At 35.7% G+C, this 57,671-nt stretch carries 50 protein-coding genes, 2 pseudogenes and 2 riboswitches (1 of these 54 running past the window's edge); of the genes and pseudogenes, 15 read left to right on the forward strand and 37 right to left on the reverse strand.

Annotation, left to right across the window (positions count from 1 at the left end; translation table 11 throughout):
- Nucleotides 1-430: 430 nt before the first annotated feature.
- The 4 genes from ptsG to ppdK form a co-directional block, all read right to left on the reverse strand.
- The gene (gene ptsG, locus NSQ89_RS19990; protein WP_341133181.1) at nt 431-2,500 is read right to left on the reverse strand and encodes a glucose-specific PTS transporter subunit IIBC; all 2,070 of its coding nucleotides are present in this window, start codon (nt 2,498-2,500) and stop codon (nt 431-433) included.
- 188 nt (nt 2,501-2,688) lie between these two features.
- A complete protein-coding gene (gene glcT, locus NSQ89_RS19995) occupies nt 2,689-3,531 on the reverse strand; it encodes a glucose PTS transporter transcription antiterminator GlcT (protein ID WP_047943389.1) in 843 nt (280 codons plus the stop codon).
- A 180-nt stretch (nt 3,532-3,711) separates the two neighbouring features.
- Entirely contained in the window at nt 3,712-5,040 is a 1,329-nt protein-coding gene (locus tag NSQ89_RS20000; RefSeq protein ID WP_061801243.1) for an NCS2 family permease, read from the reverse strand.
- Between the two features lie 139 nt (nt 5,041-5,179).
- A riboswitch (purine riboswitch) is annotated at nt 5,180-5,282 on the reverse strand.
- A gap of 93 nt (nt 5,283-5,375) precedes the next feature.
- Entirely contained in the window at nt 5,376-7,985 is a 2,610-nt protein-coding gene (gene ppdK / locus NSQ89_RS20005; RefSeq protein ID WP_061801242.1) for a pyruvate, phosphate dikinase, read from the reverse strand.
- Nucleotides 7,986-8,176: 191 nt separating this feature from the next.
- Between ppdK and NSQ89_RS20010 the strand changes: the two genes are divergently transcribed.
- The 3 genes from NSQ89_RS20010 to NSQ89_RS20020 all read left to right on the forward strand — a co-directional run bounded on the left by NSQ89_RS20010 (nt 8,177) and on the right by NSQ89_RS20020 (nt 10,706).
- Nucleotides 8,177-8,806 carry a CBS domain-containing protein gene (locus NSQ89_RS20010; protein ID WP_144546466.1) on the forward strand — a complete coding sequence of 210 codons (630 nt, stop codon included), beginning with the start codon at nt 8,177-8,179 and terminating at the stop codon, nt 8,804-8,806.
- 12 nt (nt 8,807-8,818) lie between these two features.
- Nucleotides 8,819-9,640: a pyruvate, water dikinase regulatory protein gene (locus tag NSQ89_RS20015; protein WP_144546464.1), complete on the forward strand. Its 822-nt coding sequence runs from the start codon at nt 8,819-8,821 to the stop codon at nt 9,638-9,640.
- A 262-nt stretch (nt 9,641-9,902) separates the two neighbouring features.
- Nucleotides 9,903-10,706, forward strand: coding sequence for a sulfite exporter TauE/SafE family protein (locus NSQ89_RS20020; RefSeq protein WP_341133182.1), 804 nt, complete (start codon nt 9,903-9,905; stop codon nt 10,704-10,706).
- A 466-nt stretch (nt 10,707-11,172) separates the two neighbouring features.
- Here the strand turns inward: NSQ89_RS20020 and NSQ89_RS20025 are convergent, their stop codons facing one another.
- A complete protein-coding gene (locus NSQ89_RS20025) occupies nt 11,173-11,694 on the reverse strand; it encodes a hypothetical protein (protein WP_341133183.1) in 522 nt (173 codons plus the stop codon).
- A gap of 38 nt (nt 11,695-11,732) precedes the next feature.
- Between NSQ89_RS20025 and NSQ89_RS20030 the strand changes: the two are divergent.
- The 4 genes and pseudogenes from NSQ89_RS20030 to NSQ89_RS20040 all read left to right on the forward strand — a co-directional run.
- Nucleotides 11,733-12,032 (forward strand): annotated as a pseudogene (locus NSQ89_RS20030) (replication initiation factor domain-containing protein); the annotation flags it as partial.
- Between the two features lie 22 nt (nt 12,033-12,054).
- Nucleotides 12,055-12,231 (forward strand): DUF3173 domain-containing protein, encoded by a 177-nt coding sequence (locus tag NSQ89_RS20035; RefSeq protein WP_445668979.1) that lies wholly within the window; start codon nt 12,055-12,057, stop codon nt 12,229-12,231.
- Between the two features lie 105 nt (nt 12,232-12,336).
- Nucleotides 12,337-12,489, forward strand: a pseudogene (locus tag NSQ89_RS25415) (Arm DNA-binding domain-containing protein); the annotation flags it as partial.
- Nucleotides 12,452-13,261 carry a tyrosine-type recombinase/integrase gene (locus NSQ89_RS20040; RefSeq protein ID WP_341133184.1) on the forward strand — a complete coding sequence of 270 codons (810 nt, stop codon included), beginning with the start codon at nt 12,452-12,454 and terminating at the stop codon, nt 13,259-13,261. The pseudogene NSQ89_RS25415 and the gene NSQ89_RS20040, both read left to right, overlap by 38 nt.
- A 300-nt stretch (nt 13,262-13,561) precedes the next feature.
- On the opposite strand, the gene NSQ89_RS20045 is transcribed toward NSQ89_RS20040, so the two are convergent.
- From NSQ89_RS20045 to NSQ89_RS20130, 18 genes are all read right to left on the reverse strand, one after another.
- The gene (locus NSQ89_RS20045; protein WP_341133185.1) at nt 13,562-13,927 is read right to left on the reverse strand and encodes a type II toxin-antitoxin system RnlB family antitoxin; all 366 of its coding nucleotides are present in this window, start codon (nt 13,925-13,927) and stop codon (nt 13,562-13,564) included.
- Between the two features lie 26 nt (nt 13,928-13,953).
- Complete coding sequence (locus tag NSQ89_RS20050) at nt 13,954-15,042, reverse strand: type II toxin-antitoxin system RnlA family toxin (RefSeq protein WP_341133186.1); 1,089 nt, start codon at nt 15,040-15,042, stop codon at nt 13,954-13,956.
- On the reverse strand, nt 15,043-15,972 hold the full coding sequence (locus NSQ89_RS20055; protein ID WP_341133187.1) for a ribonuclease H family protein: 930 nt from the start codon (nt 15,970-15,972) through the stop codon (nt 15,043-15,045).
- A gap of 333 nt (nt 15,973-16,305) precedes the next feature.
- Nucleotides 16,306-17,523 (reverse strand): tyrosine-type recombinase/integrase, encoded by a 1,218-nt coding sequence (locus NSQ89_RS20060; protein ID WP_337078763.1) that lies wholly within the window; start codon nt 17,521-17,523, stop codon nt 16,306-16,308.
- Between the two features lie 3 nt (nt 17,524-17,526).
- Entirely contained in the window at nt 17,527-17,739 is a 213-nt protein-coding gene (locus tag NSQ89_RS20065) for a DUF3173 family protein (RefSeq protein ID WP_341133430.1), read from the reverse strand.
- Nucleotides 17,726-18,346, reverse strand: a complete 621-nt coding sequence (locus NSQ89_RS20070) for a replication protein (RefSeq protein WP_337078765.1) — start codon at nt 18,344-18,346, stop codon at nt 17,726-17,728. The genes NSQ89_RS20065 and NSQ89_RS20070 overlap by 14 nt, the downstream gene beginning before the upstream one ends.
- Nucleotides 18,347-18,479: 133 nt before the next feature.
- On the reverse strand, nt 18,480-19,046 hold the full coding sequence (locus tag NSQ89_RS20075) for a hypothetical protein (protein ID WP_341133188.1): 567 nt from the start codon (nt 19,044-19,046) through the stop codon (nt 18,480-18,482).
- A 19-nt stretch (nt 19,047-19,065) separates the two neighbouring features.
- Nucleotides 19,066-20,142 carry a cell division protein FtsK gene (locus NSQ89_RS20080; RefSeq protein ID WP_341133189.1) on the reverse strand — a complete coding sequence of 359 codons (1,077 nt, stop codon included), beginning with the start codon at nt 20,140-20,142 and terminating at the stop codon, nt 19,066-19,068.
- Nucleotides 20,139-20,453 (reverse strand): hypothetical protein, encoded by a 315-nt coding sequence (locus tag NSQ89_RS20085; RefSeq protein ID WP_341133190.1) that lies wholly within the window; start codon nt 20,451-20,453, stop codon nt 20,139-20,141. The genes NSQ89_RS20080 and NSQ89_RS20085 overlap by 4 nt, the downstream gene beginning before the upstream one ends.
- A 209-nt stretch (nt 20,454-20,662) precedes the next feature.
- Nucleotides 20,663-21,421 (reverse strand): hypothetical protein, encoded by a 759-nt coding sequence (locus tag NSQ89_RS20090; protein WP_341133191.1) that lies wholly within the window; start codon nt 21,419-21,421, stop codon nt 20,663-20,665.
- A 4-nt stretch (nt 21,422-21,425) separates the two neighbouring features.
- Nucleotides 21,426-22,907, reverse strand: coding sequence for a type ISP restriction/modification enzyme (locus NSQ89_RS20095; protein WP_341133192.1), 1,482 nt, complete (start codon nt 22,905-22,907; stop codon nt 21,426-21,428).
- 58 nt (nt 22,908-22,965) lie between these two features.
- Nucleotides 22,966-26,151 carry a restriction endonuclease gene (locus NSQ89_RS20100; protein WP_341133193.1) on the reverse strand — a complete coding sequence of 1,062 codons (3,186 nt, stop codon included), beginning with the start codon at nt 26,149-26,151 and terminating at the stop codon, nt 22,966-22,968.
- On the reverse strand, nt 26,152-26,274 hold the full coding sequence (locus NSQ89_RS20105; protein WP_341133194.1) for a hypothetical protein: 123 nt from the start codon (nt 26,272-26,274) through the stop codon (nt 26,152-26,154). It abuts the gene before it with no gap.
- A gap of 264 nt (nt 26,275-26,538) precedes the next feature.
- Entirely contained in the window at nt 26,539-28,089 is a 1,551-nt protein-coding gene (gene guaA, locus NSQ89_RS20110) for a glutamine-hydrolyzing GMP synthase (RefSeq protein WP_061801241.1), read from the reverse strand.
- 235 nt (nt 28,090-28,324) lie between these two features.
- A riboswitch (purine riboswitch) is annotated at nt 28,325-28,426 on the reverse strand.
- Nucleotides 28,427-28,455: 29 nt separating this feature from the next.
- Entirely contained in the window at nt 28,456-30,690 is a 2,235-nt protein-coding gene (locus tag NSQ89_RS20115) for a transglutaminase TgpA family protein (RefSeq protein ID WP_341133195.1), read from the reverse strand.
- Nucleotides 30,691-31,896 carry a DUF58 domain-containing protein gene (locus NSQ89_RS20120; protein ID WP_095320930.1) on the reverse strand — a complete coding sequence of 402 codons (1,206 nt, stop codon included), beginning with the start codon at nt 31,894-31,896 and terminating at the stop codon, nt 30,691-30,693.
- Nucleotides 31,896-32,849: an AAA family ATPase gene (locus NSQ89_RS20125; RefSeq protein ID WP_047943380.1), complete on the reverse strand. Its 954-nt coding sequence runs from the start codon at nt 32,847-32,849 to the stop codon at nt 31,896-31,898. Before NSQ89_RS20125 ends, NSQ89_RS20120 begins: the two co-directional genes overlap by 1 nt.
- Before the next feature lie 143 nt (nt 32,850-32,992).
- Nucleotides 32,993-34,402, reverse strand: a complete 1,410-nt coding sequence (locus NSQ89_RS20130) for a TerD family protein (protein ID WP_445668948.1) — start codon at nt 34,400-34,402, stop codon at nt 32,993-32,995.
- 340 nt (nt 34,403-34,742) lie between these two features.
- On the opposite strand from NSQ89_RS20130, the gene NSQ89_RS20135 reads away from it, so the two are divergent.
- Nucleotides 34,743-34,919: a hypothetical protein gene (locus NSQ89_RS20135; RefSeq protein WP_156485495.1), complete on the forward strand. Its 177-nt coding sequence runs from the start codon at nt 34,743-34,745 to the stop codon at nt 34,917-34,919.
- 277 nt (nt 34,920-35,196) lie between these two features.
- Here NSQ89_RS20135 and licT read toward each other — a convergent pair whose 3' ends face one another.
- The 7 genes from licT to NSQ89_RS20170 all read right to left on the reverse strand — a co-directional run bounded on the left by licT (nt 35,197) and on the right by NSQ89_RS20170 (nt 44,652).
- Nucleotides 35,197-36,027 (reverse strand): BglG family transcription antiterminator LicT, encoded by an 831-nt coding sequence (gene licT, locus NSQ89_RS20140; RefSeq protein ID WP_341133196.1) that lies wholly within the window; start codon nt 36,025-36,027, stop codon nt 35,197-35,199.
- Between the two features lie 116 nt (nt 36,028-36,143).
- Nucleotides 36,144-37,565, reverse strand: coding sequence for a 6-phospho-beta-glucosidase (locus NSQ89_RS20145; protein ID WP_047943377.1), 1,422 nt, complete (start codon nt 37,563-37,565; stop codon nt 36,144-36,146).
- A 35-nt stretch (nt 37,566-37,600) separates the two neighbouring features.
- Nucleotides 37,601-39,496: a beta-glucoside-specific PTS transporter subunit IIABC gene (locus NSQ89_RS20150; RefSeq protein WP_341133197.1), complete on the reverse strand. Its 1,896-nt coding sequence runs from the start codon at nt 39,494-39,496 to the stop codon at nt 37,601-37,603.
- A 255-nt stretch (nt 39,497-39,751) separates the two neighbouring features.
- Complete coding sequence (gene uxaC, locus NSQ89_RS20155; protein ID WP_047943375.1) at nt 39,752-41,170, reverse strand: glucuronate isomerase; 1,419 nt, start codon at nt 41,168-41,170, stop codon at nt 39,752-39,754.
- A gap of 15 nt (nt 41,171-41,185) precedes the next feature.
- Entirely contained in the window at nt 41,186-42,712 is a 1,527-nt protein-coding gene (locus NSQ89_RS20160; protein WP_047943374.1) for an MFS transporter, read from the reverse strand.
- A gap of 123 nt (nt 42,713-42,835) precedes the next feature.
- The gene (uxuA, locus tag NSQ89_RS20165; protein ID WP_341133198.1) at nt 42,836-43,921 is read right to left on the reverse strand and encodes a mannonate dehydratase; all 1,086 of its coding nucleotides are present in this window, start codon (nt 43,919-43,921) and stop codon (nt 42,836-42,838) included.
- Nucleotides 43,922-43,962: 41 nt separating this feature from the next.
- On the reverse strand, nt 43,963-44,652 hold the full coding sequence (locus NSQ89_RS20170) for an FCD domain-containing protein (protein WP_144546422.1): 690 nt from the start codon (nt 44,650-44,652) through the stop codon (nt 43,963-43,965).
- Nucleotides 44,653-45,040: 388 nt separating this feature from the next.
- Between NSQ89_RS20170 and NSQ89_RS25420 the strand changes: the two genes are divergently transcribed.
- The gene (locus NSQ89_RS25420; RefSeq protein ID WP_445668947.1) at nt 45,041-45,460 is read left to right on the forward strand and encodes a DUF2812 domain-containing protein; all 420 of its coding nucleotides are present in this window, start codon (nt 45,041-45,043) and stop codon (nt 45,458-45,460) included.
- 414 nt (nt 45,461-45,874) lie between these two features.
- Here NSQ89_RS25420 and NSQ89_RS20175 read toward each other — a convergent pair whose 3' ends face one another.
- Nucleotides 45,875-46,519 (reverse strand): SDR family oxidoreductase, encoded by a 645-nt coding sequence (locus tag NSQ89_RS20175; protein ID WP_095323137.1) that lies wholly within the window; start codon nt 46,517-46,519, stop codon nt 45,875-45,877.
- Between the two features lie 214 nt (nt 46,520-46,733).
- Here NSQ89_RS20175 and NSQ89_RS20180 point away from each other — a divergent pair, with 214 nt between their 5' ends.
- Nucleotides 46,734-47,918 (forward strand): DUF4317 domain-containing protein, encoded by a 1,185-nt coding sequence (locus NSQ89_RS20180; protein ID WP_047943369.1) that lies wholly within the window; start codon nt 46,734-46,736, stop codon nt 47,916-47,918.
- Nucleotides 47,919-47,980: 62 nt separating this feature from the next.
- On the opposite strand, the gene NSQ89_RS20185 is transcribed toward NSQ89_RS20180, so the two are convergent.
- A complete protein-coding gene (locus tag NSQ89_RS20185; protein WP_144546420.1) occupies nt 47,981-49,237 on the reverse strand; it encodes an MDR family MFS transporter in 1,257 nt (418 codons plus the stop codon).
- Between the two features lie 97 nt (nt 49,238-49,334).
- Here NSQ89_RS20185 and NSQ89_RS20190 point away from each other — a divergent pair, with 97 nt between their 5' ends.
- From NSQ89_RS20190 to uvsE (NSQ89_RS20200), 3 genes are all read left to right on the forward strand, one after another.
- The gene (locus tag NSQ89_RS20190) at nt 49,335-50,981 is read left to right on the forward strand and encodes an ABC transporter substrate-binding protein (RefSeq protein WP_144546417.1); all 1,647 of its coding nucleotides are present in this window, start codon (nt 49,335-49,337) and stop codon (nt 50,979-50,981) included.
- A gap of 138 nt (nt 50,982-51,119) precedes the next feature.
- Nucleotides 51,120-52,073 carry a UV DNA damage repair endonuclease UvsE gene (gene uvsE / locus NSQ89_RS20195; RefSeq protein WP_144546415.1) on the forward strand — a complete coding sequence of 318 codons (954 nt, stop codon included), beginning with the start codon at nt 51,120-51,122 and terminating at the stop codon, nt 52,071-52,073.
- Between the two features lie 43 nt (nt 52,074-52,116).
- The gene (uvsE, locus tag NSQ89_RS20200; protein ID WP_341133199.1) at nt 52,117-53,082 is read left to right on the forward strand and encodes a UV DNA damage repair endonuclease UvsE; all 966 of its coding nucleotides are present in this window, start codon (nt 52,117-52,119) and stop codon (nt 53,080-53,082) included.
- Nucleotides 53,083-53,108: 26 nt separating this feature from the next.
- On the opposite strand, the gene NSQ89_RS20205 is transcribed toward uvsE (NSQ89_RS20200), so the two are convergent.
- A complete protein-coding gene (locus NSQ89_RS20205) occupies nt 53,109-53,537 on the reverse strand; it encodes a pyridoxamine 5'-phosphate oxidase family protein (protein ID WP_047943364.1) in 429 nt (142 codons plus the stop codon).
- A 40-nt stretch (nt 53,538-53,577) separates the two neighbouring features.
- Nucleotides 53,578-53,943, reverse strand: a complete 366-nt coding sequence (locus NSQ89_RS20210; protein ID WP_341133200.1) for a carboxymuconolactone decarboxylase family protein — start codon at nt 53,941-53,943, stop codon at nt 53,578-53,580.
- A 163-nt stretch (nt 53,944-54,106) separates the two neighbouring features.
- Between NSQ89_RS20210 and NSQ89_RS20215 the strand changes: the two genes are divergently transcribed.
- On the forward strand, nt 54,107-54,370 hold the full coding sequence (locus NSQ89_RS20215; protein ID WP_016204006.1) for a transcriptional regulator SplA: 264 nt from the start codon (nt 54,107-54,109) through the stop codon (nt 54,368-54,370).
- Nucleotides 54,367-55,395, forward strand: coding sequence for a spore photoproduct lyase (splB, locus tag NSQ89_RS20220; protein WP_047943361.1), 1,029 nt, complete (start codon nt 54,367-54,369; stop codon nt 55,393-55,395). Before NSQ89_RS20215 ends, splB begins: the two co-directional genes overlap by 4 nt.
- 48 nt (nt 55,396-55,443) lie before the next feature.
- Here splB and NSQ89_RS20225 read toward each other — a convergent pair whose 3' ends face one another.
- The 3 genes in view from NSQ89_RS20225 to NSQ89_RS20235 are tightly spaced (at most 16 nt apart) and all read right to left on the reverse strand, a layout consistent with a single transcriptional unit that may run on beyond the window.
- Nucleotides 55,444-56,268: a PHP domain-containing protein gene (locus NSQ89_RS20225; RefSeq protein ID WP_144546411.1), complete on the reverse strand. Its 825-nt coding sequence runs from the start codon at nt 56,266-56,268 to the stop codon at nt 55,444-55,446.
- 16 nt (nt 56,269-56,284) lie between these two features.
- Nucleotides 56,285-57,361 carry an ABC transporter ATP-binding protein gene (locus NSQ89_RS20230; protein ID WP_328283232.1) on the reverse strand — a complete coding sequence of 359 codons (1,077 nt, stop codon included), beginning with the start codon at nt 57,359-57,361 and terminating at the stop codon, nt 56,285-56,287.
- Nucleotides 57,354-57,671: the 3' portion of an ABC transporter permease gene (locus tag NSQ89_RS20235; RefSeq protein WP_061801096.1), read on the reverse strand. Its footprint extends 1,407 nt past the window's final position; only the last 318 of its 1,725 coding nucleotides appear in the window; its start codon lies beyond the right edge, outside the window; it ends in the stop codon at nt 57,354-57,356. Before NSQ89_RS20235 ends, NSQ89_RS20230 begins: the two co-directional genes overlap by 8 nt.

A 57,671-nucleotide genomic window follows, 5' to 3' on the forward strand; every position in this document is an offset into this window, starting at 1 on the left:
TGTTTTACAACATTCGTTATAAAACGATTATTGTTGACGTTTGTTTGTTCAGTTTTCAAAGAGCAATTTATTATTGCTATCAAAAGCAACTTTTATATCATATCAACCTTTGCTAAATAAGTCAATTACTTTTTTAATATAATTTTTCATTTCACTATCAATTCAAATGAATCAACAGCATTCGCAAGGCTGTTTATATATAATATCAACTTTTAATAGTTTAGTCAATAATAAATATAAATAATACTAAAAAATAAAAACCACCTGCTATTTTAACATCTCTCTTAACAATACCTTCGAATATTATTATTCCAAAAGAATATAACTTAAAATAAGTGATTTTTTCTAACACATCATATCTCTCGTAAAAAACTTCATTATAATATAGAAAAAACTCGATCAAGAGACCGAGTTTTTTCTATATATTCTATTACTTAGTAATGGTTATTACATCTTCCTCTTTAAATTCCACATTACCACGTTTATTAATTTGTACAGCTTCACCCTCAGCTAAGTTCGTAAACACAACTGGAGTAATTGTTGCTGTTGCATTTTCTTTAATATAGTCAAGGTTTACTTTCAACAGAGGCTGTCCTTGTTTCACTTGATCATTTTCAGACACAAGTGTTTCAAAGCCTTCCCCTTTTAATTTAACTGTATCAATACCAAAATGAATTAAAATTTCACGACCGTTGTCGGCTAAAATTCCAAGAGCATGCTTCGTTGGGAATAAGTTAACGATTTTTCCATCAACAGGAGAAACAACCGTTCCTTCAGAAGGAATAATCGCAAAGCCATCTCCCATCATTTTGCCTGCAAATACCGCATCTGGTACCTCTGTAATAGGAACCAATTCTCCTTTAATAGGAGCAACAAATGAATCTTCACTTGTTATATTACTTTGCATGGCACTTGGATTTACCTCTTCAATTTGCTCTTGTACTTCTTTATCCATAGATGGTTGTGCAGCAGGACGTGGTCTTTTCCCACTCATAATATCTCTCATCTGACCTTTAATCGTTTCTGAACGAGGACCAAAGATAGCTTGAATATTATTCCCTACTTCAAGCACTCCAGCAGCACCGAGTTTTTTCAAACGATCTTTATCAACAGACTTAATATCATTAACAGATACACGAAGACGAGTGATACACGCATCTAAATGGGCAATATTGTTTTGTCCACCCATTGCTTCTAATACATCGTACGGAAGATCGCTAGTAGCTCCTGTTGAACTACTGTCACTTTCTTCTGTCTCCTCTTCTCTACCAGGTGTTTTAAGATTGAACTTACGAATCGCAAAACGGAAACCAAAATAGTAAATAACCGCGAACACTAAACCTACTGGAATAATAATCCACGCATTTGTTTGCGGATTAATTAAACCGAATAACACATAATCGATTAAACCACCAGAGAATGTCATTCCTACTTTTACATTTAATAAATGCATTGTCATAAAGGATAAACCCGCAAAAACAGCATGAATTCCAAACAATACTGGAGCTACAAACAAGAATGAGAATTCCAGCGGTTCTGTAATACCAGTTAAGAAAGAAGTCAATGCTGCAGATCCCATTAATCCACCAACAATTGCTTTTTTCTCTGGACGAGCTTCATGATAAATCGCAAGGGCTGCTGCAGGTAACCCGAACATCATAAATGGGAATTTACCAACCATAAATGTACCTGCCGTTAAATTTTGAACTCCATCTTTAATTTGGCTCATAAAGATAGCTTGGTCACCTTTTACAATTGTTCCTGCTTTCGTAGTATAACTACCAAATTCGAACCAGAAAGGAGAATAGAAGATATGGTGTAAACCAAATGGAATTAATGATCTTTCAATTAAACCAAAAATAAATGCTGATAAAGTTAAATTAGCACCTAACATGTTTTCAGAGAAAACATTTAATCCATGTTGTATTGGCGGCCAAATAACAATCATGATCAATCCTAAAATAACAGCACTTGCAGCTGTCGCAATTGGAACAAATCGTTTTCCAGCAAAGAATCCTAAATAGGATGGTAACTCAATTTCAAAGAAACGGTTATACATCGAGGCAGCAACAATACCAACAATAATACCACCAAACACACCGGTTTGAAGAGTAGGTATCCTTAAAACAGCTGCATATTCTGTACTGCCTTCTAAGTCCTTCGCATCAATCCCTAGAACAGTACCCATTGTAACATTCATAATAAGGAATCCAATAATAGCTGCTAAACCAGCAACCCCCTCACCGCCAGCTAAACCAACGGCAACTCCGACAGCAAATAGTAAGGAAAGGTTACCAAATATAATGTTCCCTGCATCCTCCATTACAGATGCAACCATCTCCACACCACTATTATTTAAAAACGGTGCAATATCTAATAGTGTTGGGTTTTGCAGTGCATTACCAAATGCAAGCAAGATACCAGCAGCCGGAAGAATAGCTACTGGGAGCATAAGTGCTTTACCGACTTTCTGTAAAACACCAAAAATCTTTTTAAACATTTCATAATCCTCCTAAGTTATTTTTCGGCTCAAAAAGCTTTCTCAATCAAGAGTAAAAAAAACAAAAAAGGCATGAGTAAAGAGAGATTGAAAAAAACCTTCAAGGGTAGGTTACCCTAAAACATTTAACTCAACCATCTTTTTCACTCATGCCTGATCGAATCAGTAACACGTTGATAAGATAATACCTATTTAATTTTTTTCTGAAGTCTTTGTAAATGCATTGTCAGATATACCGCTTCTGCGTCAAAGACTGGCCTTTTAAGTACTTGTTGCATTACTTTTATGAGCTTCCACGCAAGATTATAGCATAGGGGATACTCATTCTTCAATAGCAATGTTATTTTTTCTGGTTCTTCTACTTTTTCTCCTGTATTGACCCGTTCAATCGCAAAACGCAAATGTCTAACAAGGCGCATATAATCGATGCTATCTTTATCAATTTTCGTTTCTAGTTGATCTTCTATTAAATTCACTAGATGTGTGACTAACTGTGAATGCCGATTAACTTCTGATAAATTTTTGTTCATCATGGCACTATGAATATGCAAAGCGATGAAACCGATTTCACCCACTGGTAATTGAAGCCCTGTTTGTTCTCCTATTAATTTTACAACCTCTTCAGCTATTGAATACTCAAACGGGTACAACGCCTTTGTTTCAATCAAAAATGGATTATTTAATACTAGTCCGTTCGAAACTCTCGAGGAAGCGAACATAATATGATCTGTTAACGCTATATGAATATGCTCGTTCAACTTTGCATTTGTCTTGTTTTTAATCAATTCAATAGATGATACTATAACATCTAATAAATCATTATCTACTTGAGGAAGAAGCTTTAAATAATTGCTCTGCTCCTTTTCATCCTTTAAGACAAATAACTTTTCCACAACACTAATATCAATATAATCTCCGCTTTTCTGATTAAAGCCTATACCTTTTCCTATAAGCACTACTTCTCCATAGGTCGGATGATCTCCAATGAGCACATTATTATTCAGCGCTTTCTTTATTAGTAAATTAGGCATACTTATTTCCCCACTTCGACAGACATCTCGGTAACTCAATGTTATTAAAGTCTTTATAGTAAGTCAACGAAAAAATGAGAAAAAGGATACCCAAAAAGGGATATCCTCTTCCTACTAAGAAAATATACTTTCTCAAACTCATAAAATCTTACACTATTTTTATTTCTAAATCCCTTTCTGCTATTGCAAGAAGACAAAATACAATGCAAAGATAACAAAGAATACGTACATAATTGGATTAATTTCTTTGATACGACCTTTAACAATCATTACGATTGGATAGAAAATAAATCCTACTGCTATACCTGTCGCAATACTGTATGTTAAAGGCATCGCAACAATAGTAAGGAAGGCCGGCACAGCCACTTCAAACTTTGTCCAATCAATTTTACCAAGGGACGAAACCATCAAAATACCTACTACTACTAAAGCTGGTGTTGTAACTGCTGATGTGACTACTTCCAATAGTGGGAAGAAGAACAAGGATAGTAAGAAGAATCCTGCTGTCACTACTGCCGCAAACCCAGTACGAGCACCAGCGGCTACACCTGCTGAAGACTCTATAAAAGAGGTTGTGGTAGATGTACCGAATATAGAACCTACCATAGAAGCAATGGAATCTGCGAATAATGCTTTTCCTGCTCTTGGTAATTTATTCTCTTTCATAAGTCCTGCTTGATTAGCAACCGCAACTAATGTGCCCGCATTATCAAAGAAGTCTACAAATAAAAATGTTAAAACGACCACTAACATGCTCTGTGTATAAAATCCTGGATCACCAAGCGCAGAGAATAATGCTCCAAATGTCGGTTCAATGCTTGGCACAGCAGATACCACAGCAGAAGGAGTATTAATTACACCGAAAATCATGCCGACTACTGCTGTAATGATCATTCCATAGAATACACCGCCATGAATCCCTCTAACCATAAGAATAATAGTAATGAAAATACCAAATATCGCTAGCAATGTACTTGGGTTAGTTAAATCACCAATATGGACAAGTGTCGCTGAGTTATCAACAATAATTTTAGAATTTTGCAATCCGATAAACGTTATAAATAGCCCTATACCTGCGCCAACCGCAAGCTTTAATTCTACTGGAATAGCATTAATTAATTTCTCACGAAGTCCAGAGATTGTTAACAATAAGAAAAATACACTTGAAATAAATACTGCCGCTAACGCATATTCCCATGGATGTCCCTGTGTTAAAACAACGGTATAAGCAAAATATGCATTTAACCCTAATCCTGGCGCTAATGAAATAGGATAGTTAGCGAAAATACCCATAATTAGAGAACCTACAGCAGCAGCAAGAGCTGTTGCAACAAACACTGCTCCATAGTCCATACGCAGCGCATCAGGAAGATCAGCTACATCCCCTAATGATAATGTAAATGGATTTACCGCTAAAATATAAGCCATCGCAAGGAATGTAGTGAAACCACCTAAAAATTCTTTGCGGTAATTTGTGCCTAGTTCTTCAAATTTGAAAAACTTCTTCATTGATCTTTCCCCTCTCATAATGCTTTAATTATCTACTAAAACAAAAAACACTCCTACGATTAAGGAGCGTTGACTAAGGGTTTGTGTTATATAGGAAGGGCAAATTACTTAATAAAATAAAAATGATTTCATTACGATTCCCTATATACACTTACCTCGTAGTCAAGCTATTTACGGTAGCTCGGTAGAAACTTTCGGGCCGTATTCCCCGATATTATACGAGTAAAATCTTTTTCAGTTATAAATCCAGTTTATCAGCTTGACGAATACTCGTCAATACAAAAAGCGAACAATTATAATTAAAAATTAATAATCGTTCGCTTTCTAACAAATATTTATTTATTTATACTTGCATGGGCAACAGCTAAGCGAGCAGCAGGAATACGATATGGTGAACAAGAAACATAGTCGATACCAATATTTCGGAAGAAAGCTATCGATTTAGGATCTCCGCCAACCTCTCCACAAATACCAATCATCAAGTTTTCTTTAGTCTGTCGTGCTTTCGTTACTGCTAATTTAATTAATTCCCCTACTCCATTTTGATCGAGAGTTTGAAAAGGATCATTCACCATAACATTCTTCTCTTTGTATGAATGAATAAATTTCCCAATATCATCTCTAGAAAAACCATATGTCATTTGTGTAAGATCATTTGTACCGAAACTAAAAAAATCGGCTTCTTGAGCAAGTTGATCAGCTATTATACAGGCACGTGGTAATTCAATCATTGTTCCGATTTCATACGGAAAAGGCTCCATTTGATGATTAACAAAGATACTTTCAATTGTTTCTATTAAAAATGCCTTCACATAGGCCAGTTCTTCTTTTTCTGCCACAAGAGGAATCATAATTTCAGGAAAGACAGTATATCCTTCTTTTGTTAACTGGATTGCGCTATGGAAGATAGCCTTTACTTGCATTTGATAAATTTGTGGTTCTGTTATTCCTAGACGACAGCCACGATGGCCTAACATTGGATTCGTTTCTTGCAGCCTCTTAATTTGCTCTTCAACAATCGATGGATGTTTATTTAACTTTACCGCTAACTGCTTCATTTCATTTAGGTCACTAGGCAGAAATTCATGCATAGGCGGATCTAGTAAGCGAATGACCATTCGTTTATCTTCAACAACTTGAAACATCTGGTAAAAATCTTCTTGTTGGAAGGCCAGCAATTTGTCTAATGCTTCTCTGATTTCTTCTTTATTCTCCGCTAATATCAAACGACGCATTTCCAGCACTCGTTCTTCACCAAAGAACATATGCTCCGTTCTCGCTAAACCTATACCAGATGCTCCAAACTCGATAGCCGTTGTTAAATCTTGAACTGTCTCAGCATTCGCGCGTACTTGTAAATCAGCATATTCATCAGCCCAAGAAAGAAGAAGCTCTAAATTCTGGTCGTTTTCCGCTACAACAGTAGGGACTTCGCCCAAGTACAATTTACCAGCAGTACCATCTACAGAGAGAAGGTCACCTTCCGTCAGAATCCTTTCTCCACAAGTGATTGTTTTCAATTCTTCATTGACAGTTAATGCTTCACATCCTGTTATACAGCAAGTTCCCATTCCTCGGGCAACAACTGCTGCATGCGAAGTCATTCCTCCTCGACTTGTAACGATAGCCTCGCTGACAATCATACCCTCAATATCTTCGGGTGAAGTTTCTTGTCTCACAAGAATTACTTTCTGGCCAAGTGCATGACATTCTTTAGCTTTTTCCGAAGTAAAAACAATGGCGCCGGTAGCTGCGCCAGGACTGGCCGGTAAACCTTCTGCCAGTAATTCGACGTTTTGAATAGCCTGCGGATCAAAAATAGGATGGATTAGCTGATCAATCGTTCCAGGTGAAATACGTAATAAGGCTTCACTCTTTGTAATTAATCCTTCCTTAACTAAATCCAACGCAATTCGCAGTGTCGCTTTAGCCGTCCGCTTTCCGTTTCTTGTCTGCAGAATAAATAATTTCCCATTTTCAATCGTGAATTCAATATCTTGCATATCTTTATAATGCTGTTCTAGTATATTGGCATATCTTTTAAAATCTGCATATGCTTCCGGAAGGACTTGCTGTAATGCTTCGATAGATTCTGGTGTACGGATACCCGCTACCACATCTTCCCCTTGAGCATTTAGCAGAAATTCACCAAACAATTTATTTTCGCCAGTGGCAGGATTCCTTGTAAACACAACACCTGTACCGCTTTCATTTCCGCTATTCCCAAAAACCATTGATTGAATATTTACTGCCGTTCCTAAATGATGAGGAATTTCATGTAATTCGCGATAAACCTTTGCTCGATGATTATTCCATGATTTAAAAACAGCTTTAGCAGCTTCCAATAATTGATCTATTGGATTTTGTGGAAAGACCCTCTCGTTTTCTATATATAGCTCTTTAAAGGACTCAATTACTTGCAAATGTTCCTTTTCTTGAAAATCTGCAGCTGTTTTGCTAAAGTGTTTTTCCATTTTTTGGAGTCGTATATTAAATTTATCCTTATTTATGCCATATACTACTTCACCAAACATTTGCAATAATCTTCGATAACAATCAAATGCAAAATCCATACTAGTTAATCGAGCTAAAGATTGAACTCGTAGATCATTTAATCCTAAGTTAAGAATCGTATCCATCATACCTGGCATGGAAAAAGCTGCGCCACTTCTTACAGAAACTAATAAAATATTTTCATCACCTGTAAAAGACTTTTTCGTCTCTGCCTCTAATTTTATAACCGCTTCCAAAACATCCTTTTTTAACCAATCTTCAAAAAAGGATGGTTCTTCTAGATACTTCATACAGCTTTCCGTTGTAATCGTAAACCCTGCTGGCACTGGTAAACCTAAACGAGTCATTTCAGCTAAATTTGCCCCTTTGCCGCCTAATAATCCTTTGTCTTTACTACTGCCTTCCTCGAAAAAATAAATCAACTTTGCCATCGTCTACCTCCATATTTCAAATATGTATCACATTAACTTTATTTACACTTTAATATGACACATATATAGTTGTCAATACGAAAAATAACACACATATTAAAGTTGAATAATTAAATTATCGATGTATAATAGATGCATAATGATGATAATCCTATTATCTAATTAAACTATCTATTTTTTGGGAGATAATAATGAAACTAAGTGAAAGACAAGAAAAAATTATTAAAATAGTAAAAGAATATCAACCTGTAAGTGGAGAAAAAGTGTCTGATTTATTGGATGTATCTAGAGCCACCCTGCGATCAGATTTATCTTTTTTAACGCTTGTCGGAATCTTACAAGCTACCCCCAAAATTGGGTACACCTATTCGGGATCAGATTTAGAAAAATTTTTCTTTTTTAAAACTTTTAATACAAAAGTAAATGAGATAATGATGCCGCCGTTAATGGTTAATCAAGATACTTCCATTCGAGATGCTATAACAACTTTATTTATGTATGATGTAGGTTCATTATATGTCACTGGAGAAGAAAAACTTTTATTAGGGGTTTTATCAAGAAAGGACTTATTAAGAGCCTCATTAAATACGAATATAGATCAGACACCTGTAGCGGTCTGTATGACTCGCGTACCTCATATTAAAGTTTGTAAAAAAGACATGGACATCTTAGAAGCGGCAAGTATTCTTCAAGATTTTGAGGTGGACTCATTACCTGTTGTGGATGATGAAAATGAAAGAAAAGTGATTGGGAAAATCACTAAAACTAGAATATTAAATTTCATTATTCAACAGGCAAGAAAGGCAGAATTAAATGGATAGAGGAGATTTTTTATGAAAAATGAAATCATTGTATATACCATTTCTGATTCAATAGGGGAAACATCACAAAAATTATTAGCAGCCGTTACTGCTCAATTTCCAGATTTAGTATTCAACAACAGCTACCGTTTTTCTTTTGTTAACAAGGAAGAAGAGTTAGTTGATATATTAAATGACGCGGTAAAAGATGATGCAGTAGTAGTTAGCACATTAGTTGATAACCATTTAGCTAATGTCGCTAAAGATTTCAGCAATCGAACAAAGTTACATTACTTGGATTTAATGAATCCCTTTTTTGAGATTATTAAATCTAAAACAGGTTCTACCCCAATAGAAGAACCTGGTATTGTACATAAGCTAGATACAGAATATTTTAATAAAATAGCAGCAATCGAATTTGCAGTAAAATATGATGATGGAAAGAACCCACAAGGATTTCTTCAATCTGATGCTGTAATACTCGGTGTTTCTCGTACTTCCAAGACTCCTTTGAGTATGTATTTAGCCAATAAAGGGTATAAGGTATCGAATTTACCACTTATACCTGAAGTTCCCTTACCTTCCATTTTAGGGGAGGTAGAGGGACAGAAGATAATCGGCTTGATTTGTAATCCAGAAAACCTATCCAGAATCAGAAGTAATCGCTTAGATTCTTTAGGGTTGAGTCACTCATCTAGTTATACAAATTTAGAAAGAATTTATGAAGAGTTAGAGTATTCAAAGCAAGTATTTAAAAAGCATAACGCCTATGTGATTGATGTAACAGATAAATCAATTGAGGAAACAGCTTATCTAGTAGAAAAACATCTAAAAGAAGTAAGTATCCACTGGTAGAGCCGGTGGATACTTACTTCTTTTTGAATCAACGCATTCTTAAAATTCAATTGCATGAAATAATGATCCGTTTTTTCCGATAAAACAATATTGCATATCAGCAGTTATTCTTATTCCTCTATATTTCCACCTTCTTTTCTTAAGAAATTCAATAAATGTACAAACAGCTTGAATTAGCCCAGCATCTCTTTGTAGTATGGTACCATTATATTGATACTAAGAACGATTTTTAATTAATATAAGTAAAGAGGGATGATTTTTAGTGGAATTATCATTTTTAATGTTTGCATTAATCGGTGTTATTATTGGAATTCTATCAAGTATGTTTGGCTTTGGGGGTGGATTCGTAGTAGTTCCTATCCTATTTGCCTTTTTACCAGATTCGATTCCAAGCGAATATTTAATGCATACAGCTATTGGTACGTCATTAGCAGTTATGATTATTAATTCATTCAATTCAACATATAATCATGCGAAAAAAGGCAATGTGACATGGTCAGTCTTCAAACTATTAGTAGGGTATATTTCAATAGGTTCTTTAATAGGTGGTATGCTTGCAGTCTATATTGATAGCGATTTCCTTAGGTTTGCGTTCATTGGTCTCTTAATTTACGTTTTGGTTTCAAACATTTTCAAAAAATCATTCACCAGAGAGATTGATGACCAATCATTTCATATGCCTAAGCAAAGTTCAGCATCTTTTATTGGAATAGGCATTGGATTTCTTTCAACCTTGTTAGGTATTGGCGGAAGTACCATGACAATTCCTTACCTTAGAAATAGAGGTATGCGTATGATACATTCTGTAGCACTAGCTACCCCATTAGGTCTGCCAATTGCTATCGTTGGAACCTTTACTTATTTAATTACAGGAAGGCAGATAGATACAATGCCTTCATCAACTCTAGGGTTTATATACCTACCTGCGCTAATCGGGTTTACAATCGGTGGTTTTGTTGGCGTACCTATTGGAAGGTCTTGGGCTCAAAAGTTATCTGACAAACTCTTTTCCAAAATATACTTAATTCTTCTGTTTATTGTGGTCATTATGATGATTATAAGTTAATTACGAAATAACATTATACATAGAGATATTTATTATAACATAACCAAGTTTCTACAGAAAATGTTCCCTACCAAAATTCAATGAAAAAGCAAAATTCCCTACCAAAATTTTTTCTTGGTAGGGTTTTTGGCAGGGAACCATATTATTTTATATGGTATTTAACCATTTTTAACAAGGTTAAACCCTTATAAATCGGTGTTCCCTCTTCAAATTAAGTTTTGTATTCTTACTCCCACTCAATAAGAATACAATCTTACTTTATCAAAAATGGTTGATTTTACGCAATATTCAACTTTAAAAGAACGCTGTAAATGATTAAATAATGTTAAGATTGGTATCAAAGCTGGTATCATTTTAGTTGTAGCCTTATAATAATGGTTTAGTCCATTGGACATTTAATTTACAAACCCAAGGTTTTCAATCACCATAAAGTATATAATAGTATATCAACGCAACTTAAATGCAATCACTTTTTAATATCACGCAAGTCCTCATACATCGATTTAAATACCTCTACTATTTCATCAGATTCTTTAGAGTTAATATTGTAACTCAAACCCTTTTGAGAAGTTATTATAGATATTACTTCTAACGTTCCTTTATTTGTTTTTAACTTTTCAAGCATAAAGTCTAAAAAATCCTCAGTATTTAATCCCTGTTTTTCATTTTGACTATTATATAGCTCTACACGAGTATTAAATTCTGCTTCAGCTATTTTATAGATTTTTTCTTTTTCTCCATATTTTATAGATGGTCTTTCTTTGTTAACCAAAGTTCTTACACGCGAAAGATATTTTTCCTTATTATATTCAAGACTATCTGAATATAAAGGATATTTTTGTATTTCTGTCGCAAATCCATTTGCGATATCATTAACATATTGTTTAAAGACAGGATGATAAATATCATAAAACAAATCATTAATTGTTACTTCATGTGGATAATCTTCGTTTAAAGAATGCTTGCCTCTTTGTTTCTCATATTCCAAGTATAGAGTATCTATGGTATTAAGACAAAGACTTTCACAACAAAGCTAGATGGCCAAATATGCGTTGGTGGGAGGCATTCATTGAAGGAATACCCCATATACCTCTTCGTATAGTCAAAGAAAAAATTACTCTAAAAAGGAAAAAACAATGGGTAGAGAAATCTACAACTAAATCTAGAGCAATGATATATGAAGTTTATAAACAAGCATTTGGTCAAGATTACGCAGATGCTTATCTACGAGAAGAATTAAACATTGGTAAAAGTAAGTTTTCTGATACCGATCGCACTTTAATCGAACAATCCATCAATGAACTAATTGGAGAAAAAGAAATTTAGAAAGGATAACGTATGAATACATATTACTAAAGAAGATTTAATAGCAGTTGGTTATACAAAATCAACAGCACAAGGAATAATTCGAGAAGCGAAGGCTCTAATGATAAAAAAAGGGTTCGCTTTTTATAACAATAAGCGTCTAGGTAGCGTCCCTAAAGAAGCAATTGAAGAAATTACTGGAATTAAATTATCGGAATAACTTAGGAAATAAAAACTTCTCCTTTTTATTTTAGAGAAAGGTTAAAATCACATGGCTAAAATTACTGGTATCTATAAAGATTAAAAAACTGAAACATGGTATTATTCAGTTTCATTAGGTTTCGATGCAATAACAGGTAAAAGAATACGAAAAGTTCGTAGAGGCTTCAGTACTCAAAAAGAAGCGTATGAGGCTAAAACGGAAGAATTAAAAAACGCACATGATATGGGACAATTATCGAATAGTAGTCTTGATTAATACTTCGTATTTAGAGCAGCTTTTTCTCCCAGATTACAAATCACGCGTAGAGATAACTACTTACGAAGCTAGGCTACCCGTATTCAATAAAATGCAAAAGCAGTTTGGCAAAAAGAAAATAGATAACATCTCAAACGTAGATATTCAAATTTGGAAAAATAGTCTTACAGAACAATATTCACAAAACTACGCTCGTATGGTATTCGGTTTATTTTCTCAAACATTAGAGAAAGCTGTAAATTTAGGTATGGTAAAAATTAACCGTGCCAAACAGGTTGGGGCAATTAAAAAGGAAAAAGTTAAAGTTGCCTTCTGGACTAAAGAAGAGTTTGAAAAGGTGCTTTCTACTTTCAATCTCGATGATTATTACGAGCATTATTCCTTCATCATCATCTGGTTATATTTTATGACTGGCTTACGAGTAAATGAAGCAACAGCATTGCGTTGGAATAAAGAGATTGATCTTGAAAATCGAACTTTAACAGTCCGCCATTCATTGCACATGAAAAATGGCACTAATTGGAATTTAGGTCCAACCAAAACAAAAGCTGCCATGCGTACAATTGCTTTAGATGCTGATACAGTAGAATTTATGAAAACTTGGAAAGTTACACAAGAACAATTCGGTGACATTGATTTTGTTCTCTCTTACGATGGGCGACCTACATGGAAATCAACAATTGCTAGTATTATTCAGCGTCACGCAAAAATAGCAGGCGTTAAACGGATTCAAGCAAAAGGCTCTTACGTCACTCACACGCTTCATTTTTGATTAATGAGTATAATGCTAACCCACTTGGCATTGAAGACCGTCTGGGGCATGAGGATATTAAAACAACTTTAAGTACCTATTCACATCTATATCCGAATGTGAATTTTGAAATTGCTAACAACATGAGTGGTTCGATTAATTTCACTCCATCTAAAGAAAAGAAAACCAAGTTTAAAGGAAATCAATCATTTAAGTTTAAGTTAAAATGAATAGACTAAACAAAAATCCCTTTCCAAATTAATAATTGGAAGGGGATTAAAAACATACTCATAATAATGTATTTACCAACTAAGATTTAGTTCATCCAATCGTTAGCAGATTTTTTTTTAGTATATCCTTATGAACATCCAATAAGCTGCTTTGATCAATCCACTGAGGATGTTCATTATAAAAACCATATAGTTCTGCTAACACCTCATCAGAAATATCGGTAATAATTTTCCGAGTATTTACCTGTAATTTCTTCCCGTCAAAGAACATTGTTAAAAATCTATTAGGGGCGAATCCATTACTTAAAAGTAGATCAAATAATACTTCACCCTGATAATTAGAATTCGCTAATTGTTTGGATATTTTCATTATGTTACCAAGAGGGCTGACATATGAAGTAGATACTACTACTTTGCGTCCGTCACTCTTCAATGTAAAAGTATCAAAATTCTCCATAAAACCATCCCTCCTAGATTTATTTTTTATAATTTGAATATTAAAGATTCCTCAATCAATTTACACGCTCCAATAATTATACTTCTTGCTTCTTCACGTGTAGGTACTAGTTTAGTACCTTCAACTAATTGAACTGTATGGAACATCTCATGACGATTTTTTTTCAAATAATCATAACATCTCACTAAAACATCAATAGTATCAGTATCAATAGCAACTGTCAAATGTCTTGAAAGATCTCTATTCAATACTATATTGCCCGAATTTGTGAAAAATAACCGTGCAGTTTGTTCTTGCTCCTCATCAATATAATAAAAGAAGCCCTGCTCATCTTTCAGATAAATTTCATTATCCAGACATACTCTTTTTATTGCATGTTCGAGAACTCTCATTGTTGGCATTACCCAAGCAGCATAGTCATTTAACTTTGTATCAGCTACAATCATTGTAAACGAATCAGAAATGAAGCCAGCCATTATGGGGTCAAGTAAATTATATCCTTTAGGTAAATTTTGTGCTATCAATTTCTCAACAGTAGTTACATTTGGAACTTCTTTGAAAATACTTGTTTCAGAAATTGAATCTGCTGTTAATGGAGTAATATATGCTTTAATTATTACATATAAATTCATAAACAAACCTTGAAAATAAAGTTTTCCTTTACTCTCATAATAAGTTAAAGTAACAGAATCACCAAAATCAGTTATAAATTGAACTACCTTTCCATTATCCCCCTTATCATCATCTCTAGTCTTGTCAACGCCTTTTAGACTGTTAATATACTCTACTAAAGAAGTAAAATGTTCTGTACTAATCTTAGCAGAAAACGTTCCTCTAGTTACATCACTATAATTTGAGCTAGCATCTATAATACCTTCTAGCTCTCTTGCCAAATCAACATTTGCTCCAGTATTTACAGGAGAAACAGATATCGTATTGTTTACCTTAAAATAGACATCTAAATAAAATTCCTTTGTTTCCTTCACTAGAGTATATCTAGTCTGCTTGTTAGCAGGATTTTTCAACTCTATATTATTTATTTCGCAATAATCCTTTATAATTCCTTCAAGTCCTTCTTTATTTATGTAATAACTTTTCTTCTTTGTCTTCGGCATTTATTTCCATTCCCCTTTATTAATACTTATGATATGATTTTTCTGATCTTTGGTTACTACACTAAAAATTAATAGATCATTTTCTATATCATAAGCGGTCCTAATTTCTCCTATGTCAGTAAGCTTACCCCCACTTTTTTTCCATTCTCTTTTTAGTAATTCATAAATTTCTTCCGTAGAGATTAATTTATCACCAGTAATTAAACCTAAATTCACTGATTTCTTTGTAGGTTTTAATGTTTGTAAAATACTTAAATTTTCGTTTCGAGTAATACCCTCAACAGAAACGCCTATTTGTTCTTCATTCGAAGATAAATCAATAACTCTTTTTATAGGCTTATTTATATTCGTTAAAGCTTCTTTAGCTAAAGCATCTACTTGATCATTGTATTCATCCCCAGAATGGGATTTTACTTTATTAAATTGAATATCTAATACGTCCTTATATTTATCAATAAATTCTACATATCCTTGTGTAAATTTATTTTTAGCTTTCCATTCTTTTGTAGCCCATTTTTCTATCCCAGCATAATCATAATAAACCTCTATGGACTTAACATTATTTTCCAATGCGAATTTCACTACTGACATAATAGCTTTAACTTCGCCAGCTACATTTCTTTGTTCAACAATCTCAGGATTATTATCAGCTTCAGCTATTTCAATTCGCTTATTTTCAAAGAAAATAATACTAGCATAGCTGTAATATTTTTTATCATTATCAAAGCTTCCATCTATATATGCTTGGAGTTCTGCTTTTTCTATTGTCTTTTTTCTCACAACATCGAAAGCAAATTTTTGAGCTTCTTCATATGTCGGAAATGACTTGTATGCAGCACCTGCAAAACCATCTACTTGCGCTTTACACTCTTCCCATGTTTTAAAGACACCGATTTTTCTCCCTTTTTTTACAGCATAAAATTTACCCATTTATTCACCTTCAATTTTCTAGGAATTTAAAATAACTTAACTTATTAAGACATTTATCATCTCTAAAATAATCCCTTATACTCCAGAAATTAACACTATATAAAAAATAACACATTTGTTTTTTTTTGCAATCAAAAAAATTCAAAATATTGGTATCAGTATTGGTATCAATAAATAAAAAAGCTCGGAGAAAACCTATTAGTAATAGGCTATCCAAGCTTTTCTAACTTTCATTTAATTACTCCCACTCAATGTAGAACTCAGGCTCTAAAAAAACTGTCATATCAACGTTTACGAGTGTTTTTTTTATTTTGGAGACAGTGTTGGAGACAGTTACTTTTTCACTGCCTGATTTCCATTAAATGCGACACTGCTTTTATTTGCTGTTTCAATTTTGATATTTCCATTCATGACTTGTGCAATTTCTTGGTCTATACCTGAATACATATGCGAATAGTGCTTCAATGTAATTTCTGGGCTTGAATGACCGAGACGTTTTGAAAGTATCAGAACCGACACATTAAATTCGTTAATGAGATAGCTTGCGTGACTGTGGCGAAGTCCTTTTGCTTCGATTTCTGGAACGCCTGCAATTTTTGCATACCGTTTGACAATGCGGGCAATGGTTGACTTAATCATTGGGTTACCATCATAGCTAAATATGAAATCAAGATTGCCGACTTCTTCCGCTTGTCGTTTTTTCCACGCTTTCAAAATTTCAATCGTATCATCATCAAGGCTAATAATGCGACTGCCTGCTTCTGTTTTTGTGTAAGACTGCCGTTGCCAGTTTGTTTTACTTTCAAGTATCAACATATGCGTTACACGTAAAGTTTTTTTCTTGAAATCAACATCATTCCACCAGAGCGATGTTCCTTCATTGACACGAACGCCAGTATTAAAGTAAACCCACAGCATGACAAAGCAAAGGTGTTCATATAAATCATCAATGCAAATTTGATTGATAATCTTCTCAAAATCTTGTTTAGTCCAGTACGCCACTTCTGCTTTACCTTTAGGAATTGCTTTCACTTTCGTGGCAACATTGGTTTCCAAATATTGCAAACTAACCGCCATACCTAGAATTTTCTTCAAAGTTGAAAACATCAGACTTGCATAACCGTTTGAATAGTTTGCACCACCTCGCCGTTTTGACAAGAGCCACGTACGAAAATGTTGTACATCCTGAATGGTAATCGCTCGAAGCTGTTTCTTACCGAAACGGTTCATGATGATTTTTAGCATTGGTTTTCGGCTCTGATAAGTCTGTTCAAGAACATCCGTTTCATAAAAAGGCAAATACACATCATTCATGAATTGTTCAAAGGTCATATCATAGTTTGAGTAGCCATTTGTTTGAAAGAACTCACTGCGTACACGAGTTAATTCTTTGTATGCCTCTCTTGCAGATGAGAAACGTTTTCCATTCTGATTTTTGCGTGCTTTTTTCTTAATGCGTTTCCCTGTGATAAGATCGAAACCAAGACTGGCTTCGTAGTAAAACTGCCCCTTATCATCAGTAAACACACCTGCATATTGTGTTGTTGGCAATTTTTATTCCTCCGTTTCGGACGACAATTCAATATCACCGATAACGGATTTTACCGCCTTCAAAGGAATAACGGACACCCGCTTCCCTTGATAAAACTCATATCCTTGTTGTACCATAAATGCCTTGCCTTGTCGAATGATACTTTTCGCTGTGTAGGGTGGAAAGCCCAAGCGTTCTAAATCTTGCCAATTTACCATTTCTTTATTCATCTTCATCACCAACATTCTTCGTTGCTTTTCTTGTGCTATTTCTTTCCTTCCGAAACTTTCTTGAATCAAGTAACCTTGCAAAGAAATAGGTTTTATCGACTATCAAACTTAACAATAGTGAATTGTTTTTCCTTGCATAGCTAACAAGCGAATCAAAATTAGTGAAATCTTGTTCCTCAATAATATCAATCACTGTGTTCAAGAATGTTCCGCTTTCTTGCTCCATTAAAAATTTTGCAATATCAAACCCCGAACCGCTCTCGATATCCTCAATGTTATAAGGTGCTTTATCTGGTGATTGTGCATGTATAAAATAATCGTACATTCCTTTTGGTGAATGAACTGGCTCAACATGTTCCGGGGCATTCAAATTTTCGCTGATTAAATCTGAAACTTGCGAATAACTTTTTAAACTATCAAAGAACAGCGCCCCATGTTTATGAGCTTTCTTTATTTCCCCTGTTTCTCTATCAACATCTTTATCATGCCACGGACTCAATACAAATGGCACTTGCATTTCTTCGAGTATGTCCAGATAATTTTCTGGCACACTTTCCTTGTAAATAATAAACGTCCACTTACTAGAACGCTTCTCTTTTTTCTGTTTTTTCATAGTATCTGTTCCTTTGATTATTGATTATTGGTACATATTGTCGTAGTAATATGTACCGTTTCATTCTTCCTGAAAAATACAGCGGAGCTTCTTTGCCCTTGCCTGTGGCAAGCAAAAGCTCCGCTGTTCTGTTCTATCTAATTCTTGTTCCATCAAGCCTTAGGTAGCTTTTCACTCTCTCAATATTTGAAAATGAATACTCGGTAAGCCGATTAGCAATTTCATCACGCATAGCGTCTTTATTATCCGAAATCATGCCATGTATCCCAAATTCATTAGGGAGTTTGACCATAAACACAACACTATCATTGCGAACGTCAACAATGGCTTTATTAACCGCCTTGTTGTACCTAAATATCACGTTTTCTTCTTCCTCGTAGGTCGCCCTCATCTGTAAAAACTTTCTTATTCGAAAAGTAAGCCAGATTGATTTACCAATGTTTATCACTGAATCCTTTAAAACCCTTGTAATGACTTCGGGTAAGATAATCGCAAGTGTGATTAAAATCGAAACGATTAGCACATGTTGCAATCCGTGTTGAACAATCACCACATACTTATTGAGAAATTGATTGTATTTAACCATATTGCCGTTTTCTTGACCTTGCAGGAATATCCCAATCAACTTAAAACCGAAATCAGCAACAAATAGCAATACAGAAATTAATAGCAAGTAGCCATTCAAACGGAACGTCCGCATAAAATACGATTTTTTCATTTTACATTATCCCTTCTAATTTATTGAATGTAGGCGTTAGCAACGGAACAATCTGAAAAGGGTGCTCGGAGTCTATTATCTGTATCAATCCCGTCCCAATACCTTGAGGTATGACTATTCCTTCAAGCGACAAATCAGGGAACAAAAATTGAGTGGTTTTAGAATTGATGTTACCAACCTGGATGAGTACATTTAATTGTTCCCGAACCGATATAGGTATGGCGTTATTATCGAAACGCTGTGAAACCAAGAGCAAATGAACTTTGCTCGCTCTACCTAATAGCGCTATCTGTGAAAGCAAACTAAAGAATGCGTCTTTTATTGGCTTTGAGACGCCATCACTTAACGCCAATACTTCATCTATAACGACCGTATAATGTTCAAAATCAGCAGTAGGGTTGTTATACAGCACTTGTTGCCGTTGTTGAATTAATTCGAGCGCCGTACTCAATTCACTATTCACTTCCGATACAAAATCAGACTTGCTTCGGCTAGCGTTAGGGGCGACAACTGGAACATTTTTTTCCCTTCCCCACCTACTCGGCACATCAAACTTTGGGTCAATGATAACAAGTTGTGACGACCGTTTCAGCACACAAAGCATATACGTGAGTGCATAAGATTTACCTGAACCGCTGTTCCCTGCGATAGCAAGGCTAGTTATCTTGTTCAGATCTATTGTTAGATTCTCCATGATAGGAATTTTGTTAAGTGGCAAGCGTTCTACAAAACTATCAATATCTGAAATCAGAAGCCGTTTTGAAATCCCCTTTATCCATGGAAAGAATAAAGCACGTTTGACATGAATATCATCCGTATCTAGTGGAACAAAATACGCTCCTGATTGTTTTAGCAAAGTGTATTCAGGGTAAAGCATGGCGTTCATGATAAGAAATATTTTTTGATAAAGGTCATCATCAACAAGATAGCTTGCAGGCATGCGGGGGATGAAGTAGACTCCTTCATCCGTTACCTTTACATCAAACGAATTTGAGTAACTGGTTTCTCCGCTAATCTGCAATGCCATGTTTAGCCCCTGCAATAAATACTTTGTAAACAGCAAACTGTTTTTTATCATTTAACCACGCGCACCCCTTCGGCACGGAAGTAAACATTAGAACGAATTTCAATCGCTTCTAAGTTATCAAGTTTCACTTCCGAAAGAAACGGTGGTAATGACGGAATTTTTGCAAACTTCACTGCAAAAGGATTTACACCTTCTTGAGAAAAGTAAAGTTTATACCCCTTGACTTCATCCGTACGCTTTTTTTCGATATAGTTGTACTGAGTTTCAACTTCAGATGATACATTATAGATTGGCTTATCATCTGCAATATATTTTGCCGTGGTTTCTGAGCTGTAAGAGCTTTGTGAATTACGTGTTTTCATGGTTCTGTACCTCATCAATTTAATAGTATCGGCTATCAGCAGTTTACCGACCCGTCCGCCAAGTTGTTTGCAACCAACATATCGGTTTATCATCAAGTCCTGCTGTACTTGATGAATTAAGTATGCCAATGTTTTTTTTGAGAGGTGAGGGAGTTTAAAAATAAAAAAAATAAAACCCCCGCACTTTCTGCGAAGGTTTTATGGTTGAACTACTTTTTATTAATTTTCTTTATCTTTATTCTGGAAAGATCATGCTTCTTTTGACTCTCTTGCTCAAAGCGTTCATTAAAATCGTCAAAACCAATGCCCCAAATAAAAGACAATAGAATTTCATTAATAAACACATCCAATGAATTAGGTAAATTTTCAAATGTGAGTGTTTCTAAACTTACATTTTTTAGTCCGCTATTATTATCAACTTTAACATCTTGGAACTCAAAAACATCTCCAACAGGCTCTATGCTTTCGTGAACATTATAGGTAAAATCAATAAAACGTGATAACAAAGACTGGCTTCTTTCACCATCATTTAGAATTTCATCTTTATAATTCCGGTAAAATTTTTCAACATCTTCTTTTGTCGATAATGGAATATCCCAAAAGTAACCACTATAATCTTCTGATTCTTGCATTTCCAAAAGTAACGTAACGATATAATCCTTAAAATAAAATTGCGGGTCTCCCCAGTACACTTCGTTTAAGTCTTTAAAACCTAGATTCGTCACTAACGCCTTTGCCAAATCCAAGCTAACCAGTTTAGAATAATTTCCATCATTTATTTTCTTAGTTATGTGGTATTCCAATACATTAGTCAGGAGTTTAGTGTCGGAATAAACGTCCACCTTTGCAGGACGTTTTGGTTGACGCTCTGCCCACTCATTGTATTTTTCATCAATGCGTTCTGAAGCTTGCGAATAAATCAATTGAGTGGTTTTCGGATATGGATTTTCTTTGATTAATTTAACCATCTCACTAATCCTCACCATCATAACCAATAGAGTTTTCGGAAACCGTTGGTAAATCATCCTCAATCATAGCTTGATAATTAACCGACTTACTATCGTTCACAATTTCAAGAGGTGGCAGGCTGTTTACCAAATCAACAGTCTGCATTGATACGTTGATAATACTCAACAACAAATTCAAAATATATTTCGGGTCATCTGAAAAATCGTTCGGATCATCAGTCAATCCATTTGAATACTTGCTCACTTTGTATTCTTCAATTAGCCATTGAATTGCCGCTTTTCCATTTACAACATACTCGTAAGCTTGCTCAGGAATATCAGTAATCATGATATCGGAATTAAAAATAATCGTATCTAATTTCCCTTTTTTAGGATGTTTCATTTTATTAACTCGATAGCTAGGATTGTCATTCATGACAATTTTTAATTCAGAGTAAGGTGGAACATCTTCATAATTCAAATGTAAATCGGCAAGTTTTCGGCCGACCTCTACAAAATCATGATAATTTTTCAAGCGCGGAATTTTAGGATAATCCTTTTGCAAATCGTTCGCATATTTTTCTAGGTATTCTTTTGAATGCATTAACCCGTACAAAAGATATAAAATTTCATCGTTTTGTAAATCATCATACTTTTTCACAAACGAATCTGAAATATTCGAAACTAATCCGAATGAATCCTCTTCAATGTACTGAGGGAAACCTTTACCATTATGGATTAATTGAAGGCTAGGTAACGTTTTTGTGAATAAGGTTGAGAAAACTTTTTTAGAACCAGCACCTTGCATATAAAGAACTTTCCCCATGATATTTTCAATACCACGATAACTACTCGCACGTTCATTCATAACATCATCCCAATATAACCATTTTCTAACGAAAGGCCTATGCAAATACGGAACAACTTTTCCAGATTTTTCCAAAGGTTGCTTCTTGCTAAATTTATCATTTAATTTAGCTGACCACTTTATAAACTTTTCATTTGTGTTTCTCTCTGCAAGTCGTTCTTTTCGGTCATTGACTTCTTTTAATCGTTCCATTTCAGAATTATAATTATCAATCAACTTTTCAGCATTTTCCTGAGCTTTTTCTTTGTTAAAACATACAATCCAATTATCACGCCCAGGATAGACCCCCGTAATTTGTTTTTTGAAAATAGAACTATTCAAATCGTTTTCATCATACAACGGTTTAAATGACGAATACGATTCATCTCTTTGATTTATCCAATCATTATTCAAATCTGGATGTACTTTATTCCAAGGAATCGTTTCTATTGAGTTAAAGTCCTCGATAATTTTAAGCTTCATTTCACGAGTTAAGTAATCACCAATATCATGATAGTAAATTTCATGTTTTTCTGAGTTATCTTTTACTAAAATTGTAATTGAAACGGGCGTACGACTACCTTCGCCAAAAACGTTTCCGCCTTCTTTTCGGCGTAGCTCTCCTGATGTCCGCTTAGCATCACCTCGTAAATTAAACACATATATATAGTTAAACTCTTCTTTCCAACATTTCCTTAAACCATCTGCACTTTGACTATCAATAAATCCTGCATTTGTTATAAATATCTTCTACACTTTTTTCAAGTTTTGGATATGATAAATTTGCGTTATCATCATTTACACTAGATTGTCCAATAGAATATGGGGGGTTACCAAAAATCGCCGTAATAGGCAAGGATTTCTGTTTAGTTAATCGTTCATCATTTGTACCAAAATATTCATCATCAAGAGTAGCTTCGGTTTCTGTACTTTCAAAAGTATCAGTCAATACAATTCCTTCAAATGGAACATAGCCTTCTTCACCGTTGATTTCATCAAAAGTAGCTTCGATATTAATCGCTGCAATGTAGTAGCTCAATAATACAATTTCGTTGGCATGAAGTTCTTGCGTGTATTTTCTAGTAATATCAGCAAGGGTGATTTCACCATTATCCATTTGTTGCTTCAAGTATGCTAGGGTTCTGACAATAAATGTGCCCGTGCCTGTGAATGGATCTAGTATATTCACTCCTTCATCAGCCAACGATTTACCAAAATGTTTTTTCAAAACATCATCAACTGAATGAACAATAAAGTCCACCACCTCAACAGGCGTAAACACGATTCCTAAACGCTCCGTTGTTGATTTAAAACCAGTAGAAAAGAACTTATCATACAAGGTAACAATAATTTTCTGTTTACCTTCCGCATTATCAATCCCACTAGCTCGAAGTTTTACCGACTCATAGAATGGTTCAAGTTTTTCTTGCTCTTTCTCGAAGCCCGCTTTCTGTAATTCGGCAACGATTGACTCCATAGCTGAAGAAACAGGGTTATTATTGACAAAACTGTATTCATCAAACAACGCTTCAAAGACTGGTTTTGTAATCAAATGTTGTGCCAACATTTCAACGGCTGACTCTTGCGTGATACTTTCGTTGATATTATGACGCAGACTGCTAATAAATTTATCAAATTCTTCTTTGATAGGATTGTCATTATCTTCTAAGCGCTCATTGATCCAACGAATGTATCGTTGGGCAATTTCATTGACATCTTTTGACCAATCTTCAAGGTAACGGCGGTCACCAACTTTTTGAACAATCTTCCCAAAAATAGCGTCCTCAATATTATCCCAGAGTTCTAACTCCATTTGTTGCGGGGTATCAACGTCCACACCGTTTGAAGAATCTGTTTCAGAATATGGTTTTCTTGGACGACCTTTGCCAGGGTTGATGATATTAATGTTTTCAGGTTTTTTCTTATTTAACTGCAACTGATTTACAATCGCATTGAAACGTTCATCTGTGGAACGAAGTGCATTCAGCACTTGCCAAACTGCCGCATACGTCTTGTTATCATCTAAGACATTTTCAGGCGTTACGCCCGCAGGAATGACAATCGGTAGAATGATATAACCATATTCTTTGCCTTCAAACTTACGCATGATACGCCCAACTGCCTGCACAATGTCCACTTGTGATTTTTTAGGAGAGAAGAAGATAACTGCGTCAAGATTTGGCACGTCAATTCCTTCCGTCAAAAATTTAACGTTAGAGAGCACACGGGCTTCATCAATATCAATATCACCTGCAAGCCAATCAATTGCATCTTTTTTCTGTAAAGCGTTCAATGTACCGTCTACGTGTTTCACTTCAATATGGAAACTATCTTCTGCGTTATCACCAAGATATTCATTTACCACGGCATTGAATTTTTTGGAAATTTTTTCAGAATTCTTGATTGTATCAATGAATGAGATAGCCCGTTTCATAGGTGTACCGCTAACTTTACCCGTTGCGCCTTCGCGTTTAATCATAGCGTTCCAAACACCAACAATCCGCCCGACATCATCAATATTTAAGCCATTTTCTGGGTCAGCAAGCGTTTGTTGAAGATTTTTTGTCATAGCTTCTTCTTCAACAGTAAGCACCATAACTTTATAGTCTGTCAGGTAACCGCGGGCAACGGCTTCACCAAAACCTAGACGGAAAATTTCAGTACCAAAAATCGACTCATCATCCATTGAAGCAATGACAACACTCTTTTCAATGCCTTTCGACTTTGCATCATCAGAATAGATTTTTGGTGTAGCCGTTTGGTATAAGCGCAATTTTCCTTTTACGTTCTTGTTACTATGGACTTTTGCAAAAGGACTTTCTTCTTGGTTCTGCTCATGAAAACCTGTTGTACGGTGTGCTTCATCCGAAATAATGAAATCAAATTTTGGAAACCCATTTTCTTGTGCTTCATGCATAACATCAATGGATTGATAGGTACTAAACACAACATTTAAACGGATTTTATCACTTGTTTCAGGTAAACTTTCATAATTTTTAACAACATCCGTAGCTCTTGTAGTTGCAGGAAAACCAATATCAGTCGCTTGAATATCAGCGTCATCATCATTGGCTTTTTTCTTGGTAGCCTTTCTATCCGAAGTTACCGCAAAGGAATTAAGTTCGAAATCATCCAATACATCTGAGTTCCAACTAAAAAGTGTCTGTGTTAATAATTGAATACTAGGTACAAGATACAAGACGTTATAAACTTTTTGACCGCTATCTTTTGCAAACTGTTCAACCATTTTTAGAGAGGTAAAAGTTTTCCCTGTACCCGGAGCCATTACTAACATTCCACGGTCATGAGTGGTGAAATATTCCTTTGCTTTTTCAATTGCTTGTTTTTGATAATCACGTAAGCCTTTATGTGACTTAACAATGATTTCTTTCGGTTTTTCAAAGTTGACACTCGACCAGTCAATTTTTGAATGGAGTAAATCTGACAAGCCAATCAGCTGAACTTGCTTCGTTTGCTCTTGAACCGTAGTAAGTGCATTTTGATTCCATTCATCTGTTGTCGATACAATCATCCCTGATGAATAATAATCCTTTCCGAGTTCAGCAATGAACGAATTAATTTCAGCTTTGCCAACTTTTCCGGAATAGAATTTTGCCTGTATTGCTGTTAGTTCACCCGTATTTTTATTACGGGCGACTAAGTCAACACCAGTATCTTTTTTAGAAATACCGTATTCAGCAGGAACTTCATGAAGTAACCAAACATCTGAGTAGAGATTTTTATACACGGGTTCATTTTGGAGATAAACTTCAACAAGTTTTTCGAAGTATGTTCCACGGTCACGTTGAACGCTACCTGCCGACTCGTTTATTTGTTTGAGTATTTTATCAAATATTTTCTCTGAATCATTTGATACTTGATAATCCGTCATTTCTTCAGACATTTACGCCACCTCCGATTTCCAGGTAATATAAATAATCGAACCTGATAATTTTAGCTTTGTTAATTCATGATTTAAAAAATACTCATTAATTACGCTGTGTTGTGCTGTGCTATACTGTGTCATTTTACGGCTCCTTTATAATCTATCAATTATTTTTCTAACAGATTGAACTTTACTATATAGTTTATTGTATCATCTAACAGCTTCATCCGCCGTCCAAAAAGAACGGCTAAAATTTCACAAGTAAAAAGCCGTCCACAAGGAACGGCTAAAATTTTGGAGACAGTTTTGGAGACAATTCAAACGAATTTTCATCTTTTTTCGTCTCTTGAGTTTTATCTAAATGGCGTCAAATCAACGTTCTCAGTAATAGATTTTGTCGCTACGTTATTCCCACTCAATCGTCGCAGGTGGCTTACTAGTAATGTCATACACGACGCGGTTAATATGGGCTACTTCATTAACGATTCTTGTAGAAATCACTTCTAGTACATCCCATGGCAGTCTTGCCCAGTCAGATGTCATTCCATCGATAGAAGTAACTGCGCGAATTCCGATTGTATAATCATACGTACGCGCATCTCCCATTACTCCAACACTGCGGATATCAGGAAGGACAGTAAAGTATTGCCATACATCGCGTTCTAAGCCAGCTTTTTTAATTTCTTCGCGTAAAATGGCATCTGATTCACGGACGATTTCTAGTTTTTCTTCTGTAATAGCACCTAATACACGAATCCCTAAACCAGGGCCTGGGAATGGCTGTCTCCAAACGATATCATCAGCTATTCCTAACTCAGAACCTAGAGCACGTACTTCATCTTTAAATAGCGTATTTAAAGGTTCAATTAATTGGAATTGCATGTCTTCAGGAAGTCCGCCTACATTATGATGGGACTTAATGGTTTGTGCAGTAGCTGTACCACTTTCAATAATATCTGTGTAAAGAGTACCTTGTGCTAAGAAATCAATTCCTTCTAATTTTGCTGCTTCATCATCAAACACATAGATGAATTCATTTCCGATAATTTTACGTTTTTTCTCAGGGTCACTTACGCCCTCTAGCTTAGACATAAAGCGTTCTTTCGCATCTACTTTAATGACGTTCATATTAAAGCCTTCTGTGAAAGTCTTCATTACTCCTTCCGCTTCGCCTTTGCGAAGAAGTCCATGGTCTACGAATATACAGGTTAATTGATCACCAATAGCTTTATGAATCAACACAGCAACAACAGAAGAATCTACTCCACCACTTAGGGCACAAAGAACTTTTTTGTCGCCGACCGTCTGGCGAATTTTTTCCATTTCAATTTCAATGAAGTTCTCCATTGACCAGTCACCTTTGCAGCCACAAACACCGAACACAAAGTTTTTCAATAATTCATTTCCATATACAGAGTGACGAACTTCTGGGTGGAATTGAACAGCATATAATCCTTTTTCTTCATTACTCATCGAAGCAATCGGACAAGAAGCGCTCGTTGCATCAATTGTAAATCCAGCAGGTGCTTCAACAACTAAATCACCATGGCTCATCCAAACGATTTGTTCTGTTGGAAGGTCAGCAAATAATTTAGAGTTGTTTTCAATATTAATTGCTGCTTTTCCATATTCACGATGCTTTGCTTTTTCCACTTTTCCGGCAAAATGCTGGGTCATCAATTGCATCCCATAACAAATACCGAAAATAGGAAGTCCTAAATCGAATATTTTCTCATCTACGCCAAATGCATTTTCGTCGTATACACTATTAGGGCCGCCTGAGAAAATGATTCCTGAAGGGCTTAATTCCTTAATCTCTTCAGCTGTAATGGTATGTGGATGCAACTCACTATATACTCCAAATTCTCTTATTCTTCTTGTAATCAATTGATTATATTGACTACCAAAATCTAGGACAACGATCATTTCTTGACCTTCTATATGCGCTTTCCCCATTCCTATTCACCCCAACTACTCTATTTGAATTTCTCTTCTTACTATTTCCAAATACCTTCATTATTCATGCTTATCTTTTCTCTAAATTAGATTCTGTTTTTTTACAAAAGTGCTGATTTGAATTCAATCAACCAACTTTTATAATGTAACCACAAAAAAAGACTAGAATCCGCCTCAAATAAAAACGAAGGCAGAATTCTAGTCTTTTTGGTTTCTTCATATAAGCTAAATAATCCAAAGACTTATCTGCCTTCATAGTCAGATCATTTAAGGCGACCCGGTAGAGACTCTCGAACCATATCATCGAGGATATATGAAGGAATTATATATAGATGTGAATATTGTAACAACATGTCGAATCGATGGTCAAGCTGTTGTTTTTTTAATTAAATTTTCCCACAATTCTCTCATATCTTCCCAAGTCTCTTTTTGCATATGACCTTTATACAGATATTCCTCATATTTAGCAGTCAATTGGCTCATTTCTTTGCTTGAATAAATGTGATCTATTTGCTTCGCATACTCTCTTAAGGTAATTTCTTCCTTCTTGCGGAGTCCAGCTATCTCTAGTAGATGCAGCAGCACCATATAAGCCTTCGGAAAGTTAGTTTCCTCCGTTGTGTTTCGGAATTTCCAAATATAATAATAAGGAAGCCATTTATAGCGAAATTTATAAGCTGCTAATCCTGCTGTAATAATGATTACTAGAACCGTAGTGACCCACTGCCAATTGTCTTTAACAATAGTTGTGTAATTCTTCTGCCCATCTGTAGATGGTGATGTTTTCTCCATTGTTTGCTCTGGATTTTCTGGTTTATTTTCTGGGGTTTCTGGCTTTCGTTCCTGTTGCTCCGGCGTTTGCGTTTCAGTATTCCCAGTATTTTGATTGCTCTCCACATCATTTATATACGTATTCGCATTAGAGAATCCTTGCGTTGGCTCAAAAGCAACCCAGCCTACATCTGGAAAATAAACCTCTACCCAAGAATGTGCATTATTATTTGTAACCTCATAGCGGCGAATATCCCCGTCCGCTTCTACAAATTCTCCCTCTGTAAAACCTTTAACCCATCTTGAGGGAATCCCAATAGAACGCAGCAAGGTAACCATAGAAGTCGAATAGTTATCACAATAACCCAGCTTTGTTTCAAATAAGAATTGATCCACATAATCCTCTTTCTCATTCGGGACTGCCACATTATTTTGACTATAAGTAAAACCATTAGATGAGAAATAGGTTTCTATCGCACGTACCTTTGCAAATACATTTTCATCATTTTTCGTTATATCAGCAGCAAGGTCTTTCACTCTTTGCGGTAATGAATCGGGAAGCTGAAGGTAGCGATTCACCATATCTGGATTATTTCTTATAAAGTCTTCCATATCAGCTGTTGTTAACGCATTTAGACTGTATTCCGGCACATCATATTTTACCGAGTAACTTTCTACATATCCATTAAAAACGCCACGTTCATTCCCACTTTCAATTTCCATGAACGAATTAGCAGCAGACACTTCTTTTACTCCTAATGGATATAGTAAATAAGAAAAGCCATTCGTAAATTGCACAGTGCTTTCAGACTCTGTCCGCTTCACATTTTCCCCTTCTACAAAAGAGACAAAAGGAATTGCGCCACCTTGATCTAATACTTCAAAGTTGTCCCGATTTAATTTTAAGGATTCCTCTGATTGGACCCAGCCTTTTCCTGTATAAGTATCTTTCGTTTCTACCTTCCAATAATGAGGCTTTTCTACCTCCGCAACAAAGACCAAGGAAGAATCACCAATAAAGTCTCCCCCTAATCTTGAATCATCAACACTATAACCAACTCTATGAATACCGCTTCCTGGAATATCTCCATCCTCTACTCCTCCTTTATCCCCCATTGTCTGGATAAAAGGAACAGGGTCTGGCCAAATAGGATCTGCCTTTGGTGATAAATAGCCAATTCCAGCACTTCCTATTACGAATAGAAGTAAAGGAATCATCCATTTTACGATCGAACTGTTAGTATTTCCAGATCCTTCTTTATCACTTAATCGAAAAAATGTTAACATGCCCATTGCTGTAAAACCTATGATTACCGTACGAATAATTGCCAAATCAGCACTATAAATCGTAAAAGTATCTAATACGGTAATATAAATAATTGTCAGCAAAAAGAATGTAAAAATCTTTCTTCGCTTAATTAGCCAATAATCAATTAAATACGCCATCAGCCATAATAAAATGAAACAGAGACTGCTTTTAAACATATTCGTCATTTCCGGCCACTTTGTATTAAATACCAATGCTAAATTATCGATAAATTCGGCTGCAAAAGGTTGAATCCATTGGAAAGTAAAAAATGATTCTTCATAATATAAATATTGAAGAATAAATATAATATAAACAGTCTTCAATGTGCCGCTTACCCAGCTTGGTGTCCGGGAAAAGGCTAACAATAAAGATAACGCAAGAAATAAGTGAAAGACAATCACATTCTCTGTATTCGTTAATTCTTCTAATGGTCCGAGCCATTCACAAATTAGTAAGAAACCTAAAATGTATAATAAAAAATTAGCAATTGTGATATGTTTTTTGCTATAGGGCGTTCCCATTTATGCCAGCCCCTCTCCAAAAGCTTCTTTAAATCTCCCCTCAGAAACAGGAATGATTTGAATGCCTTTTTTTCCAGCAAAAGCACTTAATGTTCTTTCTTCACTAGATAAACCTTCCTTTTGTCCAGTGATGGCAAACATCACGATATTATATCTTTTACTTGCCAACCACCCAGCTTTATCTATAAGTTCTCTTGTTACTTGGGAAGTAATTAACATGATTGTGGCCTGTGGAGGCAATTGACTACTTTCATAATCTACAACCTCTGCTAATGTGATTTCCTTTGTAGCACGTACTTTTGCTAAATGATAGAGCAGGTATTGTTGGTGACTTTCCCCTCCCCTTATTGGAAAAATCTTACGCTCCGTATCTACCGATAATAAGCCTACTTGCGCACCTTTTTTTAAAATAGCTCGAAGGATAGAAGCAGTGAAAGACACTGTCGTTTCAAATCTTTTATTTTCTTGGCAATCCATCACAATCATAATGTCATGCGACTGTTTTTGTTCAAATTCCTTTGTCATCATATTGTTGCGCCTTGCACTTGCTTTCCAGTTAATCCATGAAAAGCGGTCACCTGGCTGATACTCTCTCACACCAACTGCCATTGTCGTATCTCGCTGCACTCGCTCCTTCGATGAAGTCATTCCTTGCTCATAGTGATTTTCCAGCGGTTTGTATATCATTTCTTCAATAGGAGGATACACTAGAATCCGTTCTACTTGAATATAGACCTTCTCCTTCTCAATCAGACCTAAAGGGTCACCCAATTGGAGAAAGATTTGATCAAATACATGCTCTCCTCTTGGCAACTCCTTCACCGTATAATTAAAGCGGAGTCTCCGCTTTAATCCAGGCATTAACATTCTCTTTTCTTCTATTTTTTGCCCCATTGTGGAATTAAATGAATCTCTCACCACCATATAAAAAACAGGAAAAAACGAGTTTCTCGTTAATTCAATTTCTACTTGCATTTCTTCTTTCGCCCTATATTCATATTTCAAAATTTTTCTTTTTACTTGCCAATCCCGCATTGGATAGACTGCAATTAAAAGACCATATAAAGCAAATGGTAAAAAACTATAAAATAAAAACCAGCTTACAAACCCACCTTGAAACATAGCATAGGAAAATACCATCACTATTAGTAAAAATAGCAAAATTAATTTCCAAACCCGATTTAATTTATGCAAAAATCTTTTCATTACTTCACTAACCTTTGTACTGGTACAGGCACTTGCCCGATAATTCGATTAATAATTTCTTCTGCTGTTATCCCATCGAACTTTGTTTCTGATTTTAAAATCATTCGATGAGCAAAAACAGCTTTTACTAAGAATTGCACATCATCTGGGATGACATAATCTCTTCCTTGAATAAAGGCATAGCTTTGGGATGCTCTCATTAATGCAATGGAACCCCTCGGACTGACTCCTAGATAAATACTCGCATTTTCTCTAGTTGCTGTTGCGAGCTCCACAATGTATTTCTTAATCGTTTCATCCACATACACTTGTCTTACTTCATCTTGAAGAGTAAGTAACTCATCTAAGCTTACAACTGACTCTAATTTTTCAATTGGCGCTGCTACTTGGACTCTAGTCAGCACTTCTATTTCTTCTTCTACGGTTGGATATCCCATATTCATTTTCAATAAGAAACGATCTAGCTGTGCTTCTGGAAGAGGATAGGTTCCTTCATATTCAATTGGGTTCTGGGTTGCCATAACAAAGAATGGCTTTTGTAAATGATGTGTCACGCCATCAATCGTTACACTACTTTCTTCCATCGCTTCCAAAAGAGCTGACTGAGTCTTTGGTGATGTTCGATTTATTTCATCAGCTAGAATAATATTCCCCATGATTGGTCCTGGCACAAATTGAAATTCTAGCTCTTTCGGGTTATAAATAGACACTCCCGTTACATCAGAAGGTAAGAGGTCTGGAGTGAATTGAATTCTACGAAAATTAGCACCTACTGATTTCGCTAAAGCTCGCACCATCATTGTTTTCCCAACTCCTGGAACATCTTCTAATAAAACATGTCCTTGGGCAAGCAAAGCAATTAAACTCAGTTCTGCTACATCCCTTTTCCCAATCATCACCTTTTCGATATTACCGATTATTCTGTTAATTACCAAACTATGATTTCCTGCCATTCTTCTCCTCCTGTTGCATTCTAGTAAATTGCTAGTTTTAGTTGCATTGTTACGACACTATCTTTCAACTAAATAATCATTTTTCTTACTAGTAACCAATCCATTCTTATTCATCTAGCTTCTATATCAAGCATTGCCATTTTTTAAGATAAAAATTCCTGTGGGTTTAAACCTAATTCTCGACAAATTTCCGTCACCACTTGTTTTTCCCTTTGATCAAAATGACCATCTGCATATCCAATCGCAATACAATACCGAGCTACAAGTCTAGCAATCTCTGGCTTTGAGCGAACTTTTCCTAGTGCTCGAAAGCTTTCGGCTCTACCAATAATTTGATCGTATTCTATTTTTCGGACAAAGTAATTAAATTGCTGAATTACTTTATTTGTATCAAAAACACGTAATTCCTCACTTTGATGGATAAACTCCATCATTTTTTGTTCTTCCGTATGGTCCAATCTTCCGTCAGCCATACCTACTAATGCACATGCAGCAACAACAGCGTCTAATACTTCTGGATTTTTATAGCGCATAAAGATATCTCTAGCTCTTTGTTTCTGCTGCCTTCCCCATTCTGCATAATCCGTCTGAGATGGAGACCAACTATAGCCACAACTATTGCATGTTATTTTCAGCTGTCCTTTTCCAATAAATCCACCTAATAAACCGACAGGTCCTAAAATCAATCCACCAATTGCCGCTTTGCCAATCCCAAAGCCTTTTTCACCGGTACGGACATTGGTACTTCTACATCTCATACACTGCATATGATCACTAGAATATGCGTCATTGACAGCAGCTTGTCCATACATTTGTGGATGCGTATTTGTTGAATAAGAAGGTTGCCCGTTTGGCTGATAAGCCCCGCTGCTAAAAGCCGGATAAGTTTGCGTTTCAAATGACTGGTAATAAGGCCTATTAGGTTCTTGATAAGCTTGTTGGATAGATTCATTAGGATAAGCAGGTGCTTGCGGTTCATCATCAACTGTTACTCCAAAATTGCGGCATAAGGCAGCTAGTCCACCTTGAAAGCCACTTCCGACAGCATTAAATTTCCATTCTCCGTGATGACGGTATAACTCGGCTGCAACAATAGCAGTTTCAATTGTATAATCTCTTCCAAGATTAAAACGAAGAAGTTCTACTTGATCTCCCTCATTAAAAACTCTGACATAGGCATTAGATATTTGACCAAAATTTTGTCCTTTATTATACGCATCATGAATGGTAATGGTAAAAGCAATGCGTTGAATAGCGGCAGGTACTTGGGATAAATTCACTCGAATTTGTTCGTCATCCATTCCGCCATGCCCCGTCCGGTTATCCCCGCTATATACTACCGATCCGTTAGGACCAGTTGGGTTATTATAAAAAATAAAATCATTATCACTCCATACTTTATGATTATCGCCCAACAAAAAAGCTGACGCATCTAAATCATAGTTGGCACCATGTTGATTGATATCCCACCCTAAACCAATTACTACCTTACTTAACCCAGGATGTGATTTTGTCAAATCTATCTTTTGACCCTTGCTAAGCATGACCCCCACAAAGAACCTCTCCTTTTTTACAATCATTTTCTTCCAACTATCGATAACTATTATTTTACAGCATTATCTAGGTAATTGTACGTATATTCATTTACAGTTGTATTACAACTACACCTTTTACGATATAAACCATGAAAAAGTTTCCTCTTTTAGCAATTCCTCAATATCTCTATTCTTTCTATACCTTTTCTCTTCTAATTTGTAATGTTTTTTTGGAGGTTTGTCATAAAAAAGATGAAGAAGACATGTTTGTCATGAATTTGGTAGGTTCGTAACGGTTATTTAACCGAACAAAATTCTCTTGTACGGTAGAATGGAAAAGGTAAAGGAGTTGTTATGTATGTTATTTGGTTCCCTTATTTGTAAGATACGAAAATATCATAAATATAATTATTATTACAGTGGTATATGCATCACTTGCGGAGAGGTAAGAAAAGAATACGAGAAATTACAAGAAGACACCACAGAGGAACAAGCAGAGGAAAAAGATATTACAGATCAATCGATTACACAGTAATCATTTATCATATAAAATTCTATATCTTCTTCATTTAAGGCTTTGTTCAATGAATGTTTTTGGCAAAAAGATGAATGCTTTCTTTCCTTGTTTCTCTATGGCATGCTTTCTAAACAACATTTTATTTGAACAAAGCCTAAATGATTTAACTTATCTTCAATATATTAAAACTTCTATCAGCGGGAGGTGCTTCCTCCTCACTGATGGTTAATGTGAACCATCAAATTTTTATGGACAGTTGATCTCCTATAACCTCTAAATTCTCTTAATGGAGAAACTAACGATTAACAACTCTTTGTATATGAATAGCTAAATATAACTTTTCATTATCTGTTAAAGAATAATTGAATTGACTTTCAATATATTCATTTATTTTTTCCGTACATAAAAAAGCTTCCCTATGCTTATGTTTCACCATTTCGAATAGATATGGATCGTCATCATCCATGTATGTCTTACTATAGAGTCTTTGCGCAAAGAACTTCAAATGAGTAAGAAATCGAAAGTAATTTAAAGAGTCCTCGTCAAATTCCATCTTATAATGGTATTTAACAATATTTAATATATTTTGCATAACCTTTGTGATGTTCGCGATATTAGGCATTTCTTGACTCAGGTCTGAATTAACTAGATGCATCGCAATAAAACCAGCTTCATCTTCTGGCAGCTCAATGCCTAATTTCTCCTTCATTAGTTGAATGGTCTCTAAACCAATAGCAAACTCTTCCTTATAAAATCTTTTTATTTCCCATAATAAAGCGTTCTTAATTTCAAACCCCTTTTCGATTCTCTGAACAGCAAAATGCAAATGATCTGTTAAAGAGATATAAAAACTATCATTTAACTTTCTGCCTAGCCTGCTGCTAGCAATCTTAATGACTTCCTCTGTGATTTCGATATATTCAACAGGTACTTCATATAAAAGTGTTTTAAACTTTTCCGACATATCATTATTTTTCAAAGCAAATATTTTTTCAATTTTTGCTTCTTCCACTAAATCACCAGGCTTCTTTTGAAAAGCTATCCCTCTTCCCATTACTACTAATTCTTCGTCTTTTTCATTAAATGCAGCAATTACATTATTGTTATATACTTTTTCTATTTTCATTTGACCACCTGTAGTTTAATATGGCTTTTTTTCCTTATCATGGATAAGTGATCGTGATAGTATGGTTTAAAAATAGGAAAGAAGGAAAGCTGAAAAATCAACTTTCCTATTTCCCTTTATACATTCTCTCCATTGGAGGCAATAACCTCTTTATACCAATCAAAGCTCTTTTTCTTTGATCGCTCTAATGTTCCGTTCCCTTCGTTATCTTTATCTACATAAATATAACCATAGCGTTTTTTCATTTCACCAGTAGAAGCACTTACAATATCAATTGGCCCCCAGCTCGTATATCCGATCATTTCTACACCATCCTCTATGGCCTCAGACATTTCTATAACATGCTTTCGTAGATAATCTATCCGATAATCGTCCTTTACCTCTCCATCTTCCGAAGGTATATCGACAGCACCTAACCCATTTTCTACTACAAATAGCGGCTTTTGATAGCGATCATACAATTGATTTGCAGTGATACGGAAACCTTTAGGATCAATCGTCCAACCCCATTCCGACTTTTCCAAGTATGGATTTTCAATAGAACCAAACACATTACCCGAGGTCTGCTTATTGACCTCTGGATTTGTACTTGTCGTACGACTTGCATAATAACTAAAGCCTATATAGTCAACGGTATATTTCTCTAATAACGCTTCATCCTGTTCTTCCATTTCAATCTTTAAATTCTTATCTCGGAAAAACCTTTTCGCATAGCCAGGATATTTCCCACGAGATTGAACGTCTATGAAAAAGAAAGAATCTCTATCCTTTTCCATTGCATCCAAGACATCATCTGGATTACAAGAATATGGATACGTTTGACCGGCCGCCAGCATACAGCCAATTTTCATCTCAGGATTTATCTCATGCCCAGCTTTTACCGCTAAGCTGCTAGCAACCAATTGATGATGGGCTGCTTGATATTTCACTTGAAGCTTATCTTCTCCTTCTTCAAATACCAAACCTGCTCCAACAAACGGTAAATGTAAAAGCATATTGATTTCATTAAAGGTCATCCAATATTTCACTTTATCCTTATATCGCTCAAATAAGGTAGTTGCATATTTTTCAAAGAAATCGACTAATTTACGATTTTTCCAGCTGCCATAATTCTTTACTAGATTTATTGGTACATCAAAATGAGCAATGGTTACGACTGGCTCGATTCCATATTTTAAGAGCTCATCGAAAACATTATCATAAAATTTCAATCCCGCTTCATTTGGAGCAGCGTCATCTCCATTTGGAAAAATTCTAGCCCATGAAATCGATAAGCGCAATGCTTTAAATCCCATTTCTGCAAATAGAGCAATATCTTCTTTATAACGATGATAGAAGTCAATCGCTTCATGCGAAGGATAAAATTCCCCTTCCAGTGGTTGATAAGAAGGAAGCTTGCCCATCATAATTTCAAATCTTTTATTACCTGTTGGCAATAAATCAACCGTAGTTAAGCCCTTCCCATCCTCTAAATAGGCTCCTTCTGCTTGATTAGCGGCAATTGCACCGCCCCATAAAAAACCTTTTGGAAATGCCATAATGTCTCATCCTTTCTCATAATTCTTACTTATTTTTACTTAGTTTCGAGGTGGAATAAAGAATCTCCTTGTTGAATCTGTTTTTTATCTGTTACCTCTAAATGAAACTCTCTATAATTTGTAATCACAATTGGTGTCGTTAAAGGCTTGCCGGAATTAGCTATTTCATCTATATCAAATTCAATAAGCAATTGTCCTTTTTTCACTAACTCACCTTGTGTGGTGTGTACAGTAAAATGCTGGCCTTCTAATTGCACAGTATCCATTCCGATATGAATCAAAATATCTGCACCAGTATCTGTTGTAATCCCAATTGCATGTTTCGTCGGAAATAAAGCAGAAACCGTCCCATCAGCAGGAGCATATAATTTCCCTTCACTCGGTTCAATAGCAATTCCATGGCCAAGTGCACCAGATGCGAATGCTTCATCTTTAACTTCTGATAATGGTTTTACCTCGCCCTTTAGGGGGCTTAACACTTCCTCTTTTTCTACCTTTGTTGCTGCTACTTGGTTCGATGCTGTTGAATTTTGGCCTTTGTTAATGCCGCCAAAGAACAATGTCAATAAGAACGCTACGATAAAGCCAACAATGATGGAAATAAGTGCTCCCCATAAGTTCATATTGATTCCCTCAGGTGTAATATAAGAAGGAATACCAAAAATTCCAAGACCACCAACTATGTAACCCTTTACATCTGTTAACCCGGCAATAGCACCACCAATACCTGCACCAATACAGCTAATAATAAATGGTTTCTTTAAAGGTAAGGTAATTCCGTAAATAGCTGGCTCCGTTACACCAAAGATACCGGAAATAAACGCTGGATAACTCAATGTTTTTAACTTTTGATTTTTTGTTTTGATCAAAATTGCAAGAACTGCCCCGATCTGTGCAAAAGACGCTGCGAAGACTGGAGATAAAATCGTATCATAGCCAAGTGTCGCTACATTGTTAATAGCAATTGGCACTAATCCCCAATGAAGACCGAAAATAACAAGCACTTGCCAGAATCCACCAATCAATAAACCTGCAATAGCGGGACTTAAATTATATAAGAATAAAGATCCTTGACCGATTAATGTACTTGCCCATGTTGCAATAGGCCCAATAACAAGAAATGTGACTGGAACTACAATCACTAATGTAAATAATGGCACAATAAATGTTTTCACTACATCAGGAATGACATTTCTTAGCCATTTCTCTACTTTAGATGCAAAGAATGTCGATAAAATAATTGGGATAACCGAAGAAGAATAACTCATTAAAATTACTGGTATCCCTAAAAACGTAACATGGATCGGCGATTCAAATAATGTACCTCCAAACAAAGTATATAATGGATCACCCATCGTTAAAGTGGATAAGGTTGGATAAACTAATGCAGCCCCTATCGCCATTCCAATAAACGGTGTTCCTCCAAATTTCTTAATCGCAGTATATCCTAAGAAGATTGGTAAGAAATAAAATAGTGCGTCACCTGTGGCATTTAAAATTTGATAAGTACCAGATGATTCTGTTAACAATTTTGTTGATAGAAATAGTGCATTAAACCCTTTAATCATCCCTGAAGCTGCTAAAACACCAAGAACTGGCGTGAAAATACTTGAAATCATGTCGATAAATCGATTGAAAAGTGAACCTTTAGAACCTTCCTCTTCCTCTACAGGCTGCTGGCTCTGGAAACCTCCTACTGAAACAACTGCTTTGTATACATCTGGAACATGGTTGCCGATAACGACTTGGTATTGACCGCCGCTTTTCATGACAGTTACAACATCATCCATATTTTTTAGGACTTCTGTATTCGCTTTACTTTCATCTTTAAGCTTAAAGCGGAGACGTGTAATACAGTGCACAACACTGGAAACGTTTTCTTTTCCACCTATATTCGCAATGATATCTTTTGCTAATTGCTCATATTTCATTTTTTTACCCTTCCTTCAGCTATGGAATTTGGTTTTTACAAATAAAAAAACCTGACCTGACTAAAATACACGCAAAACAATAGCATGTTTTTCTAGTCAGTTCAGGTTATGCCCACTTAAGGTAACATTCCTTCACGGAACTTTTAAGTTTTGTTATTTGATATCTGTAATTTATCACGTCTCGTTATACATGTCAACGCTTTCTTTTTAGAAAAATTAATTTTTTTATTTAAGTTCCTATTTATTTTCTTTCAATTAATAATCCATTTTTAACTGAAAATCAAAATAGCGCTGAGCATTATAGTAAGATATATCCTGAACAATTTGACTGAGCCATTCCATATCATTTGGGTACTCCCCATTTTCCACCCAATTCCCTATTAGATTACATAGAATTCTTCTAAAATAATCATGACGGCTATAAGATAAAAAACTGCGCGAATCTGTCAGCATTCCAATAAATCTCGATAATAGCCCTTGATTTGCAAGTGTTTTCATTTGTGCTGCCATGCCATCAATATGATCATTAAACCACCAGCCAGATCCGAATTGTAGTTTAGAGGGAATTCCACCTTCTTGGAAATTTCCAGCCATTGTTGCTAAAACTTCATTAGTATTCGGATTTAATCCATACAGAATGGTCTTTGGCAGGCTGCCATCTCGATCCAGCTCATCTAATAATTTCGCTAATGGAATAGCAATAGGACTATCTTGCATCGAATCACAGCCTATATTTGCACCAATTGTTTGAAATAAACGAGAGTTGGCACTTCTTAATGCTCCGATATGATATTGCATCACCCATCCTCTTTGGCTATATGCTTTACCAAGGCTGACAAGTAAACTAGTCAAAAACTGATTATTTTCTTTTAGAGTAATAGCCTCACCAGTCAACGCTTTTTTTACTATCATATCCAACTCTTCCCTTGTTGCTGATTCATATACGACCATTTCTAAACTATGGTCAGACAATTTGCAGCCAATCTCATGAAAATAATCTATCCTATGATCTATTGCCTCCATCAAAGTGCTATAACTCGTAATTTCTACTCCTGTAAGATTGCTTAGTTTTTCAACATACTCCGCCCAATAATTGCTTTGAATAGCCATTAGATGATCTGGACGAAATGCTGGTAAAACAGTTGTTGAAAAAGTTTTGTCTTCTTGTAATAACTTATGAAAAACTAAATCATCAATCGGATCATCTGTAGTACCAATAAGAGCTACATTTGACCTTTCAATTAAGCTTCTTGCTGAAAAGTCTGGACTCTGTATTTTGCGATTACAAGTTTCCCATATTTCCTTTGCTGACGTTCGTTTTAGAATTGCTTCCACTCCAAAATATTGTTTTAACTCTAAATGCGTCCAATGATAAAGTGGATTTCCAATTAACTTCTCTACAGTCTCAGCCCATTTTTCAAACTTACTGTAGTCGTCTGCATCTCCAGTTATATAGAATTCATCTATACCATTAGCACGCATGGCACGCCATTTATAATGGTCCCCCTCCAGCCACAGCTCTGTAATGTTTTCATATCTTCGATTCTCATAAATTTCCTTTGGATCTAAATGACAATGATAGTCATAGATTGGCATGGTCGCCGCATAATCATGAAATAATGTTTTCGCTGTTTCTGTCTGCAGTAAAAAATCTTTATCCATAAAAGTCTTCATTTTGTTATCCTCCTCTTAATTAATCTTTACTTGTGTTAAATCTTCATCTGTCTTTCCACCCCAAAGCTTTTCATAGGAATAACCTGTTAAGGATTCGACCACTTTCTTCGTTTTTGGATCTACATCCTTTTTTAAACCGTTGTTCTTTAAACGTTCAATTTCCTCTACAAGAATTCCATGCGTTTCTTTATTTAATTTAAAGGTGAATGCTGCAATTAATGAAATAAAAAGCAAAAGACCTACCCCAATAATCATGATATACATTATAGTATCAACAGCACTCTGTGGCTGCGTTGCCGAGCCTTGTACAAATCCCCCTTTCTCTAAGATGGCTCCAACTAAAAAGGTCGCAAGTGCAACAGAAGACTTTCTAAAGAACGTCATTACAGAAGCAAAGATTCCTTCTCTTCTTTTCGTTGTAATCATTTCATCTACATCTGGAATAAACGGAAAGACATTCCAAGGAACGAATTCCAGCATACTTCTTCCAATTTGATACAAGAAGGAAATAACCCCTAATACGAGGATTAGATTACTAGGATGATATAAATAAACCGCCCCATATCCTAATAAACACAGAATCATAGTAGAATACGATATTTTAAATAAATTTGCTGGTCCAATTTTAATCATTAAAAATCCATATAGAATAGCTCCAGGTAGCCCAATAATACTAAATGAAAGTAGATTCGCTGCTACAGTGGAAGTACTATTTAAAGCGTATACACAAAAGAATACAAATACTGCGTTAAAAGCATCTTTCGCTGTCATCGAACAAATATAAATTAATAAATGCTTACGAAAGCTTTTCACCCTGAAAGTGGAAGCAAAGTCCACAAACATTTGTATCACTACCTTTAAACCATTTTTTCGTTCTTTCTTCTGGCTTATCAGTAGTTGTAATTCTTCAGGCGAAACTTCTCGTTCCCACGTAGAACGGAAAGAAATATACACACATATAGCAAAAACAACTGCAAAAAAGGCACCATTAATGAAGAAAGCAAGGGAATTATCTTGTCCTAAAATACTAAAGAGCTGCCCAGGTATAAATGTGGCTAAAAAGGTTCCAAGTCCTGAGATAAACATTCTAGCAGTTGATAATTTCGTTCGTTTATTAAAGTCCGTTGTCATTTCAGAAGGGAGTGTTTCCCATGGAATTAAAACCATCGCTGCAATAATCTCAAATGCTAAATAAGTAAGAAGATAATATAAATAATTCATTCCCGAAGTCCAGAGTAATACATATACAAGCATTAGTGGTGAACCAATCAATAAGAAAAATCTTCGCCGTCCAAATTTTCTTCCTAACTTAAATTTTAAAAAGTTGTCTGAAAAGCTTCCCATAAATAAGCTGACGACTGCATCTACTATACGAGCAATTGCAATAATAGAAGCACCTTGAACTGGCGTCAAACCAGCATAACTTGTATAAAAAAACAAAAGCCATGCTCCTATAATGGTAAAAGCCCCTCCGCCCATCATATCTGTTAAGCCGTATCCAATACTCCTTGCAAGCGTAACATCCTTTTGCTTTTTTTCCATTTCTAACGCCTCCTATTTATTATCAATACGAATATAGGTAAAACGTTTTCATTTATTTGAAAGTATAATAGGAAAAAGGAAAGTGTCAGGAACCTCTCCTTTTCCTATTATCTTTTAAACCATTTATATTTTTTGCATTTTCTCTTTTGTTAAAATTTTATTAGTATCCCATGCGCCTAATAAGTACATTACCCCTAACGCACGATCATATAACCCATATCCCGGCCTGCAAACTTCATCCCAAATATGTCTCCCATGATCAGGTCGAACAAATCCAACGAAACCGTTTTCATATAACCCATTTACAATTTCAGTAATAGGTACAGACCCATCCTCCGCACGATGAGAAGTTTCTATAAAACTACCATCTTCAAAGTGCTTTACATTTCTAATATGCGCAAAAGGAATTCTATTAGTGAATGTTTTCACAATATCAACTAAGTCATTACTTGGATTTGCTCCAAGTGAGCCAGAGCAAAAAGTTAAACAGTTTGCTGGACTGTCTACGCTAGTTAAAATCCGTTCGATATCTTCTTTATTTTTGACAATCCGCGGCAACCCAAAGATAGAAAAAGGCGGATCATCCGGATGAATAGCCATTTTAATTCCACATTGCTCTGCAACAGGAGTAATTTCTTCTAGAAAGTATACCAGATTATCGAACAAATCCACTTCAGATACATCTTTATATAAAGAAAATAAGTGCTGTAAATCTTTTAGTCTCTCTGGCTCCCATCCAGGCAGCGTTAACTCTTTTGTATTTTCTTCCATATTTTTCACTACTTGCTCAGGTGTAAGAGAAATGACTTTTGCAGCATCAAAATACAACGCCGTACTGCCATCTTCTGTTTCTTTAAATAAATCTGTACGCAGCCAATCAAAGACAGGCATAAAGTTATAACATACTACTTTTACGCCAAATTGACTAAGATTCTTTAATGTTTCTTTATATGCATCAATATATTGCTGTCTTGAATTTAATCCTAGTTTTATATCCTCGTGAATATTAACGCTTTCAACAACATCTGTATGAAATCCATACTGCTTCGCCTGATTTACTACTTCCGCAATACGCTCCACCGGCCAGACTTCTCCAACAGGTACATCATGCAGAGCCCACACTATCCCTTTAACCCCTGGAATTTGGCGTATTTGTTTTAAAGTGATGGTGTCATTCCCTTCTCCATACCATCGAAACGTCATTTGCATATTTTGTTTTCCTCCTTTGTCGCACCATCATACTTTTTCCATTAGTATTGCTGCGGATAAAAATATTCAGGAAACTCTTGTAATAAAACGCCTTTTTCAGAAAGCATTAATCTCATATGGTCAGACATTAATTGTTCTGCTTTTGTCCGATTTCCACCTAAGATTGCTTCATAAATTTCTTTATGATGACTAATTAATATTTCCCAGTCTAAATCCTTTATGTCTTTTAATCTTAATAAGCGAAATCTATTCAAATGGCCAGCCATATCCTGAATCATTTTCCAAGTACGCTCTTTGCCACAGCAAATAAAAAGTTCCTTATGAAAATTTTCATCCAAATCGAAGAATTTTTCCTTTTCCTGTTTTCCTACTTCATTACTTGCCAGCATTTCTTGCATCTTTAAGTTCATTTCTAACTTCAGGGAAATTTCATCAGTCATATTCTCACAGCATAAACCAACGATATTTGTCTCAATTATCTCACGAACAAAGCGCGCTTCTTCGGCAAGGCTAAGGTTAATTAGAGAGACAAATGTACCACTCTGCGGAACAATCGTTAATAACTCCTCTTGCGCTAATCTTATAAATGCTTCTCTAATAGGTGTTCTACTAACCTGCAATTCATCTGACATAATTTTTTCACTGATTTTTGTACCAGGTATAAGCTTTAATTTTAAAATTTCATTTTTTAATTGGTTATAAGCAAATACTTTCGCACTATTATTTGACATGAGGGACCCTCTTCTCCTTTTTATATTTTTTTAGTATATAAAAAGGAGGGTTAAATGTCATTCATTTTCAATAATTTCAATAATCGCCTCCTTTAAAACATATTAATATACTAATATGGTAGTTAAGTACATTATAACTTCATTTCTTTTGGAATACAATTCAAAAATAGTACTAAAATGTGACAATTCCATTAACAGCTTTTGCAATATATTTATACTTTTATTAGAAGTAATGAACTATTATGTGAATTATTAAATAATTATTGATATAGAATGAAATGCTAAAACAGAACCGGAGAGAGGAAACAATACGATGAAAAAAGTGAACAGAAGTATTTATAAAAATTTCTTTTTTAATATTGAAAAAGAAGAAGCATGATTAAATAAAATGTGTATAAAAGAGTATGCGCTTAAAGAAATTTCCAAACGATTTTATTTATTGGAAGACTACATTCCTGGTAATTTTATTTACAGAATCGCATTTCTAAAAGAGAGTACGCCAAAAAATAATAATCTAGCATTAAATGTGGAACATATCGCATCAGCCAACAGATGGCACTATTTTCGAAAAGATGCTGCCTTAGGAAAGTTCGTTATATATTCAGATATTGATTCCCAAATGGAACATTATCAAAGAATTAACTTTATCTGGTATATTCTAGCCATAATTTTTCTTTATTCCGGCCTCCAAGTCATTTTTCTAAGAGACAAACCAGTATTTAATATCCTATTAAATACTGGTTTCATTGTTATAGGAATTCTCTTCCTTATTATTGGATTTCCTCTTACTAAAAAATTTATATTCTAAAAAGGAACAAGAAATTATCGCTTTAATTAGAAATAACCTATTTTATATGTTATTGCGTCTATTTGACCTGCCTTTGTTGGCCTTTTGGGTATGAGTACTCCGAGCTAACTTTTGGTTTTCCAGCTAAAACTGGCAGGTTTCCAATGCCAAATTAATGCTTTTCAGCCAAACTTCTGATTTATCAGCCAAAACTTCACTCTTTTCAGCCAAACTTCTGATTTATCAGCCAAAAACTCACTCTTTTCAGCCAAACTTCCGATTTATCAGCCAAAACTTCACTCTTTTCAGCCAAACTTCTGATTTATCAGCCAAAAACTCACTCTTTTCAGCCAAACTTCTGATTTATCAGCCAAAACTTCACTCTTTTCAGCCAAACCCACAAGCTGCATAGAACGCTGCTCCACTAATGACTCTTTATAAATTCTTCACTGCTTTCTCCATTTCCGTTTCACCAGAAACTAAATCAAATGATTTATTAAACACATTTTTTTCTTTTATAGAAGCCATGATTGTCGCTGCTACGTCTTCTCTTGGAATCATTCCTCTTTCTAGATTCTCAGCAGCTGTAACCAAACCAGTGCCAGCATCATTTGTTAATCCACCCGGACGAATAATGGTGTAGGTTAATCCACTCTCCATAAGAATACGATCGGCATAGTGTTTTGCTACATAATATGGTTTAATTTGTTCACTCCAGTTTTCTCGATGATGTGCCTGCAACGCACTAACCATTACAAACCGTTCTACCCCTGCACGCTTTGTTGCCTCCATCATTTTCACAGCACCATCTAGATCAATCAATAATGTTTTATCATACCCCGTTTTCCCACCTGAACCTGCTGTGAATACGACGGCATCACAGCCTTTCACTGCAGACTCTAGCTGTTCCACCGTTTCTTCCAAATTACCTAAAGCAGTTTCTACTCCGATTTTGTCAAACGCTTTCTGCTGTTCTGCTGTTCTTACCAATGCTCTAACAGAAAACTCATTACTCTCATGTAATAATGTCACAAGCTGTTTACCTATTTGCCCGTTTGCTCCAACCACTAATACTTTCACAGCAAACTCCTTTCTAATCCATTTTCTACTATTATTTCATCCAATTGCTTCTTTTTCAAATAATACAAAAGAACATGTTGTTTCTTATAATAGGGAAACCAAATATGATAGAATGGATGAATGACTAAATTGAGTGTAAATACAGAGCTCAAAGTCTAAGGCTTATCAAACATCCATCATTTACTTTCAAAGTAACATAGGAGTGTAACTTAAAATGAATAAAAAAGATATAGCAAACATCCGAAAACAATTCAAAATGAATAATGATCTACTTAGAATAACAGATATGTTTAATGTTTATGTCATGAAAGAATCAAGTGATATATTTCATTATCAAAGTCAGCCCTTTGGCATGCTTGATCAAGATCAACAAGAATTATTTTTACATAATTTCAAGAAATTACTTGCTGGTAATTTGGATGAAAAGCTGTTTGAATTAAAGTTTCAAAGAGAGGCAGAAAATAATAGTCAGCTTATTTTACATAAAGGATTACTTAGCTCTGAAACAGAGGATTGGAAAGAGCAAATGCTGCTGCTGGTAGACAAGATGCTTAATAGCAGACAATATGACAAAGATATTGTCATCACATTTATTCGCGGTGAGTATTTAAAGCCAAAGAAGCGCCGCAGTGAAGAGTCTGAAGAAAGTGACCGAGATACAGTTTTCTCTCATCCTTTCATTTTATGCAGTATCAACAACACCCAAGAGCCGAAAAAAGAATTGCTTTTTGACTATGTAGAGAAAGAATTTAAATACAATATTGTTGTTGACCCCATTATTAATCTGAATGCGCCAATGGGTGGATTTCTTTTCCCAAGCTTCACAGATAACGCAGCAGATGTTAATCATATTCTCTATGCTGCCGGCAAGATCCATGAGCCAGATTATCAATTTATTGAAGAAGTTCTCAACGGCGAGGAAATGATGACTGCTCAAGATGATAAAATTGTGTTTGAGGAAATCATTAAAGATGTGACTGGCGATCAATTGAGCACCTCTACTCTTTCCAATGTTTATGAGGAAATTAACCGAATGATTGTCGAAAATGAAGAAGAAGAGGTTCCAAAATTAGACTCCAAAGACGTGGAACAAGTCTTAAAGATGAGCGGCGTAGAGGACATTAGTCCAGAAAAAGTCGAGTTTGCCTTCAAAAAAATTATTGATGATGATAAATATGAATTAAAAGCAAGTAATATCTTGCCAAAATTCACGTCAAAATCGATTAAGATCAGCACCAAAATTGCTAACATTGCCATCAGCCCTCCTGACTTAAGATATGTGAAGCAAATCGAATTTAGCGGCAAACGCTACTTGATGATTGAAGTCGAAGAAGACACCGTAATCGAAGGATTTACAATGATTCCCGAAGCCTTCGGCGGAAGTCCAGAAGAAGACTAAGATTCAAAGAGGCTTCTTCTTTATAAAGAAGAAGCCAATATATCTATTTTGAACTTACTGCTCTAGTCGCCACTAACGCCTTTATTGACTAGCTTGTTTACTTTTATGGTTTTCGCGAATAATCCTGTATAAATAAGAATAGTCCCCACCATTACAATGAAGCCGATGTAGACAGACATCATTGTTGGAATTAAGAATGCCCCGATAATAATACTAGCTCTTGCAATTAAATCTGCTCCACTAAATGATAGGTTGGAAAAAGCAGAGTATGATCCACGTTTATCGCTTGGAATCATATTCGCCTGCTCTGCATTTCGAATCGGTGAATAAATTAATTCGCCCATCGTTGCTATCAAATTAAATAAAACGAGCATGTACCACGTATTTGCCGAAGTAACAGTCACATATCCAATTCCATATATAATAAGACCTGTTATTAAAGCATTCTTTTTATTCATCTTATCTGTGAACCGATTAATAATAAAAGTAAAGCAGACTACGAGCAGCATATTTTCTATATTTAATATACTTAGCATTCGTACCCCAACAATTTCAAAACTCCCAATACGAACTGCTTCAAAAGTTTCAGCAAGGCGAATCCCAATATAACTATTTAATGAAAATTCAGCTGCAAAAATAAAGGTGGAGCCTGTAACCACTTTTACAAAGGCTGTATCTTTAAATGCCACTTTGTAATTGCTGATTAAGTCAACCAAGACATTCTTGTGCTTTTTCTGTAACTGATCTGTGAACTTGTCCTGCAGCCAAACCCCGTAGGCAATTGGAATCAATGTAGATGTGCAAGTCAGCATGATGAATAATTCTTTCTGATGATTCAAATATAAAAGTCCTCCAAGTGCTGCCCCAATAGCCATCGATAAATTAATCAGCCAGTAATCGAGCGCATAAATAGCTTTTCGATTTTCTGGTGTTGTGGAATCAATAATAATCGCATGCATTGCTGGTCGCCCTAGACTGCTTGTGATAATAAATCCAACGTATGCCAAAGCAAACAATACAATTATTTTATTGGTCGGAAATAGACTGATCGTCATGATTAAAAAGAAGAATGCATTCAGCCAGGATGTTATCATTAAAACCTTTTTTCTCGGAAAGCGATCAGAAATATATCCTCCAACTAAATTGATCAAAAATCCGATAACCACAGTAGTGATCAAAAATAAGCCCGCCCAAATTTTGTTTAATTCCTGCGCAAAGAATAAAGCCATAAATGGCATAACTGCTGATGATACCGCCCGATTAAAGAAAGAGGTAATCATCCTAACTTTGATATTTCGCGGTAATTCCTTCCATTTCATGTTGTCTCCCCCTTGTTATTACTGTATATTAAACTAGACGAATAATTCTAAAAATAGACAATTAACAAAACAATGTCCCCTTTTAGGAGGAAAAAGAATGGATAACAAATTACTTACACTTTGGAGATATTATCCTTCTGGCAGTATTCGAATGGAGGAAATTTCTGAAACCTTGCAATTGAGCTCGAAACAAACAACACGTTATTTAAAAAAATGGATGGAGGAAGGCTGGCTATCATTTACACCCGGACGAGGACGCGGAAACATCTCAACTTTGTTATGGAAAAAAGAGGTAGAAACTTCTTACGAGGAAGAAGTTTTAAAGCGATTTGATCTGGAACCAGTAGAACAAACAAGCAAATACTTAATGTATGATTGGTCCACAAACAGTAAAATGAGATTAATGAATAAATTTCACACAAAACTTGGCTTTGTCCAAGAGTCAAATGATAAATTAATCGTACCAAAAAGATATCCTTTCCATTCCGTCCATCCGCTTGAGGCTGGAGATGTCTTCAGTGCGCATTTAGTGGCAAATGTGTTTAATCGGCTTGTCACTCATACAGAAGATGGGAAAGTATTACCTGAAATTGCCCATAGTTGGGATAGCACCCCTTCTAAATTAAGACTCTATCTAAAAAAAGACATTAAATTTCATGACGGTTCTGTTCTGACAGCAAATGATGTGGCCGAATGTCTTGACAAGCTTCGGGCACATGCTTATTACAAAGATTTATGGACACCTGTCGAAAGAATTGAAGTAAAGTCTCCACTTATACTCGATATTCTCCATCCCAATGGATGCAGCTATATCCTTCCTATGCTTAGTATGATGTGTGCAAGCATCTATAGAGAGACGAATGAAAAACTATTGGGCACTGGTTACTTTATCCTGCAACAAAACAGTGATAAGCAGACAACTTTAACTGCTTTTCAAGATCATTTTCGAGAAAGACCATTAATTGATGTAGTAGAATTCATTCAAGTGCCTGAGGATTTTAAAGGAATCTATCATTCTCCTATGGAGGAGAATACCTCTTCCTCCTTCGAAGTAGAAAGCGACTCGGGGTTTGGTATTATCGTAATGAACTCCTGTAGAGATTCTGCTATTAGACAGAAGAAAGTAAGAGATTACCTTCATTGGATTATCGCTAAAAACCGTCATACTATTGGTAACCTAAGTCCAAGACTAATACCGAATGATAAGAGTATAATAGTCGGCCAAAATCAACAGCTGACTATTTCTGAAGTAGAACGGCCAATATTTTCTAAACCAATTGTGATAAGAGGTGCCAGACATACTGCTAATACTACACAATGGCTTGCAGAAATATTCGCAAAAGAAAATATCCCTACAGATATTCAATGGTTTTCCTTTGCTGATATATTAACAAAGCATCCCGAGACATTAAACGTAGATCTTTTCATACATGGAGAAGTTTTTGAATTCAATCAGGATTTTTCCTTTTACCACTTTTTAATGAATGGGTTTTCCCCACTTTCCCAAATGATAGCAAATAATGAAACACTTACAAACTTAATGGGTAAATATAAGGAAACACCATTTGAACAATGGACAGCTTTAAATCTAGAAATCGAAAAAGAATTGATTAATCAATCGATTATGATTCCCCTTTATTATCAAAAGCGGTATATTCCATTTTCAACCGATATAAGCAATATTAAAATTAGCCATTTTGGCTATGTAGATTTTTCAAAAGTGTGGGTTCGTCCGAAGGAATGAGTGGTATAGGAAAGAGACATTCTCAGGATTTTTTTATGCATCGTTTTATTAACTAAGCAAAAACAGCACATAGAGTTCCAGGAGATAAGGCAATATAAAAAGAGAAACTACTGGACTCTATGGAAAGGAACTAAACAGATGAAGATTCGCTTTGGCTATGTGGCTAATGCACTAGGATTATGGGATGCAAGTCCTTCAAAGGCTTTAACCTTCTCCCGATATTCAGCACTCCCTAAACAGGAAGCTACAGAAAAGCTATTAGCTGTTACAGCTCAAAATTTAAAAAATACGAAAAGAATTCTCTATTATAATGCTGCCAATGAAATTCCATTGTATCGCTTATCCAGTTCGTTAGTCCCCTTAGCAACGCATCCAGATGTAAACTGGGATTTCATAACTCCTTTTCAGGAACAGTGGAGAGAACTTGGCCAATTAGTTAAACAATTTAAGCTGCGGGTTAGTTTTCACCCCAACCAATTTACGCTTTTTACTAGTCCTAGGGAAGAAGTAACCATAAATGCGATAAAAGATATGACCTTCCATTATAAAATGCTAGAAGCTATGGATGCCCTTGATAATAGCCTTATTAATATTCATATTGGTGGAGCCTATGGTGATAAAGAGACTTCTTTACAGAGATTCCAGCAAAATATCCAGCAACTTCCTATGGCAATTAAGAACCAGATGACCCTTGAAAATGATGATAAAACATATAATGTGAGAGAAACACTGATAACCTGTGAGCAGGAAAACATTCCCATGATCCTTGATTATCATCACCATATGGCCAATAAAGAAGATATTGACTTAGCCCTTTATTTGGAGCGAATTTTTAGAACGTGGGAAAATCATAGAATGATTCCTAAAGTCCATATTTCCTCCCCGAAATCCACTCTGGCCTTCCGTTCTCATGCTGACTTTGTCTCATTTGATTTTGTACAGCCCTTTTTAAAATTGGCTAAAAATCTTAATCAAGATTTCGACGTTATGATAGAAGCAAAACAAAAAAATCTGGCTATGTTTAAGCTTATCGAGGACATTGCCTCTATTAGAGGAGTAAAGAGAGTTTCCGGTGGAACAATAGAATGGTAGGAATGTTTCTCTACATTTGAATACTAACAACGAGGTGTAATGGATGACTATTGTTCGACTTGGATATGTCGCAATGAGCATGATGGTAAAAAATGCATCTCCTTCAAGGACGATGACATTTAAACAGTTTCAAAAAATAGATGACCGGGAAGCAGGCTTTCGTAAGCTGGAACGAATCGCCTTGCAAAATCTCCATAATACGCTTCGGCTCCTAAAACATACTGCTGCTTCCGATATCCATTTTTACCGCCTTACCTCCAGGCTGATTCCATTAGCCAATCACGAAGAGCTTCTTGATTGGGATTATATGAAACCTTTAAAAGAGCCTTTAAAAGAAATAGGTGAATTTGCCAGAAAGCATCAGATTAGGATTGATTTTCATCCTGATCACTTCGTTCTCCTTAATTCCAATCAAAAACATATATGGAAAAACTCAATTAAAACTTTAAGATTACACTATTTATTATTAAAAGGAATGGGGATTGATACAACTCATCGCTGTGTTATGCATGTGGGGCGGAATTATAAGGATACCGAGAAATCATTGGAACAATTTATTGATAATTGGATGCTAGTCCCAAACTCTATTCAAAATATGATCATGCTTGAAAATGATGATACCTCTTTCACATTGGAAGATACTCTTTACTTATGCGAGAAATTAGGGATTCCGCTTGTGTTTGATTATCATCACCATCTCGCCCATCATCATAATCCCAATTGGGAAGATAACTGGAGTCGCATTCTTCAAACATGGAGTACATCTCCATTACCAATTAAAATGCATATTTCGAGTCCCAAAGATGAAAAGCATTTCCGTCATCATGCCGATTATATTGATATAGGTATGTTTTTCGATTTCCTAAACCGCATAAAAGGAAGCATTCCTGTTATCGATTGCATGATAGAAGCTAAAAAGAAGGATGAGGCCCTTTTTAAGTTAATAGAAGAAGTGAGCATTAGAAACAATGTAGAAATGATTGATGGCTCTTCTTTCCGTCTTAAGTAAAGGAAAGAAGAGCCTAAAATAATTCATTAATTGCCTAGTGTTAACTCTTGTGCAGGTTCGCCATTCCTATTTAAAATTCGAATAACGTCAGGCTGCACTTGAAGGAACACATAATTTGGATCCATTGGGCCTTCAAACCATTGTTGAAATGACTCGTTCCAAAACTGCTTTTTTAATGTTTCAGAATTATTAATAGAGCAAGTTCCAGCTATTTCAACATAAGAATCGCTTTGTCCTTTTTCTTCATAGCCTAACAATACAGAAACATGAGGGTTTTTTTCTATCTCATCCATCTTTTCTGTATCCATTTGAGTGGGCGAGTACAAAGTTAAATCTTCATGGTAGAATGTCATATACCGGGAATGGGGTTTATTATTTTCCACAGATGAAAATACTCCTGTTCGATGACCTGAAATAATGTTAATAACTTGTTTCTTTAAATTTTGATTTGCCATATTCTGCTTTGCTCCTATAATTACTGTTATTTTTCAGCTATTAATGTTCTAAACGATTCAATTCCTGAATGCATTCTTGTACAAGGGTAACTCCTTGGCTCATGGTCGCTCCCCCGCCAAATGCAGCAGTTACGCATACTGCTTCTAGAATTTCCTGTTCGGAACACCCTTGATCTAAGCATCCCTTTGTATGATAGATAATACAATACTCATCCTGAGCATGAAGGCTAATTCCTAAAGCAATTAATTGCTTTTGCCTTTGAGTTAATGCACCTTCTTCAAAGCAGGCTTCTGTAAAAGCATTATATCTACTTGCAAACTCAGGCATTTTTTGTGTAAAATCACCTATTCCCTTTTTAAACGACAACAAGGTAGATTCTATTGAATTGCTAGCTTCCATTTCCAAACACTCCTTTTTTTGATTAAGCTGTACATCAAACTTATTATAAGTAAACTTCAAACGAATTAATTATCCCTTATTCATTTCCCATAACTTCCATAAAAAGTGATACATAACTGGTGATTGGGAAGGGAAAAATGGCATTATATTCAATGTAGAAAGTGAGTGAATGGAACTGTATAATGAAAATCATGCCTATCAAGCTGGAGACATCGTCTATGTTTTTTACCGAAACCCGCATACCCAAGATGTAGCGAATATCCAAGCAGCCGCTGTTGTAAAAAATCCAGACGATTCTAATGAATTATCTTTATTTCTATACGAGAATTACTACCCTCTCTCAAACGAAGTTGCTGTATATGCTACAGAAGCAGAAGCTCAAGAAGCCTACTATTATTACTATGGAGATGTTTCAGAAGGGAGATTGGAATGATTAAACCCTTCACTCCAAAGCTTGTCTATTTTGAACCGGAAGCATTAGAGTATCCATTAGGGAAAGAACTGCTGGAGAAATTCAAGAAGATGGATATAGAGATTCGCTATACCACTTCCCATAATCAAGTTAGAAATCTTCCTGGCGACAATGATTTTCAACGTTACCGAGTGGCAAAGTCAACGCTTGTTGTCGGCATTCGCAAAACACTCAAATTTGATACATCTAAGCCCTCTGCCGAATATGCCATACCTTTTGCTACCGGCTGTATGGGACATTGTCATTATTGCTATTTGCAAACTACAATGGGAAGCAAGCCATACATCCGCACCTATGTAAATGTCGAGGAAATTTTAGAAGCTGCCGATAACTATATGAAAGAACGTGCTCCAGAATTTACACGTTTCGAAGCATCCTGTACATCTGATATCGTTGGAATCGATCATTTAACCCATACGCTTAAACGTGCCATTGAACACTTCGGGGAATCAGAGTACGGCAAACTGCGATTTGTCACAAAATTTCATCATGTTGATCACCTACTTGATGCGAAGCACAATGGAAAAACCCGCTTTCGCTTTAGTGTCAATGCAGATTACGTCATCAAAAACTTCGAGCCCGGGACTTCTCCTTTGGAAAAGAGAATAGAGGCTGCTGGAAAAGTCGCAAGAGCCGGATATCCCCTAGGATTTATCGTGGCACCCATTTACCTCCATGAAGGATGGGAAGAAGGCTATCTGCATATGTTTGAACGCCTAGATGCTGAGCTGCCCCCAGAAGCAAAGAAGGATTTAACATTTGAGTTTATCCAGCACCGCTTTACAAAGCCTGCTAAAAGGGTAATCCAAAAAAATTATCCAATGACTAAATTAGAGCTAGATGAAGAAAAACGCAGGTATAAATGGGGGAAATATGGAATAGGAAAATATATTTATCAAAAAGAAGAAGAAGAAGACATAAAGGATCACCTGCATTCTTATATGAAAAAATTTTTCCCTGATGCTAAACTAGAATATTTTACGTAAAAAAAGAAAAAGGTCTTTTATGTATGAGACCTTTTTCTCCATTGATTATTATTTTTCCGTTAAACTTCTGGTACCGCCTAACAATGGTAGTCTTTGAGTATGCGGTATCTCTACACTTCCAATCGGAAAAGGATTCCGCGATTCTGGACCATGAAAGTCACTACCTCCAGATACAAGAAGATTAAATGCTTCTGCCATTCTCCCCCAATAGTTTTGTTCCTTATCGGAATGTTTGGAATGATATACTTCGATACCATCTAACCCATAATCAATTAACTGTTGAAGCTGAAATTCATGCTTATAGATGCCTGGATGAGCTAGAAATGCAAGACCGCCAGCTTCGTGGATTAGTTTAATGGCATCCTCTGCGGAAAAACTGCCTCTTTCTTCAAAAGCAGCCTTTCCTTTTTTTAAAAGCTGTTCATATGCATCCTTACTGTTCTGAAAATAACCTGCTGATACTAGTTCATCTGCAATATGGGTTCGAACAAGTACACCCTTTCCAACACGAGCAAGGCAATTGTGAAAAGAAATGTCATAGCCAAGATTTCTTAATTTCTCCACTATTCTTTTTCCCCATTGAACTCTATCCTCCACTCTCCAAGAGACATGATCTTTTAATTTAGGATGCTGCGGATCAAATTGATAGCCTAATATATGCAATTCACCTTGAGGACCATCTGTATTAAGTTCAATCCCAGGGATAACCTTTAATGCTTCCTTGCTATAAGATAAAGCTTCTTCATACCCAGTTAATACATCATGATCCGTTATCGCAATAATTTCCAACCCTTTTTTGATACTATCCTCTACTATTTCTCGTGGTGTCCAGAAACCATCAGAATAGATGGAATGTATATGCAAATCCATCATGCTTTTCCCTCCTAGTCTACCTGCTCCCTGCCACCACAGCTCTTTCCTCTACTCCACTATATACCCTCAAGGAAACAGCGTCTCCTGGCAGAAATCGTTTTTCAAAAACAGATCCATACACATTAATTGTCTCTTCCCCCACTTGAACGCTATAATGAATTTCATTCCCTTGAAACTGGGCAAACTGGACGATTCCTGTCATCTCGTCTTGCTCTGCCTGGCCAAGCTTCCATTGTTCAGGACGAACAGGGTAAAGATTTTGGGATTTAATCTCCTTTGAAATTCCGATGTCTTTCCAAGAAACATTAGGAAACTCTGCGGGAATAAACCGATCCTCTCCAATCCACTCTCCTTTGATCAGATTGCTCTTTCCAACAAATGTTGCAACAAATACCGACTGGGGATTATTATAGATACTTTCCGGAGTACCAATCTGCTCGATTCTTCCATTATTCATTACAACAATTCTATCAGCCATCGCCAAAGCTTCTCCTTGATCATGGGTAACATAAATAATGGTCGTTCCCAGCTTCCGGTGAATCCTACTAATCTCTCTTCTCATCTCCATACGGAGTTCCGCATCAAGTGCACTTAATGGTTCATCCATCAAAAGAAGAGACGGCTTTGGAACGATAGCACGAGCAAGAGCAACTCGCTGTTTTTGACCTCCAGAAAGTTCAGCCGGATAGCGTGTTTTCAATTCGGTAAGGCCCACCATTCCTAATGCTTCTCCAACTCTAATCTCCTGCTCCTCTTTACCATTTGTTCTGCCAAACCTATGATGCTTAAGAGGAAAGCGAATATGGTCTTCTACTGTCATATGCGGCCATAACGCAAAGGATTGAAAAACCATACTTATATTCCTTTTCTCAGGTGGAACGAGTTTACTAGAGCTTGCTGCTAACTCATTATCTATCGTAATCGTTCCTTCTGTCGGTTTCATGAACCCTGCCAAAAGCCGTAATAACGTCGTCTTTCCACATCCAGAAGGACCTAGAATAGCGATAAATTCACCATTTAGCAATTCTAAGTTAATATTATTTAAGGCTGTAAAGCTTCCATAGTTCTTTTTTAACCCATCAATACTAATCACTCTTCATCACCTTCTTCTTCCAGATTCTTTCTAATAAAACAAATAGAATGCCCATGATCAATACAGATCCCACAATTAAAGTGGAAAATGCCGTTGAGTAAGTGGTGTATCCAGCTTGCTCAAAACTAAAGATAACAACACCTACCGTTTCAGAACCGCTAGACCATAATAAACTGGACACAGTCAGCTCTGTGAGAGCAGTCAGAAACACAAGAGCAGCGCCGCTTAATATACCAGGCATTAGCAAGGGAAAAAGGATGCTTCTCCATTTTGCTAATGCTTTTGCCCCTGAAATTCTTGCTGCTTCCTC

Origin of the sequence: Niallia sp. FSL R7-0648 (assembly GCF_038007005.1) — a bacterium.
Classification (GTDB): domain Bacteria; phylum Bacillota; class Bacilli; order Bacillales; family Cytobacillaceae; genus Niallia; species Niallia circulans.

Excerpts from the sequence above, each read along its gene's own strand:
- ptsG (WP_341133181.1), bottom strand. The coding sequence starts at position 2,500 with ATGTTTAAAAAGATTTTTGGTGTTTTACAGAAAGTCGGTAAAGCACTT.
- glcT (WP_047943389.1), bottom strand. The coding sequence starts at position 3,531 with ATGCCTAATTTACTAATAAAGAAAGCGCTGAATAATAATGTGCTCATT.
- NSQ89_RS20000 (WP_061801243.1), bottom strand. The coding sequence starts at position 5,040 with ATGAAGAAGTTTTTCAAATTTGAAGAACTAGGCACAAATTACCGCAAA.
- ppdK (WP_061801242.1), bottom strand. The coding sequence starts at position 7,985 with ATGGCAAAGTTGATTTATTTTTTCGAGGAAGGCAGTAGTAAAGACAAA.
- NSQ89_RS20010 (WP_144546466.1), top strand. The coding sequence starts at position 8,177 with ATGAAACTAAGTGAAAGACAAGAAAAAATTATTAAAATAGTAAAAGAA.
- NSQ89_RS20015 (WP_144546464.1), top strand. The coding sequence starts at position 8,819 with ATGAAAAATGAAATCATTGTATATACCATTTCTGATTCAATAGGGGAA.
- NSQ89_RS20040 (WP_341133184.1), top strand. The coding sequence starts at position 12,452 with ATGATATGGGACAATTATCGAATAGTAGTCTTGATTAATACTTCGTAT.
- NSQ89_RS20045 (WP_341133185.1), bottom strand. The coding sequence starts at position 13,927 with ATGGAGAATTTTGATACTTTTACATTGAAGAGTGACGGACGCAAAGTA.
- NSQ89_RS20050 (WP_341133186.1), bottom strand. The coding sequence starts at position 15,042 with ATGCCGAAGACAAAGAAGAAAAGTTATTACATAAATAAAGAAGGACTT.
- NSQ89_RS20055 (WP_341133187.1), bottom strand. The coding sequence starts at position 15,972 with ATGGGTAAATTTTATGCTGTAAAAAAAGGGAGAAAAATCGGTGTCTTT.
- NSQ89_RS20065 (WP_341133430.1), bottom strand. The coding sequence starts at position 17,739 with ATGAAGATGAATAAAGAAATGGTAAATTGGCAAGATTTAGAACGCTTG.
- NSQ89_RS20070 (WP_337078765.1), bottom strand. The coding sequence starts at position 18,346 with ATGAAAAAACAGAAAAAAGAGAAGCGTTCTAGTAAGTGGACGTTTATT.
- NSQ89_RS20075 (WP_341133188.1), bottom strand. The coding sequence starts at position 19,046 with ATGCGGACGTTCCGTTTGAATGGCTACTTGCTATTAATTTCTGTATTG.
- NSQ89_RS20080 (WP_341133189.1), bottom strand. The coding sequence starts at position 20,142 with ATGATAAAAAACAGTTTGCTGTTTACAAAGTATTTATTGCAGGGGCTA.
- NSQ89_RS20085 (WP_341133190.1), bottom strand. The coding sequence starts at position 20,453 with ATGAAAACACGTAATTCACAAAGCTCTTACAGCTCAGAAACCACGGCA.
- NSQ89_RS20090 (WP_341133191.1), bottom strand. The coding sequence starts at position 21,421 with ATGGTTAAATTAATCAAAGAAAATCCATATCCGAAAACCACTCAATTG.
- NSQ89_RS20100 (WP_341133193.1), bottom strand. The coding sequence starts at position 26,151 with ATGTCTGAAGAAATGACGGATTATCAAGTATCAAATGATTCAGAGAAA.
- NSQ89_RS20105 (WP_341133194.1), bottom strand. The coding sequence starts at position 26,274 with ATGACACAGTATAGCACAGCACAACACAGCGTAATTAATGAGTATTTT.
- guaA (WP_061801241.1), bottom strand. The coding sequence starts at position 28,089 with ATGGGGAAAGCGCATATAGAAGGTCAAGAAATGATCGTTGTCCTAGAT.
- NSQ89_RS20115 (WP_341133195.1), bottom strand. The coding sequence starts at position 30,690 with ATGGGAACGCCCTATAGCAAAAAACATATCACAATTGCTAATTTTTTA.
- NSQ89_RS20120 (WP_095320930.1), bottom strand. The coding sequence starts at position 31,896 with ATGAAAAGATTTTTGCATAAATTAAATCGGGTTTGGAAATTAATTTTG.
- NSQ89_RS20125 (WP_047943380.1), bottom strand. The coding sequence starts at position 32,849 with ATGGCAGGAAATCATAGTTTGGTAATTAACAGAATAATCGGTAATATC.
- NSQ89_RS20135 (WP_156485495.1), top strand. The coding sequence starts at position 34,743 with ATGTTATTTGGTTCCCTTATTTGTAAGATACGAAAATATCATAAATAT.
- licT (WP_341133196.1), bottom strand. The coding sequence starts at position 36,027 with ATGAAAATAGAAAAAGTATATAACAATAATGTAATTGCTGCATTTAAT.
- NSQ89_RS20145 (WP_047943377.1), bottom strand. The coding sequence starts at position 37,565 with ATGGCATTTCCAAAAGGTTTTTTATGGGGCGGTGCAATTGCCGCTAAT.
- NSQ89_RS20150 (WP_341133197.1), bottom strand. The coding sequence starts at position 39,496 with ATGAAATATGAGCAATTAGCAAAAGATATCATTGCGAATATAGGTGGA.
- uxaC (WP_047943375.1), bottom strand. The coding sequence starts at position 41,170 with ATGAAGACTTTTATGGATAAAGATTTTTTACTGCAGACAGAAACAGCG.
- NSQ89_RS20160 (WP_047943374.1), bottom strand. The coding sequence starts at position 42,712 with ATGGAAAAAAAGCAAAAGGATGTTACGCTTGCAAGGAGTATTGGATAC.
- uxuA (WP_341133198.1), bottom strand. The coding sequence starts at position 43,921 with ATGCAAATGACGTTTCGATGGTATGGAGAAGGGAATGACACCATCACT.
- NSQ89_RS20170 (WP_144546422.1), bottom strand. The coding sequence starts at position 44,652 with ATGTCAAATAATAGTGCGAAAGTATTTGCTTATAACCAATTAAAAAAT.
- NSQ89_RS25420 (WP_445668947.1), top strand. The coding sequence starts at position 45,041 with ATGTGTATAAAAGAGTATGCGCTTAAAGAAATTTCCAAACGATTTTAT.
- NSQ89_RS20180 (WP_047943369.1), top strand. The coding sequence starts at position 46,734 with ATGAATAAAAAAGATATAGCAAACATCCGAAAACAATTCAAAATGAAT.
- NSQ89_RS20185 (WP_144546420.1), bottom strand. The coding sequence starts at position 49,237 with ATGAAATGGAAGGAATTACCGCGAAATATCAAAGTTAGGATGATTACC.
- NSQ89_RS20190 (WP_144546417.1), top strand. The coding sequence starts at position 49,335 with ATGGATAACAAATTACTTACACTTTGGAGATATTATCCTTCTGGCAGT.
- uvsE (WP_144546415.1), top strand. The coding sequence starts at position 51,120 with ATGAAGATTCGCTTTGGCTATGTGGCTAATGCACTAGGATTATGGGAT.
- uvsE (WP_341133199.1), top strand. The coding sequence starts at position 52,117 with ATGACTATTGTTCGACTTGGATATGTCGCAATGAGCATGATGGTAAAA.
- NSQ89_RS20205 (WP_047943364.1), bottom strand. The coding sequence starts at position 53,537 with ATGGCAAATCAAAATTTAAAGAAACAAGTTATTAACATTATTTCAGGT.
- NSQ89_RS20215 (WP_016204006.1), top strand. The coding sequence starts at position 54,107 with ATGGAACTGTATAATGAAAATCATGCCTATCAAGCTGGAGACATCGTC.
- splB (WP_047943361.1), top strand. The coding sequence starts at position 54,367 with ATGATTAAACCCTTCACTCCAAAGCTTGTCTATTTTGAACCGGAAGCA.
- NSQ89_RS20225 (WP_144546411.1), bottom strand. The coding sequence starts at position 56,268 with ATGATGGATTTGCATATACATTCCATCTATTCTGATGGTTTCTGGACA.